General features: G+C 41.7%; 70 protein-coding genes and 1 tRNA gene (2 of these 71 only partly in view). 46 read left to right on the top strand and 25 right to left on the bottom strand.

The features are described 5' to 3' along the window. Both der and nadD read left to right on the top strand, forming a co-directional pair. Positions 1-283, top strand: partial view of a ribosome biogenesis GTPase Der gene (gene der, locus K217_RS0100705; protein WP_029551221.1) — the 3' end only. The gene continues 1,016 nt to the left of window position 1, outside the view; the window shows 283 of its 1,299 coding nt (coding positions 1,017-1,299); its start codon lies off the left edge, out of view; it ends in the stop codon at positions 281-283. Then, positions 280-873 (top strand): nicotinate (nicotinamide) nucleotide adenylyltransferase, encoded by a 594-nt coding sequence (gene nadD, locus K217_RS0100700; protein WP_029551220.1) that lies wholly within the window; start codon positions 280-282, stop codon positions 871-873. The genes der and nadD overlap by 4 nt, the downstream gene beginning before the upstream one ends. A gap of 5 nt (positions 874-878) precedes the next feature. Here nadD and K217_RS0100695 read toward each other — a convergent pair whose 3' ends face one another. Next, positions 879-2,666, bottom strand: a complete 1,788-nt coding sequence (locus K217_RS0100695) for a SulP family inorganic anion transporter (protein ID WP_038028053.1) — start codon at positions 2,664-2,666, stop codon at positions 879-881. 20 nt (positions 2,667-2,686) lie between these two features. Between K217_RS0100695 and hisH the strand changes: the two genes are divergently transcribed. The 28 genes from hisH (at position 2,687) to K217_RS0100555 (ending at position 19,412) form a co-directional block, all read left to right on the top strand. Further along, on the top strand, positions 2,687-3,298 hold the full coding sequence (gene hisH / locus K217_RS0100690) for an imidazole glycerol phosphate synthase subunit HisH (protein WP_029551218.1): 612 nt from the start codon (positions 2,687-2,689) through the stop codon (positions 3,296-3,298). A 70-nt stretch (positions 3,299-3,368) separates the two neighbouring features. Continuing rightward, positions 3,369-5,237, top strand: a complete 1,869-nt coding sequence (dnaK, locus tag K217_RS0100685; protein ID WP_029551217.1) for a molecular chaperone DnaK — start codon at positions 3,369-3,371, stop codon at positions 5,235-5,237. A 14-nt stretch (positions 5,238-5,251) separates the two neighbouring features. Beyond that, on the top strand, positions 5,252-6,121 hold the full coding sequence (locus K217_RS0100680; protein ID WP_029551216.1) for an Hsp33 family molecular chaperone HslO: 870 nt from the start codon (positions 5,252-5,254) through the stop codon (positions 6,119-6,121). Positions 6,122-6,174: 53 nt separating this feature from the next. After that, positions 6,175-6,540 (top strand): 50S ribosomal protein L14, encoded by a 366-nt coding sequence (gene rplN, locus K217_RS0100675; protein ID WP_029551215.1) that lies wholly within the window; start codon positions 6,175-6,177, stop codon positions 6,538-6,540. Beyond that, positions 6,540-6,899: a 50S ribosomal protein L24 gene (rplX, locus tag K217_RS0100670; RefSeq protein ID WP_029551214.1), complete on the top strand. Its 360-nt coding sequence runs from the start codon at positions 6,540-6,542 to the stop codon at positions 6,897-6,899. Before rplN ends, rplX begins: the two co-directional genes overlap by 1 nt. A gap of 3 nt (positions 6,900-6,902) precedes the next feature. After that, the gene (gene rplE, locus K217_RS0100665) at positions 6,903-7,466 is read left to right on the top strand and encodes a 50S ribosomal protein L5 (RefSeq protein WP_029551213.1); all 564 of its coding nucleotides are present in this window, start codon (positions 6,903-6,905) and stop codon (positions 7,464-7,466) included. A 9-nt stretch (positions 7,467-7,475) separates the two neighbouring features. Next, complete coding sequence (locus K217_RS0100660) at positions 7,476-7,664, top strand: type Z 30S ribosomal protein S14 (protein ID WP_029551212.1); 189 nt, start codon at positions 7,476-7,478, stop codon at positions 7,662-7,664. Positions 7,665-7,676: 12 nt separating this feature from the next. Next, the gene (gene rpsH, locus K217_RS0100655) at positions 7,677-8,087 is read left to right on the top strand and encodes a 30S ribosomal protein S8 (RefSeq protein ID WP_029551211.1); all 411 of its coding nucleotides are present in this window, start codon (positions 7,677-7,679) and stop codon (positions 8,085-8,087) included. 9 nt (positions 8,088-8,096) lie between these two features. Continuing rightward, entirely contained in the window at positions 8,097-8,651 is a 555-nt protein-coding gene (gene rplF / locus K217_RS0100650) for a 50S ribosomal protein L6 (protein ID WP_029551210.1), read from the top strand. An 18-nt stretch (positions 8,652-8,669) separates the two neighbouring features. Continuing rightward, positions 8,670-9,041 carry a 50S ribosomal protein L18 gene (gene rplR, locus K217_RS0100645; RefSeq protein WP_029551209.1) on the top strand — a complete coding sequence of 124 codons (372 nt, stop codon included), beginning with the start codon at positions 8,670-8,672 and terminating at the stop codon, positions 9,039-9,041. Positions 9,042-9,056: 15 nt separating this feature from the next. Then, the gene (rpsE, locus tag K217_RS0100640) at positions 9,057-9,632 is read left to right on the top strand and encodes a 30S ribosomal protein S5 (protein ID WP_029551208.1); all 576 of its coding nucleotides are present in this window, start codon (positions 9,057-9,059) and stop codon (positions 9,630-9,632) included. Positions 9,633-9,634: 2 nt separating this feature from the next. Continuing rightward, complete coding sequence (gene rpmD, locus K217_RS0100635) at positions 9,635-9,820, top strand: 50S ribosomal protein L30 (RefSeq protein ID WP_038028052.1); 186 nt, start codon at positions 9,635-9,637, stop codon at positions 9,818-9,820. After that, entirely contained in the window at positions 9,817-10,263 is a 447-nt protein-coding gene (gene rplO, locus K217_RS0100630) for a 50S ribosomal protein L15 (RefSeq protein ID WP_029551206.1), read from the top strand. The genes rpmD and rplO overlap by 4 nt, the downstream gene beginning before the upstream one ends. Then, a complete protein-coding gene (secY, locus tag K217_RS0100625; protein WP_029551205.1) occupies positions 10,260-11,555 on the top strand; it encodes a preprotein translocase subunit SecY in 1,296 nt (431 codons plus the stop codon). Before rplO ends, secY begins: the two co-directional genes overlap by 4 nt. Further along, a complete protein-coding gene (locus tag K217_RS0100620; protein ID WP_029551204.1) occupies positions 11,552-12,193 on the top strand; it encodes an adenylate kinase in 642 nt (213 codons plus the stop codon). Before secY ends, K217_RS0100620 begins: the two co-directional genes overlap by 4 nt. Then, positions 12,183-12,995 carry a type I methionyl aminopeptidase gene (gene map, locus K217_RS0100615; protein ID WP_029551203.1) on the top strand — a complete coding sequence of 271 codons (813 nt, stop codon included), beginning with the start codon at positions 12,183-12,185 and terminating at the stop codon, positions 12,993-12,995. Before K217_RS0100620 ends, map begins: the two co-directional genes overlap by 11 nt. Then, positions 12,988-13,227: a translation initiation factor IF-1 gene (gene infA / locus K217_RS0100610; RefSeq protein WP_029551202.1), complete on the top strand. Its 240-nt coding sequence runs from the start codon at positions 12,988-12,990 to the stop codon at positions 13,225-13,227. The genes map and infA overlap by 8 nt, the downstream gene beginning before the upstream one ends. A 34-nt stretch (positions 13,228-13,261) precedes the next feature. After that, on the top strand, positions 13,262-13,378 hold the full coding sequence (gene rpmJ, locus K217_RS0100605; protein WP_029551201.1) for a 50S ribosomal protein L36: 117 nt from the start codon (positions 13,262-13,264) through the stop codon (positions 13,376-13,378). A gap of 12 nt (positions 13,379-13,390) precedes the next feature. Then, entirely contained in the window at positions 13,391-13,771 is a 381-nt protein-coding gene (rpsM, locus tag K217_RS0100600) for a 30S ribosomal protein S13 (protein WP_029551200.1), read from the top strand. Positions 13,772-13,782: 11 nt separating this feature from the next. Continuing rightward, on the top strand, positions 13,783-14,172 hold the full coding sequence (gene rpsK, locus K217_RS0100595) for a 30S ribosomal protein S11 (RefSeq protein WP_029551199.1): 390 nt from the start codon (positions 13,783-13,785) through the stop codon (positions 14,170-14,172). A gap of 3 nt (positions 14,173-14,175) precedes the next feature. After that, positions 14,176-14,805 carry a 30S ribosomal protein S4 gene (gene rpsD, locus K217_RS0100590; protein WP_029551198.1) on the top strand — a complete coding sequence of 210 codons (630 nt, stop codon included), beginning with the start codon at positions 14,176-14,178 and terminating at the stop codon, positions 14,803-14,805. Between the two features lie 11 nt (positions 14,806-14,816). Continuing rightward, positions 14,817-15,770 carry a DNA-directed RNA polymerase subunit alpha gene (locus tag K217_RS0100585; protein ID WP_029551197.1) on the top strand — a complete coding sequence of 318 codons (954 nt, stop codon included), beginning with the start codon at positions 14,817-14,819 and terminating at the stop codon, positions 15,768-15,770. Between the two features lie 3 nt (positions 15,771-15,773). Further along, a complete protein-coding gene (rplQ, locus tag K217_RS0100580) occupies positions 15,774-16,130 on the top strand; it encodes a 50S ribosomal protein L17 (RefSeq protein ID WP_029551196.1) in 357 nt (118 codons plus the stop codon). Continuing rightward, on the top strand, positions 16,127-16,366 hold the full coding sequence (locus K217_RS0100575; protein ID WP_029551195.1) for a YggT family protein: 240 nt from the start codon (positions 16,127-16,129) through the stop codon (positions 16,364-16,366). The genes rplQ and K217_RS0100575 overlap by 4 nt, the downstream gene beginning before the upstream one ends. Continuing rightward, positions 16,363-17,139, top strand: coding sequence for a TlyA family RNA methyltransferase (locus K217_RS0100570; RefSeq protein ID WP_029551194.1), 777 nt, complete (start codon positions 16,363-16,365; stop codon positions 17,137-17,139). Before K217_RS0100575 ends, K217_RS0100570 begins: the two co-directional genes overlap by 4 nt. Then, a complete protein-coding gene (locus K217_RS0100565; RefSeq protein WP_029551193.1) occupies positions 17,117-17,515 on the top strand; it encodes a hypothetical protein in 399 nt (132 codons plus the stop codon). The genes K217_RS0100570 and K217_RS0100565 overlap by 23 nt, the downstream gene beginning before the upstream one ends. Beyond that, positions 17,491-17,739, top strand: a complete 249-nt coding sequence (locus tag K217_RS0100560) for a hypothetical protein (protein ID WP_029551192.1) — start codon at positions 17,491-17,493, stop codon at positions 17,737-17,739. The genes K217_RS0100565 and K217_RS0100560 overlap by 25 nt, the downstream gene beginning before the upstream one ends. Beyond that, positions 17,739-19,412, top strand: a complete 1,674-nt coding sequence (locus K217_RS0100555) for an MBL fold metallo-hydrolase (RefSeq protein ID WP_029551191.1) — start codon at positions 17,739-17,741, stop codon at positions 19,410-19,412. The genes K217_RS0100560 and K217_RS0100555 overlap by 1 nt, the downstream gene beginning before the upstream one ends. Here the strand turns inward: K217_RS0100555 and lepB are convergent. Then, positions 19,402-20,085: a signal peptidase I gene (gene lepB / locus K217_RS0100550; protein ID WP_029551190.1), complete on the bottom strand. Its 684-nt coding sequence runs from the start codon at positions 20,083-20,085 to the stop codon at positions 19,402-19,404. The two genes, K217_RS0100555 and lepB, sit on opposite strands and share 11 nt — an antisense overlap. 7 nt (positions 20,086-20,092) lie before the next feature. Further along, positions 20,093-21,127: a dual-specificity RNA methyltransferase RlmN gene (gene rlmN, locus K217_RS0100545; RefSeq protein WP_029551189.1), complete on the bottom strand. Its 1,035-nt coding sequence runs from the start codon at positions 21,125-21,127 to the stop codon at positions 20,093-20,095. An 82-nt stretch (positions 21,128-21,209) separates the two neighbouring features. Here rlmN and K217_RS0100540 point away from each other — a divergent pair, with 82 nt between their 5' ends. Then, positions 21,210-21,632 (top strand): hypothetical protein, encoded by a 423-nt coding sequence (locus K217_RS0100540; protein WP_231476962.1) that lies wholly within the window; start codon positions 21,210-21,212, stop codon positions 21,630-21,632. Further along, positions 21,622-22,134: a translation initiation factor IF-3 gene (gene infC, locus K217_RS0100535; RefSeq protein WP_029551187.1), complete on the top strand. Its 513-nt coding sequence runs from the start codon at positions 21,622-21,624 to the stop codon at positions 22,132-22,134. Before K217_RS0100540 ends, infC begins: the two co-directional genes overlap by 11 nt. Before the next feature lie 8 nt (positions 22,135-22,142). Here infC and K217_RS0100530 read toward each other — a convergent pair. From K217_RS0100530 to K217_RS0100505, 6 genes are all read right to left on the bottom strand, one after another. Next, positions 22,143-22,214, bottom strand: a tRNA-Ala gene (locus K217_RS0100530). Between the two features lie 14 nt (positions 22,215-22,228). Continuing rightward, positions 22,229-22,966 (bottom strand): MlaE family lipid ABC transporter permease subunit, encoded by a 738-nt coding sequence (locus K217_RS0100525; RefSeq protein WP_029551186.1) that lies wholly within the window; start codon positions 22,964-22,966, stop codon positions 22,229-22,231. Then, positions 22,950-24,113, bottom strand: a complete 1,164-nt coding sequence (aroC, locus tag K217_RS0100520) for a chorismate synthase (RefSeq protein WP_029551185.1) — start codon at positions 24,111-24,113, stop codon at positions 22,950-22,952. Before aroC ends, K217_RS0100525 begins: the two co-directional genes overlap by 17 nt. Positions 24,114-24,118: 5 nt before the next feature. Next, positions 24,119-24,319, bottom strand: a complete 201-nt coding sequence (rpmB, locus tag K217_RS0100515; RefSeq protein WP_029551184.1) for a 50S ribosomal protein L28 — start codon at positions 24,317-24,319, stop codon at positions 24,119-24,121. An 11-nt stretch (positions 24,320-24,330) separates the two neighbouring features. After that, a complete protein-coding gene (locus K217_RS0100510) occupies positions 24,331-24,567 on the bottom strand; it encodes a tetratricopeptide repeat protein (protein WP_029551183.1) in 237 nt (78 codons plus the stop codon). Continuing rightward, entirely contained in the window at positions 24,564-25,076 is a 513-nt protein-coding gene (locus K217_RS0100505) for a hypothetical protein (protein WP_029551182.1), read from the bottom strand. The genes K217_RS0100510 and K217_RS0100505 overlap by 4 nt, the downstream gene beginning before the upstream one ends. Before the next feature lie 20 nt (positions 25,077-25,096). Here K217_RS0100505 and K217_RS0100500 point away from each other — a divergent pair, with 20 nt between their 5' ends. After that, entirely contained in the window at positions 25,097-26,491 is a 1,395-nt protein-coding gene (locus K217_RS0100500; RefSeq protein WP_029551181.1) for an FAD-binding oxidoreductase, read from the top strand. Here the strand turns inward: K217_RS0100500 and nth are convergent. The 7 genes from nth to exbB all read right to left on the bottom strand — a co-directional run bounded on the left by nth (position 26,478) and on the right by exbB (position 33,268). Further along, positions 26,478-27,092, bottom strand: a complete 615-nt coding sequence (nth, locus tag K217_RS0100495) for an endonuclease III (RefSeq protein WP_029551180.1) — start codon at positions 27,090-27,092, stop codon at positions 26,478-26,480. The two genes, K217_RS0100500 and nth, sit on opposite strands and share 14 nt — an antisense overlap. Next, on the bottom strand, positions 27,085-29,463 hold the full coding sequence (lon, locus tag K217_RS0100490) for an endopeptidase La (RefSeq protein WP_029551179.1): 2,379 nt from the start codon (positions 29,461-29,463) through the stop codon (positions 27,085-27,087). Before lon ends, nth begins: the two co-directional genes overlap by 8 nt. A gap of 2 nt (positions 29,464-29,465) precedes the next feature. Beyond that, positions 29,466-30,827, bottom strand: a complete 1,362-nt coding sequence (gene ftsY, locus K217_RS0100485; protein WP_029551178.1) for a signal recognition particle-docking protein FtsY — start codon at positions 30,825-30,827, stop codon at positions 29,466-29,468. A 1-nt stretch (position 30,828) separates the two neighbouring features. After that, a complete protein-coding gene (locus K217_RS0100480) occupies positions 30,829-31,698 on the bottom strand; it encodes a F0F1 ATP synthase subunit gamma (RefSeq protein WP_029551177.1) in 870 nt (289 codons plus the stop codon). Positions 31,699-31,722: 24 nt separating this feature from the next. Then, positions 31,723-32,382, bottom strand: coding sequence for an energy transducer TonB (locus K217_RS0100475; protein ID WP_155991088.1), 660 nt, complete (start codon positions 32,380-32,382; stop codon positions 31,723-31,725). Positions 32,383-32,472: 90 nt separating this feature from the next. Next, positions 32,473-32,853, bottom strand: a complete 381-nt coding sequence (locus tag K217_RS0100470; RefSeq protein WP_029551175.1) for an ExbD/TolR family protein — start codon at positions 32,851-32,853, stop codon at positions 32,473-32,475. Beyond that, positions 32,834-33,268: a TonB-system energizer ExbB gene (gene exbB, locus K217_RS0100465; RefSeq protein ID WP_029551174.1), complete on the bottom strand. Its 435-nt coding sequence runs from the start codon at positions 33,266-33,268 to the stop codon at positions 32,834-32,836. Before exbB ends, K217_RS0100470 begins: the two co-directional genes overlap by 20 nt. A gap of 72 nt (positions 33,269-33,340) precedes the next feature. Between exbB and K217_RS0100460 the strand changes: the two genes are divergently transcribed. From K217_RS0100460 to cfiA, 6 genes are all read left to right on the top strand, one after another. Further along, a complete protein-coding gene (locus K217_RS0100460) occupies positions 33,341-35,434 on the top strand; it encodes a TonB-dependent receptor (protein WP_029551173.1) in 2,094 nt (697 codons plus the stop codon). A 12-nt stretch (positions 35,435-35,446) separates the two neighbouring features. After that, a complete protein-coding gene (locus tag K217_RS07420; RefSeq protein WP_231476961.1) occupies positions 35,447-36,436 on the top strand; it encodes a 4Fe-4S binding protein in 990 nt (329 codons plus the stop codon). A 15-nt stretch (positions 36,437-36,451) separates the two neighbouring features. Continuing rightward, the gene (locus tag K217_RS07815; protein WP_231476960.1) at positions 36,452-36,856 is read left to right on the top strand and encodes a hypothetical protein; all 405 of its coding nucleotides are present in this window, start codon (positions 36,452-36,454) and stop codon (positions 36,854-36,856) included. Positions 36,857-36,968: 112 nt separating this feature from the next. Continuing rightward, entirely contained in the window at positions 36,969-37,388 is a 420-nt protein-coding gene (locus K217_RS0100450) for an OsmC family protein (protein WP_029551172.1), read from the top strand. Between the two features lie 9 nt (positions 37,389-37,397). Then, positions 37,398-38,816 carry an acetyl-CoA carboxylase biotin carboxylase subunit gene (gene accC / locus K217_RS0100445; RefSeq protein WP_029551171.1) on the top strand — a complete coding sequence of 473 codons (1,419 nt, stop codon included), beginning with the start codon at positions 37,398-37,400 and terminating at the stop codon, positions 38,814-38,816. A gap of 10 nt (positions 38,817-38,826) precedes the next feature. Beyond that, positions 38,827-40,788 (top strand): 2-oxoglutarate carboxylase large subunit, encoded by a 1,962-nt coding sequence (cfiA, locus tag K217_RS0100440; protein ID WP_029551170.1) that lies wholly within the window; start codon positions 38,827-38,829, stop codon positions 40,786-40,788. Between the two features lie 73 nt (positions 40,789-40,861). Here the strand turns inward: cfiA and K217_RS0100435 are convergent, their stop codons facing one another. After that, positions 40,862-41,398 carry a nucleotide exchange factor GrpE gene (locus K217_RS0100435; RefSeq protein WP_029551169.1) on the bottom strand — a complete coding sequence of 179 codons (537 nt, stop codon included), beginning with the start codon at positions 41,396-41,398 and terminating at the stop codon, positions 40,862-40,864. A gap of 53 nt (positions 41,399-41,451) precedes the next feature. On the opposite strand from K217_RS0100435, the gene K217_RS0100430 reads away from it, so the two are divergent. The 5 genes from K217_RS0100430 to ccsA all read left to right on the top strand — a co-directional run bounded on the left by K217_RS0100430 (position 41,452) and on the right by ccsA (position 47,313). After that, positions 41,452-43,710 carry an endonuclease MutS2 gene (locus tag K217_RS0100430; protein WP_029551168.1) on the top strand — a complete coding sequence of 753 codons (2,259 nt, stop codon included), beginning with the start codon at positions 41,452-41,454 and terminating at the stop codon, positions 43,708-43,710. Positions 43,711-43,753: 43 nt separating this feature from the next. After that, complete coding sequence (locus K217_RS0100425) at positions 43,754-44,209, top strand: hypothetical protein (RefSeq protein ID WP_029551167.1); 456 nt, start codon at positions 43,754-43,756, stop codon at positions 44,207-44,209. A 2-nt stretch (positions 44,210-44,211) separates the two neighbouring features. Beyond that, positions 44,212-44,517, top strand: coding sequence for a cupin domain-containing protein (locus tag K217_RS0100420; protein ID WP_052177999.1), 306 nt, complete (start codon positions 44,212-44,214; stop codon positions 44,515-44,517). A 167-nt stretch (positions 44,518-44,684) separates the two neighbouring features. Beyond that, positions 44,685-46,547, top strand: coding sequence for a 1-deoxy-D-xylulose-5-phosphate synthase (dxs, locus tag K217_RS0100415; RefSeq protein WP_029551165.1), 1,863 nt, complete (start codon positions 44,685-44,687; stop codon positions 46,545-46,547). 10 nt (positions 46,548-46,557) lie between these two features. Further along, on the top strand, positions 46,558-47,313 hold the full coding sequence (gene ccsA, locus K217_RS0100410) for a cytochrome c biogenesis protein CcsA (protein ID WP_029551164.1): 756 nt from the start codon (positions 46,558-46,560) through the stop codon (positions 47,311-47,313). Positions 47,314-47,351: 38 nt separating this feature from the next. On the opposite strand, the gene K217_RS0100405 is transcribed toward ccsA, so the two are convergent. From K217_RS0100405 to K217_RS0100375, 7 genes are read right to left on the bottom strand one after another with little or no spacing between them, the layout of a single operon-like run. Further along, positions 47,352-47,861 (bottom strand): lytic transglycosylase domain-containing protein, encoded by a 510-nt coding sequence (locus K217_RS0100405; protein ID WP_029551163.1) that lies wholly within the window; start codon positions 47,859-47,861, stop codon positions 47,352-47,354. Then, positions 47,842-48,309: a Fur family transcriptional regulator gene (locus K217_RS0100400; protein ID WP_029551162.1), complete on the bottom strand. Its 468-nt coding sequence runs from the start codon at positions 48,307-48,309 to the stop codon at positions 47,842-47,844. The genes K217_RS0100405 and K217_RS0100400 overlap by 20 nt, the downstream gene beginning before the upstream one ends. Positions 48,310-48,349: 40 nt before the next feature. Beyond that, positions 48,350-49,393, bottom strand: a complete 1,044-nt coding sequence (locus K217_RS0100395) for a geranylgeranyl reductase family protein (RefSeq protein ID WP_029551161.1) — start codon at positions 49,391-49,393, stop codon at positions 48,350-48,352. Continuing rightward, entirely contained in the window at positions 49,374-49,661 is a 288-nt protein-coding gene (locus tag K217_RS0100390) for an HU family DNA-binding protein (protein WP_029551160.1), read from the bottom strand. Before K217_RS0100390 ends, K217_RS0100395 begins: the two co-directional genes overlap by 20 nt. After that, entirely contained in the window at positions 49,658-50,086 is a 429-nt protein-coding gene (gene lptA, locus K217_RS0100385; RefSeq protein ID WP_029551159.1) for a lipopolysaccharide transport periplasmic protein LptA, read from the bottom strand. Before lptA ends, K217_RS0100390 begins: the two co-directional genes overlap by 4 nt. Then, positions 50,083-50,574, bottom strand: a complete 492-nt coding sequence (locus K217_RS0100380) for a hypothetical protein (protein WP_029551158.1) — start codon at positions 50,572-50,574, stop codon at positions 50,083-50,085. The genes lptA and K217_RS0100380 overlap by 4 nt, the downstream gene beginning before the upstream one ends. After that, positions 50,571-51,098 (bottom strand): KdsC family phosphatase, encoded by a 528-nt coding sequence (locus K217_RS0100375; RefSeq protein ID WP_029551157.1) that lies wholly within the window; start codon positions 51,096-51,098, stop codon positions 50,571-50,573. Before K217_RS0100375 ends, K217_RS0100380 begins: the two co-directional genes overlap by 4 nt. A 385-nt stretch (positions 51,099-51,483) precedes the next feature. On the opposite strand from K217_RS0100375, the gene K217_RS0100365 reads away from it, so the two are divergent. After that, positions 51,484-52,773, top strand: coding sequence for a succinate--CoA ligase subunit beta (locus K217_RS0100365; protein ID WP_029551155.1), 1,290 nt, complete (start codon positions 51,484-51,486; stop codon positions 52,771-52,773). A 12-nt stretch (positions 52,774-52,785) separates the two neighbouring features. Continuing rightward, positions 52,786-53,814 carry a succinate--CoA ligase subunit alpha gene (locus tag K217_RS0100360; protein WP_029551154.1) on the top strand — a complete coding sequence of 343 codons (1,029 nt, stop codon included), beginning with the start codon at positions 52,786-52,788 and terminating at the stop codon, positions 53,812-53,814. 24 nt (positions 53,815-53,838) lie between these two features. Here K217_RS0100360 and sreC read toward each other — a convergent pair whose 3' ends face one another. Beyond that, positions 53,839-54,474, bottom strand: the 3' portion of a protein-coding gene (gene sreC, locus K217_RS0100355) for a DmsC/YnfH family molybdoenzyme membrane anchor subunit (RefSeq protein WP_029551153.1). Its footprint extends 378 nt past the window's final position; only the last 636 of its 1,014 coding nucleotides appear in the window; the start codon falls outside the window, past its right edge — the gene reads right to left on this strand; it ends in the stop codon at positions 53,839-53,841.

The following is a 54,474-nucleotide window of genomic DNA, read 5'->3' as shown; positions in this document are numbered from 1 at the left end:
TTATAGGGACTATTGCAAACAGCACAAAACATCGTTCATAAACAGGGCAGTTGAAAAGATCATCTCTGAGAAGGCTCCTCCAAGCTACCGAGGGAAAGAGGTAAAGGTTTACTTTGCTTATCAAGAAACCACAAAACCTCCTACCGTAGTCTTATACACAAACTATCCAGAAGGTTGGAAGAGCAATTACAGAAAGTTTTTTGAAAGAAAACTTAGGGAATACCTCAATGTAAAACATTCTCCAATAAAGCTTGTGCTTAAGTCTAAGGAAGAGGGAAAATGAAGATTTTTTTTGGTGGAAGTTTTGACCCCGTTCATCTTGGACATCTTTTGGTAGCAAGGGATGTTCTGGAAGAGTTAAAAGTTGAAGAGGTTGTCTTTGTTCCTGCCTACCAAGCACCGCTTAAAGAAAACCATAAAGCAAGCCCAATGGACAGACTTTACATGCTAAAGCTTGCCATAGAAGGAGTTGAAGGGTTTTCTGTAAGTTTGATGGAAATAGAAAGGAAGGGAATCTCTTACACAGTGGATACAGCCCAACAACTTTTCCAAGAGATCAAGAAAAAGCCCACCTTTTTAATAGGCGCAGACAGTGCCCTTAACTTGCATCTTTGGAAAGATCCATTAAGACTTGTAAAGTTGGCAAGGTTTGTAATCATAGACAGAAGCTCTAAGGGAAAGGAGGTAAAAGCCTACCTAAGGGAAAGATTTCCAGAACTAAAAGAGGATGAAGACTATATAATCCTAAGCGTAAGAAGGGTTGATATTTCTTCCACAGAAATAAGGCGTAGGGTAAAAGAGGGTAAAAGTATAAGGTGGCTTGTGCCTCCAAGTGTGGAGGAATACATCATCAGCAAGAACCTTTACCGATAGAAAGGCTAATCTTCTTGGGGGGATACGACCTTTTCTCCACTCTTGAATTCCAAACATTCTCTGAATACCACATGGGGACATTTTTTTGCACAGAATAGGTGATCTATTTTTTCAAGCAATACGCTCAAAGACTGCCCCTTTGAACCAAATATCATGCCCTCTGGAACAACCTCTTTTAAACCTGCCCTTTCTAAAACTGGCATAACCACCCGGTTTACATTTCCAATAGCAGTAGATAAACCCATAGCCTGAAGTCTTTTTAGCATTCTTATAAAATTTTCCGCACCTACCGCATCCATATAATTGGAAGCCTCCAAGTCTATGAAAACAAATTTTAGCCCCTTGTCCTTTCTTTCTTGGGCTTTTTCCACTATATAGTTAGAAACATACTCTGCATTCCCAAAATATATAGGCATTTGGGGTCTTATGTATAGGATCTGAGGGCACTCCGCAAGACCTTCCGCCTCTGCATTTTCAAAGGTTTGTGTTTTGGGATTTCTTGTAATTACCACTATACGAGGATACATAGTTTTATAGACAAAAGATCCAAAAGCTAAGATGGCACCCATAAGTATTGCTTGCCAGAGATCCATAATAAAGACGCTTAGGAAGGTAAGCCCTGCCACCACACCGTCTATGGGATTTATTCTGTATAGGCGCCATATCTCTTGAGGTTTAACAAGTGGAACAACTGCGGTTAGTATTATCACCGAAAGGGTAGCCTTCGGCAGGTAATAAAACAGGGGTGCAAAGATAAGAAGAGTTTTAAGTATGACCAAGCTTACCACAGCATGGGCTATGGGAGAGGCAGTTTCAAGCCTATAGTATAGAGCTGAACGTGAAAAAGAACCGCTTATCGGAAATCCCTGCATAAGACCTGCTGTCAAGTTTGCAAGCCCTTGACCAATTAATTCCTTGTTTGGATCCCATCTGTCCCCTTTTTCTACCGAAAACTTTTTGGCTATAGCCAAAGCCTCCAAAAGGCCTATGGCAGACACCACTATTGCACCGCCCCACAAGGCAGATAGAACTTGCAGGTCTATGGGAGGTAAGCCTATAGGCGGAAGGCCAGCTGGCACATCTCCTACAATAGGAACGCCATACTTTCTATTTAGGTCCAAAAGGTAGGAAATCAGCGTGGTTATTACGACCGCAATCAGGGCACCGGGGGCAAGAGGATGTATTTTACTTGACACGTATATGATTACAAACGCCAAAATGCTTACCATTACTGTGTATGGATTTGTTAGATAGAGCTTTTGGGCTATGTCAGCTAATAAAGAGAATATCTGAGTGCTCTTTGTGGTGCTAAAACCAAGAACACCACCCAACTGATTGGCTGAAATCACGAGCGCACCGGCGGAGATAAAACCAACTATCACGCTGTGGGATATAAGATCAAGGATGAATGCAAACCTAAAAATTCCCATCAAAAGAATAGTTATGCCAACCATAAGGGCTAAGAGACTAGCCAGCCCTATCCATTCGGGTGTCCTTGGCTTGGCAAAAGGCAAAAGGGTGGATGTGACCAATATTGATACCATAGCCACTGGGCCCGTCCCCAAAAACTTTGAGCTTCCAAAGAGAACCGCAACTAAGGGAGCAAGCAGTGATGCATACAGACCATTTATGGGTGGCATTCCGGCTAAAAGAGCATAAGCCTTTGCCTGAGGAATCAAAACCGCTGCAACCGTAAGACCAGCTATTAGGTCTTTTGTGAACTTTTCTCTGTTGTATCCTTTAAGATAGCCTAAGTTTAAACTAAAAGATTGGACTATACTTTTGGGGGTCATACGATTTAGTATTTTATTTTATGATTGCACTCGTAGATTACGGAATGGGAAATTTAAGAAGCGTAGAGAAGGCTTTGGAGTATGTAGGTCTTAAAGTTTTGAGAACGAGCGATCCGGAGGTTGTAAAAAAATCAAGGGCAGTGGTTCTGCCTGGAGTGGGGGCTTTCAAAGACGCAGTATACAACTTGAAAAGATTAGGGCTTTACGACGCAATCCTTTTGCACATAGAAAGTGGAAAACCCTTCTTAGGCATATGCCTAGGACTTCAGCTCTTGTTTGAGAGAAGTTACGAGTTTGGCGAAGAAAAAGGTTTTGGTGTTTTAGAAGGGGAGGTTGTCCTTCTTCCACCTACCGTAAAAATACCCCACATAGGCTGGAATCAACTTTGGAAAAGGAGGGAATCAAAAGTCTTGGAAGGAATAGAGGATGGCGAATTTGTCTATTTTGTCCATTCTTACAGGGTGATCCCAAAGAAGGATGATGTGGTCCTTACCCTAACAGATTACGGGGAATACTTTGTATCCTCCGTAGAGTATGAAAACATCTTTGCGGTTCAGTTTCACCCAGAAAAAAGCCAGAAGGTAGGATTAAAGCTGTTAAAAAACTGGGCTATATATAACCTGTCTTTATAAAAAACTTGACAAAAACACACTAAATTTTTAAATTAAATACTACCAATTAAGCAATTAAGGAGGTGTGAATATGGCAGAGAAGGTAATAGGAATTGATTTAGGAACTACAAACTCGGTAGTTGCAGTTATGATAGGTGATGAGCCGGTGGTAATACAAAATCAAGAGGGTTCTAGGCTGACACCCTCTGTGGTATCTTGGACAAAGGAAAAGGAAATTTTGGTAGGTGAGCCTGCCAAAAGGCGTGCCATACTGGACCCAGAGAATACAATTTACGAGTCTAAAAGGTTCATAGGTAGAAAGTTCGAAGAGGTAAAGGATGAAGCTAAAAGGGTGTCTTACAAAGTAGTACCCGATGAAAAAGGGGACGCAAGTTTTGAAATCCCCAACTTAGGAAGAACGGTAAGGCCAGAAGAAGTAGGAGCCCAAATTCTAAAAAAGCTAAAAGAAGCAGCCGAAGCCTACTTGGGAGAAAAGATAACAAAGGCAGTAATAACTGTGCCGGCGTATTTTAACGAAAGACAAAGGCAAGCAACGAAGGATGCGGGAAAGATAGCGGGGCTTGAAGTTTTAAGGATCTTAAACGAACCTACAGCAGCAGCCTTAGCCTATGGACTAGACAAAAAAAGCGATGTGAGGATCCTCGTCTATGACTTTGGAGGTGGAACCTTTGACGTGTCCATCTTAGAAGGTGGAGAAGGGGTGATAGAGGTAAAGGCTACTGCAGGAGACACCCACCTTGGAGGTGCCAACATAGACGAGAGGATAATGGACTGGCTCATAGAGGAGTTCAAAAAAGAAACAGGTATAGACCTGAGGAAGGATAAGACAGCCCTGCAGAGGCTAAAGGACGCTTCCGAGCAAGCCAAAAAGGAACTATCCTTCAAGCTTGAAACAGAAATAAACCTACCCTTTATAACCATAGACCCATCCACCAATCAACCACTGCACCTACAGAAAAAGCTTACCAGGGCAAGGCTGGAAGAGATGATAAAAGACTTAGTAGATAGAACTATAGAGATCGTCAAAAAGGCTTTGGAAGATGCCAAGCTCAGACCTCAAGATATAGATGACGTAGTCTTGGTAGGTGGTTCTACCAGAATTCCTTTAGTTCAGCAGAGAATAAGGGAATTCTTTGGTAAGGAACCCCACAAAGGAGTCCATCCGGACGAGGTAGTCGCAGTAGGTGCGGCTATACAAGCAGGTATCCTCTCTGGACAGGTAAAAGAAATCCTTCTGGTGGATGTCACTCCTCTTTCCTTAGGTGTGGAAACCTACGGTGGTGTTATGACTGTTCTAATCCCCCGCAACACTCCAATACCTTACAGAAAGTGCGAGATCTTTACCACCGCCAGCGACTATCAAACGGAGGTAGAGATTCACGTTCTACAGGGAGAAAGACCCCTTGCCAAAGACAACAAATCCTTAGGTAAATTTTATCTTACGGGCATACCGCCTGCACCCAGAGGAGTGCCAAAGATAGAGGTTTGCTTTGACATAGACGTGGATGGCATACTGCACGTAACCGCCAAAGACTTAGGAACCGGTAAGGAACAGTCCATAAGGATTCAACCCTCTTCTGGACTCACCCAGGAGGACATAGAGAGGATAATAAAAGAAGCTCAAATGCACGAAGAAGAAGACAGAAAGAAAAAGGAGCTTATAGATGCCAAAAATCAGTTAGACATGTACATATACAACTTGGAGAAAGTGCTCAAAGAAAATAGAGACAAAATACCTGCTGATTTAGTTTCAGAAGTTGAACGTGCTATCCAAGAAGGTAAGAATGTCTTTGCTTCTTCTCAGGACATTCAGGAGGTACGTAGGACAACAGAGAAGATCTTGGAGGTTTCTGGAAAGCTCGGAAGCTATATTTATCAATCTGCTGAAAAGAAAAGTGGTGGAGAAGGTGGAGATGTAATAGAGGGCAAGACGCTGTAAAATGATTATCTACTATGTTCTTTAAAGAGCTTAACTCAGAAACGAAGGACGATCTGAAGAATTACTTTGAAGATAGAGATTATGCAATTATTGCAGTGCCTAAAGAAGACCCGGTAAGGGTTTATGTAATAAAGGCAGACAGGACCGTAGAAACTGCCAGAAGAATACACAGACTTGATCCTTATTCTACTGTCCGTTTGGGAGAATGGCTCCTGTCTGCCCTAATACTTACTTCTTTGCTAAAGCACGCCAGTCCTCAGAAGGTTCTTCTGAAGTTTGTTGACAAAGAAGAAAGCATTGTCGCTGAAGCTGATGGAAAAGGAAGGGTTAGAGGTTTTATAAGTTTTGTTCCCCAAAAGGTGGAGCAGGCGGTTATTACAGTTGTAAAAGAGCTAAGAATGGGCACGCCTTACACTAGTATAGTTCCCGCTGTTGGCAAGGACATTAAGGAAAACTTGCTTTATTATTTTCAGCAGTCTGAGCAGATCAGGACCGCTGTGGATATGGCGGTGTTGTTAAACGAAGATGGTTCTGTAAAGCATGCGGGAGCTTACATGGTTCAGACCATGGGCGGTACATCTCCAAAAGTAGAAAAACTTCTCCAAGAGAGAATAAAGAGTCTCCCTCCGCATTCTCACATTCTCTCCTTGGAAAAAAGACCAGAAGACGTGGTGGAAGACATTCTTTTTGACATGGAGCCTAGGATAGTGGGCTTAAAGGAGGTTGAATACTACTGCCCTTGCAATGAAGAGATAGCGAAGACTGCTTTGCACCTTTTGAGTAAGGAAGAGGTGGAGGAAATTCTGTCGGAAGGTCCTGCGGAAGTGGTTTGTAACTTTTGCGGAAGAGTTTATAGATTCGATAAAAACTCAATCTTTTCATAAAAAAAGCCCTTTTGTGGTATAATTTATAGTCTGACTTACCAAGGAGAGGTGCCATGATACAGAGGCAAACTTATTGCAATGTAGCTGATAACTCGGGAGCAAAAAAAGTTCAGGTTATAGGTATACCCTATGCTCCGAGGAAGTATGCAACCCTTGGGGATGTGGTTACCGTTACGGTAAAGGACGCCGCACCAAACAGCCCTGCCAAAAAGGGGAACATATACAGGGCGGTGGTGGTTAGGACCAAGAAAGAGGTAAGAAGACCGGATGGCAGTTATATCAAGTTTGACGACAACGCGGTGGTTCTTCTCAATCAATATGGAGAACCTTTGGGCACAAGAATCCTTGGTCCCATTGCCCGTGAGGTAAGAAATCGCGGATTTACTAAGCTCGCATCCCTCGCACCGGAGGTAGTCTGATGGCGTCTAAGATAAAGAAAGGTGATACAGTGGTAGTGTTAAGAGGTAAAGAAAAGGGTAAAACTGGAGAAGTTATAAAAGTTTTGAGGGAAAAAAATAGGGTGGTTGTGAAAGGTGTAAATTTTGTTAAGAAGCACGTAAAGGAAATACCAAATGTTAGAAAGGGTGGAATATACGAGGTTGAAGCGCCTATACACATAAGCAACGTCATGCTTGTGTGTCCAAAGTGTGGAAAACCAACAAGAGTAGGTTTTAGGATCGTACAAGAAGGTGATGTCTTTAGAAAATACAGGTACTGCAAAAAATGTAACGAAAATATAGATTTGGTTACAGAGAAAGTTAAAAAAAGAGAGGGTTAAGAGATGAGCGTAGAAACTAAGTATGTCCCAAGATTGTACGAAAAGTATAAAAACGAGGTTGTTCCTAAGCTTATTGCTAAGTTTGGCTACAAAAATCCCATGGAAGTGCCAAGATTGGTAAAGATCGTGGTTAACATGGGTGTGGGTGAGGCGGTTAAAGACATAAAATTTTTGGAAAGAGCTATGGAAGACCTGAGGGCTATCACAGGGCAACAGCCTGCAATCAGAAGGGCTAAAAAATCCGAGGCTGGTTTTAAACTTAGGAAGGGAATGCCAATTGGTCTAAAGGTTACCCTCAGAAAGGAGAGGATGTGGGACTTTTTGGACAAACTCATCTCTGTTGCTTTACCGCGAGTTAAGGACTTTAAGGGTTTGAATCCAAGGTCCTTTGATGGCAGAGGAAACTACGCCTTTGGTATAGCAGAGCAGATAGTCTTTCCGGAAATAGACTACGAAAAAGTGGATGCCATAAGGGGTATGGATGTGATAATTCATACCACTGCAGAGACAGATGAGGAAGCCCTATGGCTTTTAGCTTTGCTTGGGTTACCAATAAGAAGCTTTTAGGAGGACAACATGGCAAGAAAGGCTAAGATAGCAAAGGATATTAAGCACTTTCCTAAGTACGAAGTTAGGAAGAAAAACAGATGCCCACTGTGTGGAAGACCAAGAGGTTTTATAAGATACTTTGGTATGTGTAGGTTATGCTTTAGGGAACTTGCCCTTAAGGGTGAATTGCCCGGCGTTCGTAAAGCAAGCTGGTAAGGAGGTTAGAGCATGGACCCAATAGCAGACATGTTTTCAGCCATTAAGAATGCCATAATGAGAAAGAAAGATTATGTAGATGTTCCTTCTTCTAAGTTAAAGGAAGCTATTCTTGAAGTGCTGAAAAGGGAAGGATATATTCTTGGATGGGAAAGGTTAGACTCAGAAGAGCACAGGAAAGGAACCCAGTATAAGCTGAGAATACATCTAAAGTATGCGGATCCTAAGAAAAACAAAAGCGTTATACGTGGATTGGTAAAGGTGTCCAAACCGGGTAGGCGCATATATGTTCCAAAACATCTGGTTCCTCACGTTAGGAAGGGCTTGGGTATAGCTATTCTTTCTACAGACGCAGGCGTGGTTACGGACCACGAAGCACGAAAGCTTGGTAAAGGCGGAGAAGTTATAGCATACGTATGGTGAGGTGCAAGCATGTCAAGGGTAGGTAAAAAGCCTATACAAATACCCAGCAACGTAAAGGTAGCTTTTAAGGATGGCGTGCTGTCGGTAGAAGGACCAAAGGGCAAACTTTCTATGAAAATCCACCCGGACATAAAGCTAACCTTGGAGGACAGCACTATAAAGTTGGAAAGGCCTTCGGATGCACCCTTTCACAAAGCCATACATGGGACGATGGGAGCATTGATCAGAAACATGATAAAGGGCGTAACGGAAGGATATACAACCGTGTTGGAGGTGGTTGGTTTGGGATACAGAGCAGCTGTCAAAGGTGGAAACTTGGAGCTAAATCTTGGCTATTCCCATCCTGTGATTTATCCTATACCTCCTGACGTAAAGATAGAAGTTAAAGAAAACAAAATATACATAAGTGGTATAGACAAGCAAAGGGTTGGTCAAGTTGCAGCTGAGATCAGGGCATTCAAAAAGCCGGATCCATACAAAGGTAAGGGTATAAGGTATGAGGGAGAGCAGCTAAGGCTGAAGGCAGGAAAGACTGCAGGAAAGGGTAAGGGTGGAAAAAGGTAAAAAGTAAGGAGGTTAGCTATGGCTAAGCTTAGCAGGCATGAAAGGAGAGAAAGAAGACACAAAAGGATAAGAAAGAAGATCTTTGGCACTCCGGAAAGACCTAGGTTGTGTGTCTATAAGAGCCTGAACGCATTTTATGCACAGATTATAGACGACACTGTGGGGAGAACTTTGGTGTCAGCTTCTTCCATAGACAGGGACTTTGTCCAATTGACAGGCAAAAGGGGCGGAAAATCCATACAGGACGTTCAAAAGGTTGCTGAGCTTTTGGTCAAAAAGGCTTTAGAAAAGGGTATAAAGAAGGTGGTTTTTGACAGAGGAGGTTTTCTCTATCATGGCAAAATTAAAGCCTTTGCAGATAAATGCAGAGAGCTTGGTTTAGAGTTTTAAAAAAAGGAGGCTAAGATGGGTGGCGTATCAATTGAGGCATTGATTGATCAAAGAAGGAAAGAACAGAACATATTGGAAATTCAAGATCAATTACAGCTGGAGGAACGCCTCATATACGCAAAAAGAACCACGAGAGTCACGAAAGGTGGAAAGAGGTTTTCCTTTAGTGCATTGGTGATTGTGGGAGACAAAAGAGGCTTTGTGGGCTTTGGTCTTGGAAAGGCAAAGGAAGTGCCCATAGCCATAGCAAAAGCTATAGAGGACGGCAAAAAACACATCATAAAAGTTCCCATAGTGGAGGGAACTGTGCCCCACGATGTGGTAGGTCACTATGGACCAACTATGGTGAAGGTCATTCCTGCCAGAAGGGGGACAGGTATAGTTGCAGGTGGTGCTGCAAAACCAATTTTTGAACTGGCAGGTTATACAGATGTTCTTACCAAAATAATAGGAAGCACGAACCCTAACAATGTAGTAAGAGCAGTTTTTGATGCGCTTTTACAGCTTACTACCCTCGAAGAGGAAGCAAGACTTAGGGGTATTAGCGAAGAAGAGCTAAGGAAAAGGTATAAACTTTATGCGAGGGTATGAAGATGAAAAAGATAAAGGTGCGCCTAATTAGAGGTTTGGCTGGAAAGCCTGAAAAACACATAAAGGCTGTAAAAAGCTTAGGTTTAAGAAAAGTAGGAGATGTTAGAATATTGCCGGACAATCCAATGGTTAGAGGAAACATAAAAATTGCCCATTATCTTTTGCAAGTTCAGGAGGTGGAAGAATGAAGCTCCACGAATTGGCACCCAACCCAGGAGCGACCAAAAAGAGAAAGAGGGTTGGTAGGGGTATAGGTTCTGGGCACGGCAAAACTTGTGGAAGGGGACACAAGGGCCAAAAGTCAAGGTCTGGAGACAGAAAACTTCCCTCTTGGTTTGAGGGTGGTCAAACGCCTCTGCACAAGAGAATTCCCAAAAGAGGCTTTAGAAGTCCCAACAGGATTGAGTATTCGGTGGTTAATGTAAAGGTGCTGGATAAGTTATTTTCCGAAGGGGAAGAAGTAGATCCACAAAAGCTTTTGGAAAAGGGGCTCGTAAAACCTCGCATGCCAGTAAAAATACTCGGAGATGGGGAGCTTTCAAAAAGACTAATCGTTAAAGCTCATGCCTTTTCTAAATCTGCAAAGGAGAAAATTGAAAAAGCTGGTGGTGTTTGCGAGGTCATAAGGTGATAGATTACCTAAAGCAGGTTTTTTCCTTAGAGGACCTGCGCAAAAGGTTTATATACACCCTCTTGATGTTTGCCATATACAGGTTGGGTAGCCACATACCTTTGCCCGGTGTGGATACTACCGCCTTGCAGGATTTTTTCAAAAGCTTTGAAGGAACGCTGTTTTATCTGTATGACATATTCTCCGGTGGAAACCTCTCCCGTATGACTCTCTTTGCCCTTGGCATTATGCCCTACATATCAGCATCCATCATGATGCAATTGCTTACAGTAGCTGTTCCGGAGCTTCAGAGGTTGGCAAAGGAAGAGGGAGATTACGGAAGGTATAAAATAAACCAATACACTAGATATTTAACAATTTTAGTTGCCTTTGTGCAGTCTCTTGGTATAGCATTTTGGTTAAGAAGTCAGGTGTCACCTAAGGGTTATCCTTTGGTTTTGGAAGGAGGTGTCTTTTTCATCCTAACTACCGTGATAGCTTTGGTATCTTCTACCATGTTTTTGATGTGGGTAGGAGACAGAATAACAGAAAAAGGTATAGGAAATGGTATGTCCCTGCTTATCTTTGCGGGTATAGTAGCAGGTTTTCCCAACGCAATCGTAAGAATTTATGATATGCTCAAAAACGGAGATATAACACCCTTTGCGGTGGCTGGAGCTGTTATCTTTGTCGTAGTTGTAACCTTTGGCATAGTTTTCATTCAGGAAGCAGAAAGGAGAATACCGGTCCAACATCCCAGACGCCAAATAGGTAAGCAAGAAATAATAGGCGGTTCTACCTATCTTCCCATAAAGATAAACCCTGCAGGAGTAATACCTATCATATTTGCCCAATCTTTGCTCATAATACCCTCAACCGTGCTTGGATTTATCCAACATCCAATAGGAAAGGCACTGCACGACGCTTTTAATCCTACAACCTTCCTTTACAACTTCCTATACGTGCTTTTCATAATATTTTTTACATACTTCTATACTGCGGTGCTCATAAATCCGGCTGATGTAGCTGAGAACCTAAGAAAGGCAGGAGCTTTTATACCTGGGGTTAGACCCGGGCAAGACACCCAAAGACTCTTAGAAGGCATAATAAACAGGTTGGCCTTTGTAGGTGCCATCTTTTTAAGCGTGGTAGCTGTAATTCCTGTATTCGTAAGCATTTGGCTTAAGGTCCCCTTTTATTACGGTGGAACCACTGCTCTCATAGTGGTGGGTGTAGCCCTTGATACGCTTAACAAAATAGAGGCAAGCCTTTTGCAAAGAAAATACACTCAGTATAGGAGGAAGGTAAGGTGATAGTGGTATTTCTTGGGCCACCGGGAGCAGGAAAAGGCACACAAGCCAAGCTTCTCTCCCAAAGACTTGGATTTTTACACCTATCTACAGGGGATATATTAAGAGAGGCGGTAAAGAAGCAAACACCCTTAGGAATAAAGGCTAAGGAATACATGGACAGAGGAGAACTCGTACCGGACAATCTGATAATAGCTCTCATAGAGGAGTATCTTCCTAAGGAAGGAGGAGTTATTTTAGACGGTTTTCCTCGAACCATAGCCCAAGCTGAAGCCTTGGAGAACATGCTAAGCGCTAAGAGTAAAAAGGTGTCAAAGGTTCTTCTGTTTGACTCTCCAGACGAAGTAATCATAGACAGGCTTTCTGGAAGGAGGGTATGTTCAAACTGCGGTGCGGTTTATCACATAAAATACAATCCTCCAAAAAAGGAAGGAGTGTGTGACCTATGTGGTGGAAGCTTAGTGCAGAGAGAGGACGATAAGGAGGAGGTAATCAAAAACAGACTTGAGGTCTATAAAAGGCAAACGCAACCTCTGATTGATTTTTACAAGAAAAAGGGTATAATATATAGATTGGATGCGACAAAGAGTGTGGAAGAGCTATTTGCTGAGGTTGAAGGCATTATAAAAGATGGCGGATAAAAGGCAGATAGAACTATACTCTTTGAAGGAAGTGGAAAAGATAAAGAGGGCTTGCGATGTGGTGGTGGAGGTTCTGGAAGAGGTATCAAGGCATGTCAAACCAGGCATTTCCACTTACGAGCTTGACCTGATCGCAAGGGATGTGGTAAAAAGTAAAGGGGCAAAGGCTGCTTTCCTTAACTACAAACCATCCTTTAGTAAAACACCCTATCCTGCCGCTTTGTGTGTGTCTGTGAATGCGGCGGTAGTTCATGGTCTACCAAAAAGGGAAGTTATACTTCAGGAGGGAGATTTGGTAAGCTTAGATTTTGGAGCCATACTTGATGGATACGCTGGCGATTCAGCCATTACCGTGCCCGTGGGGAACATATCCGACGACAAAAAAAGGCTTTTAAAAGCGACAAAGGAAGCTCTAAAGGAAGCGGTAAAAGCATGTGTTCCTGGTAATTGGCTCTCTGACATAACCAAGGCAATAAAGAAGGTTGCGGACAAATACGGAGTGTATCCCGTAAAGAACTTGGGTGGTCACGGCATAGGCAGAAGGGTGCATGAACCACCCTTTGTTCCAAATCACTTAGAGGACTTTAAATACGAAAAGGACATAAAGCTAAGGGCAGGTATGGTTTTAGCCATAGAGCCCATGCTTTCTCTTGGTACCAGTGATATCACACACGATGGAGATCAATGGACTGTTCTTACCGCAGATGGAAGCCCTTCAGCCCATTACGAATATGTGGTCGCGATCACAAAAGATGGACCTATGGTACTAACACAATTCAGAGAGGTTTTCTTTGATGCCTAAGAAAAAAGATCAGGAAAAACAAAAAGAAAAAGGAATTGTGCTTGAAGGCACTGTAGAAGAAGCTTTACCCAACGCTATGTTTAGGGTAAGGTTGGACACAGGACATCAGGTATTAGCCCATGTTTCTGGAAAAATGCGCGTGCACTTTATTAGGATACTACCAGGAGATAGGGTGAAGGTGGAGCTATCTCCTTATGACCTTACCCGTGGAAGGATAATATACAGAGAATAATGTGGTATAATATTCCATTTCCAGGAGGTTTGAGATGAAAGTAAGACCCTCTGTTAAGCCCATATGTGCCAAGTGTAAGATAATAAGGAGAAAGGGTAGAGTTATGGTAATATGCGAAAATCCTAAGCACAAGCAAAGGCAAGGATCCTAAGGAGGAAAGGCAATGGCAAGAATAGCGGGAGTAGATCTGCCAGACCACAAAAAATTGGAGGTAGCCCTAACTTACTTGTATGGTATAGGATGGAAAAGGGCTAAGGAAATATGCGAAAAGACTGGCATACCGTGCACAAAGCGCTTAGGTGAATTGAGTCCAGAAGAGCTAAATACCATAAGAAAGTTTATTGAACAAAACTATAAAGTAGAAGGAGACCTAAGGAGGGAAGTCCAGCTGAACATAAAGAAGCTAATTGATATAGGATGCTATAGAGGAATAAGACACGCAAAAGGATTACCTGTAAGAGGACAGCAGACGAGAACTAACGCAAGAACGAGAAAAGGAAAAAGAAAAACGGTAGCCGGAACTAGAAAGAGAATAGCTAAGTAAGGAGGAAGGTGATGGCAAAGAGAAGACAAACCACAAAAAAACAAAAGAGAGTTGTAACCCAAGGCATAGTTCATATTCTTAGCACGTTTAACAATACCATAGTTAATGTAACTGATATGCAGGGTAATACCCTTGTTTGGGAAAGCGGTGGAACTGTTGGTTTTAAAGGTACAAGAAAGAGCACACCTTATGCTGCTCAACTTGCAGCCCAAAGGGCAGTAAAAAGGGCAATGCAGGAGTATGGACTTCAAGAAGTTGAAGTGGTGATCAAGGGTGCGGGTGCAGGTAGAGAGTCTGCACTAAAGGCAGTGCATGCTACTGGAATAAAAATAACAAAGATCAGGGATGCTACTCCTATACCCCATAACGGCTGTAGACCACCTGCAAAAAGGAGGGTGTAAAGAATGGGTAGGTATTTAGGACCCTGGGTAAAAATAGATAGAAGATTTGGTGTGGTTGTATCTGGTAAAAAGAGCGCTCCCAAAATTCTTGCCAAAAGAAATTATCCACCAGGACAACACGGAAGACTAAAAGGTAGAAAAAGAAAGCTAACTGAATACGGTTTGCGACTTATGGAAAAACAAAAATTGAAGTTTTTATACGGTGGAATAAGGGAAAAGCAATTCAAAAAATACTTTGATATGGCTTCAAAAGCCAAAGGAAATACAGGGCAAGTTTTACTCCAGCTGTTGGAAAGACGGTTGGATAACGTAGTTTATAGATTAGGGATCGCCTGCACCAGAAGACAGGCAAGACAGTTTGTTGCTCACGGACACATACTGGTAAATGGTAAAGTGGTTGACATTCCGTCCTATCAAGTTTCCCCAGGAGACATCATAGAGGTAAAACCAAGCTCAAGGGATATCCCCCAAATCATTCAAAACTTAGAAAACATAGATCCAAGGAGTGTGCCAGTATGGTTAGAGCTTGACAAAGAAAACTTCAGGGGTAAAGTTCTTGATTTACCCAAAGACATACAGTTAGAAATACCGATAAACCTGCAGTATGTTATAGAGTTTTACTCAAGAGTATAAGGAGGAACAGAATGATAAGGCAGTTTGTTTATCCAACGAAGATCTTTTGGGAAGAAGTAAATAAAACGTATGGTCGTTTTGTAGTAGAGCCCTTAGAAAGGGGTTTTGGCATAACCATAGGAAACTCCCTGCGTAGGGTTCTTCTTTCATCCATAGAAGGCTGTGCCATAACTGGTGTAAAAATATACGGTGTTTATCATGAGTTCTCTGCTTTAGAAGGTGTGCAGGAAGACGTTTTGGAGATCATAGCAAACTTGAAGAAGTTGAAATTTAGGATGAAGGATTCGGATGTGGAAATTCTCTATCTTAAGAAGAAAGGAGAAGGTACAGTTTATGCAAAGGATTTTTCTTTGCCTCCCAATGTAGAACTGATAAATCCAGATGCAAAGGTGCTTACTATTACAAGCCCGGATGTGGAAGTTAACATGGAGGTAAGAGTAGAAAGAGGAATAGGATATGTGCCTACGGAGGAAATGGAGGCTTTTGGAGAAATTGGATGGATTATGGTAGATGGAGATTTTAACCCAGTTAAACACGTAGCCTACAGAGTAGAAAAGACAAGGGTTGAGAAAAAAAGCGATTACGACAGATTGATAATGGAAGTCTATACAGATGGTACAAAAACTCCAGAGGAAGTTGTAAAGGAAGCGGTTGGTATAATAATCAGGAACTTCTCCACATTGGAGTATATATCCCACGAAATACCAAGGGTAATAGAAGAACCCATTCCACCTGATGAGTTTATAGAAAAGTTGTCCCTTCCTGTGGAAGAGCTGGATGTGTCCCAAAGGGCACTTAATTCAATAAAGAGAATGGGCATAAACACCATAGGAGATTTAGTTAAGCTTACGGAGGAAGAGCTAAAGAGCACTAAAAACATAGGAAGGAAAGCTATAAACGAGCTAAAGGAAGCCCTCAAACAGTTGGGTTTGCACTTTGGAATGGATCTCACAGGCAGGAGGTAAGCCATGAGGCACAGAGTTAAGAAAAAACACTTTGACAGGACAAAAGAACAGAGATTGGCTCTTTACCGCTCTCTTGCCAGAGCGTTAATTTTGGAGGAAAGAATAGAAACATCTTTGCAAAAGGCAAAGGCAGTGCGCCCCTTTGTGGAAAAACTGATCACCTTAGGAAAAAAAGGAGACCTTTCTGCAAGAAGAAGGGCCCTTGAGCTTTTGCCAGACAAAAAGGCGATAAAAAAACTTTTTGAAAACATTGCTCCACGCTTTGAAGGCAGGAACGGCGGTTACACCAGGATAATCAAACTGCCACTCAGGAGAGTGGGTGATTCCTGCGAACTTGCCATACTTGAGTTTGTTGAATGATAAAAGCCATACTGTCTTTAATAATAAATATACTTATTGTGCTTGTTCTGGTTCATGCCATAGGTTCTTGGATCCCTCAAATAAGGAAGAGTGGATTTTACAAAAGATTGGACAATATCGTTGAACCAATCCTTCGTCCAATAAGAAGGATCCTCCCTACTTATGCCAATGTGGATTTTTCTCCCCTTGTGCTCTTGCTAATCTTATATTTGATAAAGTCCCTTCTTAAACTTTGAGGTTAGACCAGTATTTGGTTGAGAAGGGTTTAGCTCCCACCAGAGAAAAAGCTCAAGCTCTCATATTGGCAGGTATGGTGCTCGTGGATGGCAAATTGGTAGATAAGCCGGGTAGTAAGGTAAAGGAAGGTTCTAAGGTTGAGATAAAAGAACCTTTTAAGTATGTCTCAAGGGGAGGATATAAGTTAGAGAATGCCCTTGATAGACTTGGTTTGTCCGTGGAAGGTTTTGTTGCTCTTGATGTGGGCTCATCTACTGGTGGTTTTACGGATTGCTTGCTACAGAAGGGAGCAAAAAGGGTTTATGCGGTGGATGTGGGTAAGGCTCAGATGGACCAAAAGCTAAGAAAAGACAGCAGAGTAGTTCTTTACGAAGAAACGGACGCCAGAGAGCTAACGGAAAAGCACGTGCCAGAAAAGGTAGATATAATAACCATGGATGTATCCTTCATATCTTCCACAGCCCTTTTGCCCAATGTAGTTAGATTCTTAAAAGAAGACGGATTGCTTTTGGTTCTTGTAAAACCTCAGTTTGAACTGCCAGCAAAATACGTTAAAAAGGGGGTGGTAAGAGACGATGCCAAAAAAGTGGAAGCCATTTTAAAAGTGGCGGAGTTCATCAAAGGTCTTGGCTATTCTATAAAAAGAATAATTAAAGCTAAGCCAAAGGGTAGTAAGGGAAACGAAGAGTTTTTCATCCTGGCTAAAAGGGGAGACTTAGGTTTGGAAGACCTAAAATTGGAGGCTTGGAATGCTGTTAAGGAGCATGTTTGATGGAAATGAACTTTCTGGAAACTTAGGCGAGTATCCTCTAACTGCAGAAAACCTCTTCAGAGTGGGGCTTGCCCTTTGTGTTTATCTTGTGATAGAAAAAGGGGAAGGAAAACCTACCTTAGGATTGGACACACTTAACTTTGCTACCGCATCCTTGGCGGTAGGCTTTATGGCAGGTGGTGGGGATGTTTTTATCGGTGAAGGTGACCTAAAAGTTTCTTACAAGTTTAAAGAAGAAAAACATACCTTGGTTTTTGAAGGTTTAACAGACATTGAATTAAAGAAAGTAGAATCTATACTTTTTAGCAGGTATAATATCCCAAGGAAGAAAGGTGAAGAGGTAGGTAAAATATGGATAGAAGGGAGGAAGCATTAAAACTGAGCAAAGAGATTATAAAGAAGCTTTTGGAATGTGGCACAGAGTTGGATGAATACTACAGAAAGATCAGAGAAATTAGGGTTATGGAAGATTCCCTTTCTTTTCAATCCGCACTTATAAATGTGGAACATGCCTTCTTCATGGTAGTTCAGTCTTTCAATATCCTTAAAGAGCAGTTAAGTCTTTTGGAAGTAGCCGCTAAGAAAGGGGAGGTGTTTTGATGGCTATAAAGTTTCTTTTGCTTGATAAAGATAAAAAACTTTTTCCCGTTTTTGGAGATATTTTGGATATAACCGGTCACAAACTTATGGTTGCGCTTGATGAAACCAAGGCTGTTGATTTATTAAATACGGTAAAACCAGATTTGCTAATTCTAAGCTATAAAGACATTAACTTCTTTTGGGATATCCTTCAAAAGGACATATTTTGTTTGCCTTTGTTCTTGGTTGAAAACTACGAAGATGCGGACAAGATAAGAGAAATGGGGTTTAGCGATCTTAACATAATTACCATTCCTTTCAACCCGTTGGAATTTTTGAATAAATCTGCAAAGCTCTACAATATGCACAAAGATATTGAGCACAAAATTTCCGGTAGCTTTGGATTAATGAACGTATTGATATCCCTTCTATCAAAAGGAGTGTCTGCAGGTATTTTATTTGTTTCTGAGGATAAAGCGTGTGAAATTTATATAAAAAGTCACTCTGTAAAAGGGCTTTCCTGCAGTTTAGAAGAGTTTTTTGAAATACTCAAAACAGAGGACCTTAACCTATCTTTAATTCCCTATGAGGCAGACGTAAAGCTAAACACATACTTTAAAAGCAACCGGGAATTCTTCTCTATTTTTGCTCCTACCACACCAATTCAAGAGGTTGTTCAGAAGGAAGCCATTCCAAGTATAGAGAAGCCTTCTCTATATCCCATTGAGGATGATTTCTTTTTGATAGCTTTAGTAGACAAAGACGGCCTACTTCAGAGAAACGTATATCTCCGAATATACAGAAAAAAAGACGGGGGCATACCCATACTTTTTAACCTTGCACCTAATCAAAATTTTCCAACACTGAAGGAACTTTTAGAAAAGACTTTAGGTGGTTTGGAACAAATAAAAGCTTTGGTATTGATGGACCTACTTGCGGAGGATGTTCAAAGCATTTTCAATTTGCTTAGCTTATCTTCCAGGCTCTACGTTATCACGAGTTTCCCCATAGCGCTTAGTTTGATTTCCTTGGGAGTTCCAGAAAGGCGGATAAAGCTTATAGAAAGCTTGCCTGAAGGACTACTTAACTTAGGAATTAAATTTATAAAAGCGCCATTTTTGCCAGATAAGGGTAGCTTTGTTGTAACAGAAGAAGAAAAGAAAATTTTGTTTTCCTGCAAGCTCTTTAGCTCTTTTTGCCTTCCAGAAGAATACTCTCCTACCAAAAATGCAAACCCAAATGCGATCATGCTTTACCACAGTGTTAATTTCTTAGGTTATGAAAATCCTGTTGCGTTAAGCCTTATAAGGCTTTTTAACCCCACCGCTATATACCCTGCCTTTGGAAATCCGATTTTGGAAAACGTGGGCGAGATAATAGACAGTATCCTAAAGTATAGGACAACTTTCAATCAGGCCAATTTGGAAGATGAAACATTAGTTTTAGGTTTGGTTAGCAGTATTCTGTTTGAAGTTAGGAAGGAGGTATCTAAGGAAAAGTACGAGAGTTTATTGGATAATCTTAGTGAGTTTGCGGATGTTAAAGAAGGGGTGATTTCTAAAGTATTTGTTGATATAAAGCGCTTTCCAGAGCTTTTCCTCTATGCCCTTTACTCCATAAAGCCGCCACCGAAGGTTTTGCTGTCTGCCCTCTATAAATTCGTAAAGGCAGAAATTCCCGTATTTACCATATAAGAGGTTTTCCTATCCTTTCAAACCTTGGGTTTATCAATGCTATAAGAAGCTGTTTTATTCCCGTTATAAAGCTAACTTCGGTGCTCTGAAGGGGAGGCACATCTCCCGAGAAGTATATAACAAAAGCTTTTCCCACTATGTTTTCCCTTGGTAAAAAGCCCCAATACCTACTGTCTTCGCTATTGTCTCTGTTATCACCCATAACAAAGTAATGTCCTGGTGGCACCTTTATGGGTCCAAAGTCCCTCTTTGAAAAAACCGCTTCCTCATAAAACTGAACTCTGTATCTAACTCCACCAGGTAGCGTTTCTTCGCTAATAATCTTCGTAAAGTGGTCTTCCTTGGATTTTTCTATTTTAACCAACTTTGCCGGCTCCCCGTTTATGAAAACTTGGTTATCTCTAATTTCAATAACATCTCCTGGTATCCCAATGATCCTTTTTATAAAGTCTATCCTTGGATCTATGGGATACTTGAACACAACTATGTCTCCCCTCTGAGGCTCGGAAAACCTATAAACCAGTTTATTTACCAGTATGAAGTCGCCAACAAGCAGGGTAGGTTTCATAGAGCCTGAGGGAATGTTGTAAGCTTGAGCTACAAAGGTCCTTATCAAAAGCACCACCATGACCACTACGATCAACTCCGTAACCCATTTTCCTCTTTTGCTCATAGTTTAATTACCTCAAAGCAAATCTTTTGCTTCTTAGCTGACCGCATGCACCAAAGACTTTTATTCCTTTACTTATCCTGATAAAGGTAGATATACCCTCTTCCCAAAGGACTTTCTGAAAGGCATATACGCTTTCCATAGAGGGTCTTTTGTATGGCAATTCAGGATCTGGATTAAAAGGAATAAGATTTACTTTGAATTTTTTTCTGTTTTTCCTTAGGAGTTTTGCAAGCTCTCTTGCGTGTTCCACACTGTCGTTTATGCCCCTTATTAATACGTACTCTATCATTATTCTTCTGTCAGGGGGGTAAGGAAAGTCATGCAATACTTCCATAAGCTCTTCCAGAGTGTTGGTCTTTGAGATCGGCATCAGGCTTTCCCTCAGGTTTTGAGATGGTGCATTTATGGAAACTGCTAAATTTAACTCTCTCATAAGAGGATCTTCTGCCATAGCTTTCAATTGGTTTATAAGCCCGCTTGTAGAAATGCTTATTCTTCTTTTTGAAAGGTCAAGCCCCCAAGGACTTACCATAATCTCTACCGCTTTCCTTACGTTTTGGTAGTTTGCCAAAGGCTCTCCCATGCCCATAAAAACCACATTTCTTATTTTTTCTTTTGTCATTTTTTGGACCTGCAAGAATTGGTCTATAATTTCCTCCACCTTTAGGTTTCTTATAAGCCCATCCCTTGCAGTAGCACAAAAGCTACAACCTATTGCACAACCTATCTGGGACGAGACGCACAGCGTTAGATGATCTCTCTCGTATATTAGCACAGTTTCAATAATATGGGCGTCCTTAGTTTTGAAAAGAAATTTTTTTGAATCACCTCCTTCTAATACATCCAAAAGTTCCAAGCTATGAATTAGGTAATTATCTTTCAAAAAAGCTCTTTGCTCTTTAGAAAGGTTGGTCATTTGCTGAAAGTCAAAAACAAACCTTTTGTATATCCAGTTTAATATCTGGTCTGCCCTGTAAGGCTCCCAACCTATTTTCTTAACCTCTTCTCTCAGTTCTTTTAAAGTTAAAGATGTTACATACATTCCATGCGATCTTGTGTTAAATTATAACATAAGCATATGCGGAAAAAAGGTAGTTGGAAAAAGGTTAGACCAGTGGTATTGTATGCTGGATAAATTAATCCTTTCTATATACTTAGGCACACTTTTTTGTATAGTCTTTATAGTTGCTCCCATCTTACTACGGACCGATGAGAACAAAAACATAGCAGGGCGCTTTTATGGAAGGATCCTTTGGCGCTTTTACAAGCTTGCATTTTTAATGCTTTTGTTTTATCTTTTATTATCCGATGATAATAAGATTTATTCTATCTCACTTATGGTTGGTTTGGCGCTGAACACTGCACTGTCTTTGTATCTTAAAAAATTAAAAAGATCTTTGGGTGATATAGATAAAGTTCCCTATTATGATGAAAAAAGAACAAAGTTTAGGAGACTTTCTATGCTTTCTACTTTAATACTGTTTCTAAATCTTATTGCATCAATTTTTATTTACATAAAAGTCAGTGGAGGTGGCGATGGAATATAGGGTAAACAGACAAATTAAGGCAAAAGAAGTCAGGTTAGTTGATCAGGAAGGTAAGCAGATAGGGATTGTGCCCATCCAAGAAGCGTTGAGGATAGCAGAAGAAATGGGATTAGATCTGGTAGAAGTAGCACCTAATGCTAATCCACCTGTTTGTAAGCTTTTAGATTACGGAAAATTTCTTTACGAGATGAAGAAAAAAGAAAAGGAAGCAAAGAAAAAGCAAAGAGAACATTCTATGGATGTCAAAGATATCAACCTTTCTTTAAGGATAGACGAACACGACCTAAAGGTAAAGCTTAAACAGATGAGGGAATTTTTGGAGGATGGGGATAAGGTTAGGGTAAGGATAAGATTTAGAGGTAGGGAAAACGTTCATCCCGAACTTGGTGATAGGTTGGTTAATAGGATTGTGGAGAGCTTGTCAGACTGTGGGCAGTTGGAAGGAGAACCAAAGAAAGAGGGAAACTTCTTGATCTTTTCCCTTCTGCCAAAGAGAAAGTAAGGTTTAAGTGGAGCGGAGGGGATTTGAACCCCCGACCTCCTACACGCCAAGTAGGCGCTCTCCCACTGAGCTACCGCCCCTTTTGACATTTATTTTAATATATAACCGCTGTCAAGAAGTAGTCAGAAATGAGCACTAACATAGAGGATGTTACCACGCTGTTTGTAGTAGCTCTGCCCACACCCTCTGTTCCACCCTTTGTGTAAAATCCAAAATAACAGCTAACGGAGGATATAATAAATCCAAAAAAGATCGCCTTGTATAGCCCTCCCAAAAAATCGTAAAGCTCGGTCAGATCCTTCATCTTTTCCCAAAAGAGATACTCATTTACACCAAAGAGCTTTACCGCAACAAACCATCCACCTATTATGCCCGCTATGTTGGATAAAACCGTGAGCATAGGAACGCCAAGTGTGCCAGCTATTATGCGGGGCGTGATTAAATAACTCCGAGCATCTATACCCATAACCTCTAAGGCATCTATTTGCTCCGTAATGCGCATAGTTCCTATCTGTGCGGTCATTGCAGAACCTACCCTTGCAGTTACCATAAGGGCAGTGAGCACTGGTGCCAATTCCCTACCCATAGAAAGGGCTACCACCGCTCCTATTAAAAACTCTGCGTTAAACCTGCTAAAGGTGCCGTAAGTCTGAAGGGCTATAACTCCACCAGTAAATAGAGAAGTGATAAACACCACCGGTGTAGTTTCCGCTCCAAGATAAGTAATTTGCTTTATGAAGTGCCTTATTCTTGGTGGAGACTTAAAGAGCAAATATACAGACCACAGAGTAAGTAAAGTTGCCCTACCTACCTCTTCAAAAACTTTTAACATGTTCCAAGTAGATCCTGTATCTTTCTTTTATCTCTTCCATAAAGTCTCCACCCAGTTTCTCCAAGAATGCCTTTGCAAGAACATAAGCGAGAGCAGATTCTCCAACAACAGAGGCAGCAGGCACTGCTACCACGTCTGTCCTCTCTTTACCAGCCCTAACTTCCTCCTTAGTCTCCACATCTACGCTCCTGAGCGGTTTGGTTAAAGTTGGTATAGGCTTCATGGCACACCTAACCACTATAGGCATGCCGTTGGTAATTCCACCTTCCAAACCGCCCAAGTTATTGGAATACCTAAAATAACCATATCCCTCTTTATAGCCTATCTCATCGTGCACCTCAGAACCAAACTTCTTTGACGCCATAAATCCCAAACCTATCTCCACCCCCTTTATAGCTTGAATGCTCATCATAGCCTGTGCAATAATACCATCCAACTTTCTGTCCCAATGCACATGGCTTCCAAGCCCAGGAGGAACGCCCACCGCAAAAACTTCAAAAATTCCACCTAAGCTCTCACCCATTTCCTTAGCTTTATCTATAAGCTCCTTAAAGAGCTCGTCTTTTGTGGGATCCGGAAATCTGACCTCCGACTGCTCCGCAAGATAGTGCCTTTTAATTAAATCCTGCTCTTCTATGGGAGGCTCAAGGGAACCTATGCTAACCACATAGCTTCCTATAAAAACTCCCAGCTCCTCCAAAAACCTCTTACAAATAGCACCAACTGCCACCCTACACACAGTTTCCCTTGCGGAAGCCCTCTCAAGGATGTTTCTTAGGTCCCTTTGATTGTACTTTATGCCTCCTGCTAAGTCCGCATGTCCCGGTCTTGGTCTTGTAAAAGGCACTGCAAAATCGGGCCTTTCACCCTCCACCGCCATTTTCTCCTTCCAATTTTCCCAATCCTTATTTTCAATCAAAAGGGCTATAGGACTTCCCAAGGTTTTTCCAAACCTAACCCCAGAGATTATCTGAACAGTATCCTTTTCTATCTTCATCCTCCCACCTCTGCCGTATCCCCTTTGTCTTCTTTCCAACTCCCTGTTTATGTATTCTGCGGATATTTCAAGGTTTGCAGGTATGCCTTCAACTATGCAAACTAAACCCTTTCCGTGAGATTCACCGGCGGTTAAAAATCTAATAGGCATTTAGATCAGGAAACCTTTACCGCTTTAGTTACCTTCCCAGCCTTCAAACACTTAGTGCAAACATAAACCCTTTTGATCGTCCCATCGCTTAAAACCACCTTAACCTTTTGTAAGTTTGCCTTAAACCGCCTCGGATTTCTCTCTCCAGAAAAGGTCACGCTCCTTCCTATCTTTGTAGTTTTTCCACAAACATAACACTTCGCCATAGTGTAAAATATTATACCTCATAGATCATGTCCAAGAGTTCTTTTGCTTTCTGAGCATCAATTTCCTTGAGTTTGTTGTAAATCTCTCTTGCCCGAGATGTTTTTTTAAGCCTGACATAACCAACACCGAGTTTGAAAAGAAGATCGGGATCGTCGGGTTTGTTTTCCAACTCCCTCTTTAGGTCTTCTATGTATTTTTCCAACAGCTGTTCTCCCATTTTGCTGAAAATTCCCCTGTAATCTTTCATCTTAGTTCTCCACCGTAGAACCTGTAGTTTAGCCCCTTAATTCTTTCTAAGTTAGAGAGCACTATGTCCTCTATGTAGGGATTATAAGATATTACGATCACATCGTAGGCAAAGCCTCCATCTTCTAAAATATTTCTTGCGGAATTGAGAAATTCTCTGAGCACCTCGTCCTGCTCCAACTCAAAGGGTGCCCCAAGAAAGTGATGGCTTATGCCAAGATAGCTCCCTGGATTAACCCTAACGCTTAGCCTTATAGGATTTAAAGCTTCTACTAGCTTACTCTTTAAGTTGGCGTAATTTAGTCCGAACATGAGCATGGCGTCGGTTATAACATACCTTGAGCTTAGAGAGATGAATTGTCTAAAACCTGTTTCCTTAAAGTCCAGCTTTAGATTGTCCTTTTGAGTTTCTACCCAATGGGGATGGGGGCTATCCACAAGCCATAGGATCTTTTCTGGATAGAAACCCTCCGGTTCTTGCCTGCCCCACATCATACACAAAAGGATCATTAGAAAGTAAAATTTAACTCATGTTTGGTCTGTTGAGAAAAAAACCGGTTGATAAACTTGTGGAGGTTCTTGGAAGGGAAAAAGTTTCTTTATCTTTGGTAGAGAGAAAACTTTACTCTTACGATGCTACTCCAATTCCGGTGGAGAGAGCTTTGCCTTCCGCTGTAGTTTTCCCTACGTGCCAAGAGGATGTGCAAAAACTCGTAAAGGTTTGTTATGAAGAGGAGATTCCTATCTTTCCAAGGGGGGCAGGGTCAGGTTTAACTGGCGGTGCGGTGCCTACGTTGGAAAAGGGTGTTGTTGTCTCCTTTGAAAGGATGAATCGCTTTTACATAGATGTGGATAATGCTACTGCAGTGGTTGAACCGGGCGTTATAACTTACAATTTTCAACAAGAAGTAGAAAAACTTGGACTCTTTTATCCACCAGACCCTTCCTCCTTTAAATACTCCACCATAGGCGGAAACATTGCGGAAAATGCGGGTGGTCCAAGGTGTTTGAAGTATGGAGTTACAAGGGAATACGTTTTGGGTCTTACCGCAGTTATAAAGGAGGGGCATGTTCTAAAAACAGGAAATCCTGTTATAAAGGATGTGGCGGGATACGATCTAACCAAACTTTTGGTTGGTTCGGAAGGCACCTTAGGGCTCATAACCTCTGCAGTTCTTAAACTTATACCAAAGCCAAAGGCAAGGGCAACCGCCTTGATAATCTTCAGAGAGCTTGAAAGTGTGGGCAAGGTGGTAACAAGGATCATGACTTCCGGTATATTTCCGTCCGCTTTGGAGTTTATGGATAGCTATGCTATAAAGGCTGTGGAGGAATTCAAACCGGTTGGTCTTCCGAAGGATGCACAGGCACTGCTGTTGATAGAAGTGGATGGCTCGCCCCAGAGTGTGAAGGAGGACATAAACCAAGTGAAAGAACTTGCCAAATCCATGGGGTTGGAGGTTCAAATAGCAGAAGATGAAGAAAAGGCTGAAAAGCTCTGGACCGCAAGAAAAAGCTTAGGACCCGCCCTGGGAAATCTAAAAACCGGAAAGATAAACGAGGATGTGGTAGTTCCCAGAATATATTTATCGGAAGCAATAAAAGACTACCGAAAGGTTGCAGAAAAGTATGGGCTTTTGATGGTCATTTTTGGACATATAGGGGATGGGAATTTACACGTGAATCTACTATACGATAAGAAAAACAGGGAAGAAGAAGAGAGGGCAGAGAGGGCTGTGGATGAGGTGTTTGAAATAACACTCAGGTATAACGGCTCAATTACGGGAGAGCACGGAGTAGGATTAACAAAGCGCAAGTTCCTTGAACTTCAGTTCGGACCCGTGGGAATGGAAATACTCAGGGAAATTAAAAGGACTTTTGATCCTAAGAATCTTTTTAATCCAGGAAAGGTTATAGCTCTTTAGATGGACAGAGGTCGTAAAGTGGGCACTGATGATGCTTTGGTTTTTGGGCTGTGCAGATGTATCTTCCCAAAAGTATTAAAAGGTTTGAAAATTTTCCCCAGTCTTCCTTTGGGACAACCTTCATAAGATCTTGTTCTGCCTTTTCGGGCTTTTGTTGTTTTGTTAGCCCCAACCTTTGACTTACCCTCAGAACGTGCCTATCAACCGCTATACCTTCGTTTATGCCAAAGGCGTTATACAAAATCATGTTGGCAGACTTTCTTCCTATACCCGGCAGTTCGGAAAGCTCCTTTAAACTTTTTGGAACTTCTCCCTTATACTTCTCAACCAGGATCGTGCTTATTTTCTTTATATACTCTGCTTTTTTGCCGTAAAAGGAAACTTTATTGATGTACTTTTCTATCTCTTCTAAGTCCGCCTGCGCAAAGTCCTCTGGAGTTTTAAACCTTTTAAAAAGTTCTTGTGTTACCTCATTTACCTTTGCGTCCCTTTCTTGGGCAGACAGAACTACCGCAACCACCAGCTCAAAGGGTGTGCTAAAATTTAGCTCCAGTTTATTTGGAAAGACTTTTTCAAGCCTCTCAACGATCTGTTTAACCATCGCTTTCCACCTTCCGCTTTAGCATGGCTAACTCAAACACCTGGTCCAAGTCCCTTACAAAGTGAAAGGTCATTTTATCCCTTACGTAGGCAGGTAGGTCTTCAAGGACTTCTTCTTTGTTTTTCTCAGGTAGGATTACCTCATATATGCCTACCCTTTTGGCGGCAAGTATTTTTTCTTTTAATCCTCCAACAGGTAACACCCTTCCTCTGAGAGTAACCTCTCCCGTCATGGCTATATCGGACCTTACCGGCGTGTTTGTCAGAAGGGAAAGAATGGCGGTAGCTATGGTTATGCCGGCGGAAGGACCGTCCTTTGGAACTGCTCCTTCTGGCACGTGTATGTGTATGTCCCAGTTTGAAAAGTCCTCTGGATTTATGCCGTAATCTTCTGCCTTTGACTTTATGTAAGACAGGGCAGCCTGTGCGGACTCTTTCATAACCTCTCCTAAAGAGCCAGTGAGTATTAGGTTGCCTTTTCCTCTAAACTTGGTAGCTTCTATGAGCATGATCTCTCCACCTACCTCCGTCCAAGCCAAGCCCACCGCCAATCCAACCATAGGTGTGTCTTCCCTATCGGTAAATCTTTTGGCTACTCCAAGAAAAGCCTTCACATCTTGCGGTTTTATTTCAAAGGGTGGATTTTCTCCCCTCAACTTTTTTAGTGCGAGCTTTCTTAGAATTGCCCCGATTTGTCTTTGTAAATTTCTAACACCAGACTCCCGTGTGTAGCCCCTTATAATCTCAAGTATAGATTCGTCGCTGAAAATAACTTCGTCTTTTTTAAATCCATGCATAGGAAGAAGCTTGGGAATTAGGTGGTTTTTGGCAATAAAGACTTTTTCCTCCTCCGAGTATCCAGAAAGCTGGATAACCTCCATCCTGTCCAGCAGTGGTCTTGGGATCGTATCTATCCTGTTGGCAGTGCAAATAAAGAAAACCTCCGATAGGTCAAAGGGAAGGCTTATGTAAAGATCCACAAAGTTTTTGTTTTGTTCTGGATCCAAAACTTCCAAAAGGGCTGCTGCGGGGTCTCCTTGGAAGGAGATGGATATTTTATCCACCTCATCCAATATGATCAGAGGGTTCTTTGTTCCAGCCTGCTTTATAGCCTGTATGATCCTTCCGGGCATAGCACCAACGTATGTCCTTCTGTGCCCTCTTATTTCCGCTTCATCCCTTATACCGCCTAAGGATATTCTTACAAATTTTTTGCCTAAGGCCTCCGCTATGGACTTTCCAAGGGAGGTTTTCCCTACCCCTGGAGGTCCAACAAAGCACAGGATCTGCACCGCAGAGCTTTTACCTTTTGTAAGTTTTTTAACCGCTAAGTATTCTAAAATTCTTTCTTTTACCTTTTCTAAGTTGTAGTGATCCCTGTCTAAGATAGTCTTGACTCGCTCCAAGTCATACCTGTCTCTGGTTTTCTTGTTCCAAGGCAGTTCTAAAACCCAGTCAAGCCAAGTTCTTATGACGCCGGCTTCTGCAGATTCAGAATGGAGCTTTTCCAATCTGTTTATCTGTTTTAGTATTTCCTCATGGGCTTCCTTAGAAAGCTTGAGGCTTGCAAGCTTTTTTCTGTAATTTTCTATTTCCTCCTTCTTCTCGTCCAATTCGCCCAACTCTTCCTGTATGGCTTTTAGCTGTTGTCTTAGGAAGTATTCCCTCTGCTCCTTTTCTATTCTTTCTCGGGCTACGTTTCTTATCTTAGTCTGAACCTCCAGAAGGCCCACCTCATTGGAAAGGTGCAGATGAACCAGCTTTAGTCTCTCTATGGGGTCTAAGGTTTCTAAAATCTTTTGAGCATCCTGGGATTTGATGTCCGATATGGATGCGACCAAGTCTGCCAACTTACCCGGATCCTCAAACTCTCTAACAACATAAAGCAAGTCCGGAATGATCTGCTTTCCTAAGGATACCGCCTTTTCCAAAAGCTCCTTCACAGAAGATACGTAAGCCCTATCCTCTTTACTCAGCTCAGACAGGTTTATCTCCTTTTCCTCTATGGGTTCCACCAACGCCCAATAATGGTCCTCTTTTTTGTAGTAGTCTTTAAGTCTTGCCCTCTTTATACCTTGAACTAAGATCTTTAACTTTCCTTCCTCCAAAGGTGTTGCTCTTATTATGTGTGCTACTACCCCAATCCCATAGACACCATCCCTATCTGGCTCTTCAATGTTTTTATCCTTCTGTAAAACCAAAAATATTAGCCTGTCCCTCTTCAGTGCGCTTTCCACAGACTTTATGGAGAAATCTCTACCCACAAAAAGAGGAACAACCATTGCGGGAAATATTACCAAGTCCCTTAGGGGCATAGCAGGGACCTCAAACTCCGCAGAGGGAACTTCCGGCACCTTGAAAAGCTCTTCCATCATCAAGAGATTAGCTCCTCCACAAAGGTTTTTGGATCAAAGTCTTGCAAGTCCTCCAAACCTTCTCCCACCCCCAAGAGTTTGACCGGTATCCTTAGCTCTGTGCATATAGGCACTATGGCTCCACCCTTAGAAGAGCCGTCCAGCTTTGTCAAAATTATACCGCTTACCTCTAAGGCTTCCCTAAAAACCTTGGCTTGAGATATGGAGTTTTGTCCTATGGTTGCGTCCAAAACCAAAAGAGTTTCTGTAGGTTCTTCAGGATAGAACTTTTGAATTACCTGCTTTATCTTTCTTAGCTCCCTTATAAGCGGTTCCTTTGTATGAAGTCTTCCTGCGGTATCTATCAGAACCACATCGTATGCGTCCGCCTTTTCCAAAGCTTGATACACTACCGATGCAGGGTCAGATCCTTCTTCCTTAAAAACTATGTCTGCCCCGCTTCTTTGAGCCCAAACCTGCAACTGCTCTATGGCAGCGGACCTAAAGGTATCTCCAGCACAGAGTAAAACCTTCTTACCCTGTTTTTTGAACCTATAGGCCAACTTACCTATGGTTGTAGTCTTTCCAGAACCATTTACACCTAAGAAAAGATAGACTTTACCTTCCCTTAGCTCTCCTTTACAGTTTCCTAAGTATGCCAAAAGCCTTTCTTTCAGAACAGGAAGAAGCTCTTCCCACGTTTTTATGTTTCTTCTGATGGACTCCTTTCTCAGCTCTTCCACCAACTCAGTTGCCTTTTTGACTCCTAAGTCAGCCCTTATGAGCCTTTCTTCCAACTCCTCCAAAAGATCTTCATCAACTTTTCTGCCTGCAAAAAGGACCCCAAACTCAAGAACTTCCTTTGTTCTCCTTAGGCTATTTTTTAGCTTTTCAAGAAAACTTTCCTTTTTTACCTCCACCAACCCAAGTTTTTCTTTTAGTTCCCTTATGTGTTCTTCTAACTGTTTTCTCTCTATGGGGTTGGCTAGTGCCAAAGCTCTTTCCAAGATCTGAAGGCTCTTTTTTGGCTCGTCTTCCTTTATTAAAATCCCCGCCCTATAGAGACTTTCAAAATCTCCGATCCTTAGATATTCCTCAACAGCTTTTTGTTTTTCCCCAACCTTTTCATAAAGAAGCGCCCTTTCTTTGGCGGTTGCCAAGTTTTTATCGTAATACTCCACCAATTGGTAGGCGTAATAATACTTACCCTCTTCCATATAAAGCTTAAAAAGTATGGGTCTTAGCTCTGGATTTTCTTTAAAGTTTTCAAGTATGGCTATAGCTTTGTTCTTTTTCCCTTTTTCTATTAACCTTAGTATGGCAGACTTGTCTCCCTTTTCCGCTAACTTTTCTTCTTCTGACTTTTTGAAAAAGCCAAACATTTTACTTCATAGCTTCCACTGCATTAACTATATCTACAAGCTCGTAGGTGATGGACTCTTGCCTTGCTTTGTTGAATATAAGCGTCCAAGTTCTTATCAAGTCGTCTGCATTGCGTGTAGCGTTGTCCATGGCAACCATCCTGGCAAAGTGCTCTGCGGCGTTTGATTCAAGCATTGCCCTATAGAGTTGGTAATTCAGATAAAGGTCTATCAGTTTGTTTATGAAGGTTTCAGCATCAACTTCAAACTCATAAGTGCTGTAATCTTGATCTTTTTGCTCAATCCTTTCAAAGGGCAAAAACTGTCTAACAATTGGCTTGTAATTTACCCTTGTAACCATCTCGTTGTTTATTAAATAGACTCTGTCCGTCTCTTTGTTTTGGTATCTGTCCCTTAAGAGTTGTCCTACCTCTTTTACCACCTCAAAGTTTATTTCCTTTCTGAATACCTCCTCATAAGCCCTTAGCAGTCTGTAGTTTCTTTTTGAAAAATACTGAACACCTTTGCGACCTATAAGTACTAAGCTAACTTCTATGTTTTTGCTGGCTTTCTCTTGAATTAGTTCTTCTGCCTTTTTTATAACGGTGGAATTAAAGGCACCTGCCAATCCTCTGTCTGCAGTTATCAGTATTATATCTACCCTTTTCTCTTCTCTAACTTCCAAAAGAGGATGAACGCTTGTATCTACGTGGGATGCAAGGTGAGAAAGCACATCATACAACCTTTCCGAGTATGGTCTTGAGGCGTAGATGGCTTCTTGAGCCTTTCTGAGCTTAGCGGCAGAAACAACCTTCATAGCGTTGGTGATTCTCCTAGTGTTTTTAATTCCTTGAATTTTTCTCCTTATATCCCTTGGAGACAGTTTTGGCATAGCAATTAAATTATAACATAAGCCTTATTCAAGCCTAAAGGCTATTGGTAGTTTTATCAACACACTTATAGGGGGTTTTGGAAACTCTCTATAGCTTCTCTTTATAGTATCAACCGCTTCTCTGTCTAATATATCGTAACCACTGCTTTTTAGAACTCTTAGCTCTTTTATTTCTCCACTTGGTTCCAACACAAAGCTAATCAAAACTCTTCCTTCCCACCCCATCCTTTTGGCTATAGTTGGATAGTTTATTCTTTTTTGGACTATGTTTGATATTACAGAGAGTTTTTCCCTAAGGAAGCTTTCCTCTAAGGATGTGTTTTTTTCTTCGTTCGTGTTCTGCTGTGGAGATAAAAGCCCTGATGGGTTTTTTGTATCCTTCATGGCTTGAGCTGGAGAGCTTTCCTCTTCCCTTTCCTGCCTTTCGCTTACTGGAAATGAAAAAGATGAGTCCGAAAGCTCTTCCCTTTGAATGGACCGTTCCACTGCTGGTTCTTTTGGTTCATCCTTTACAGGCGGAGGGGGTGGTTGGATTTCCTCTGTAGGTTTTTGTAGAGTTTGCTCTTTGTTTGTTGAAGGTAGGTTTGTAAGTGTCCTTTCCTTTTGCTTTGATGCTTTAACATCAGACACTTCATTTCTTAAATTTTCAACGGAAAAGTCTATTTCAATTATCTTTTTCTCCACGGGTGATAGCCTTTGAGTTAAGAAAAACAAGCCTAAAAGTAAAAGTGAATGGATCAAAAAGGACAAACTGTAAGCCTTAAAAAAATACCTTCATTTACTAACCTCCGTCTTTATGGATACCTTTTTAAAGCCAAGCCTTTTCAAAATATCCAAAACATTCACCAAGCTTTGAACAATTGTTCTCCTGTCGCTTAGTATTTGCACCTGATGGTCTTTTTTATACTTTTCAAGTTCTTTTTCAAGCTCCAACAAAGAGACCGCTCTACCTTCAAAGAAGACCAAGCCTTCCTTGGTTATGGTTATGGACAGCCCTTTTAAGTTTTCCTGAGAGCTTGTTTTTGCTTGGGGTAGCTGGACGGGTATGCTTCCTTGCACCACAAAGGTAGCAGTAATTAAAACTATGGTTAAAAGCACCAGCATTATATCCACCAAGGGGATCACGTTTATGGAGCTAAACTCTTTGTCCTCCATTCTTTGCTTCCCACAAAAGAAGAAGATTCTTTACTTTTTTGAGAAGTATGTTGTAAAGCACCGATGATGGAATAGCAACCAAAAGTCCTACAGCGGTAGCCTTCAAAGCCAAAGCCAAACCAACCATCACCTTTTTTGTATCCACAAAGCCCTCTTCTCCTATGGTGTAAAAGGTTAGCATAATGCCAAGCACAGTGCCCAAAAGTCCAATGTATGGAGCGTTGGACGCAGTAGAAGCTATAAAGGTAAGACCTTTGCTGAGTTCTACTTCTAACTCCTGCTTAGTTTTGTATTCTTCAAGCCTGACCTTTCTGTAAAAACTCCACCTTTCTATGGCAATGGCTAATGCAAAAAAGCTAAGAACAAGCAAAAGACCTATAACTCCGTAATCTACAAGTTCTCTAATGAAAACCATAATGTAATTTTAACACAGTTTTAAAGTTAAAATTATGATAAAATTGAGTTAAATTTAACTGGAGGTAGCAGGATGGGTAAAAAGGGCAGTGTTTTAGCCCTTTTGGCGCTATGCGGAGTAGCCCTTTCAAAGGAGTTGGAGCTTGAACAAATAAGCGTAACCGCCACGAGGACGGAGAGAAAATTGCAAGATACACCAGCAAGTGTAACCGTCATAGGCAAAGAGAAAATTGAACAAAGACCTATGCTGAACCTTTTCGATGCACTGCAAGGAACGGCTGGCGTGAATGTGGGTTCAAGAAATCAGGGTTACGACGTCAGACTCATCATAAGGGGCGGTGGCCTAAAGGCACCTTACGGAGTAAGGGAAATAATGGTGCTTTTAAACGGTGTGCCTATAACGGACCCGGATAGCCTAACAAGGCTTGATTTTGTGGATACTTCCCTCATAGAAAGGGTGGAGGTAGTTAAAGGTCCAAACTCTACTCTGTGGGGAGTAAATGCTTCTGGTGGAGTTATAAATGTGATCACAAAAAGTCCCTTTGAGAGGAAGGGAGGGCTTATAAAGCTTGGTTTTGGGGATTACGAGACCCAAAACCACCATTTTTACTACTCTACGCCCCTTGGAAAGAACTTTTACATAGGTTTTAGTGCAAGCAGAAGGCAGACGGATAACTCCTGGAGGGAGTGGAATACTTTTCAAACCAATCAGATAGTCTTACAACCCTCCTACATGTTTGAAAACGGAGACACCTGGGAAAACTACCTAAGCTACACAAAGGCGGACTTAAAACTTCCTGGTTCTTTGGTAGTTAGGCCTTTCCCTCCCTTGGACCAATGGTCAGAGTTTCTAAGAACGGGTAAAGTGCCCCGCACGGGTGACCCATGGAAGCACATGGGTAGGTATTCGGAGATATTCTTCTTTAGCTCCAAGCTAACAAAAAGCTTTGGGAATTTAGAACTCATACCTCTTTTTTACACCAACCACTGGCAACATTACCACCCAGTAACGGGCCGTATAAACGATGCGGATACATGGATCTTTGGAACGGACGTGCAGGCAAACTACAAGCACAGCTTGGGCGTGCTGACAGCTGGTTTTACGGTAAGATACGACCAGCAAAGGACCAAATACTATAAGTATAGAGATGTGCAGATAGCTGGATCTCGCATAGTTTCCACACTTTCAGACAGGGCTGGAGACTTACTTGAAAGACAAACCCAAAAAACTCTGCTGGCTGGAGTTTTCGTTCAACAATCTTTTCAAAGGAACAAATGGATAATAGACCTTGGAGTAAGAGTTGACCAAGTGAAGTTTGACATAAGCGGTTACAAGTGGGGAGACTATGACTTTAGCACTGGAAATTACAGGAGCTGTCCCAATCCAGCTATTGAAAACTGTTTTAATTACTCAAAAGAAAGGACTTATAACATAGTAAGCCCAAGGGTAGGGGTATCCTACAGGCTACTTCCAGAGGTTAGCCTTTACGGAACGGTGGGAACGGGTGCTAACACGCCCACTTCCGGAGAGCTTGCCTCCAACCCAAACCTAAAATTGACCAAGGTAATAAACTACGAGACTGGAATAAAGGCAAATTACAGAAGGTTTAGCTTGGAAACCGCCGTTTATAAGATGGACGTAAAGGACGAAGTGGTACGTGTGATCGAAACCGGTCAAACCCGTTTTATAAACGCAGGAAAGACGGAAAAGAAAGGCTTTGAACTGACCACCTCCTATCAAATTTTAGAAGGTTTGACCTTTGGTGGCTCTTACACCTACAGCGACTATAAGTTTAAGAAGTTTTTCGAGCGCGTGGGTACAACGAACGTAGCAAGGGATGGCAACAGACTTCCTTACATTCCCATACATCAATACTCTTTGTTTTTGAGCTATTCCCATCCTTCCGGTTTTAGGGTAAGGGTCCAAACAGACAGCTGGGGAGAGTATTACATGGATAACGCCAACAGCGAGAAGTATGAAGGCTACGAGTTTATAACCAGCGTTACCCTTGGCTATCAGAGAAAAAACTTTGATGTTTCTTTGATGGTGGATAACCTTTTTAACAAAAAGTATGCAGTAGAAGTAACAAAAGACACGCAGGGAGTGAAAAGATACACTCCCGCTCCACCCAGAAATTTCTTAGTAAGGCTTACGTACAACTTTTAAAGGGGGTCTGCCATGGACGTAAAAAGAGTGCATTTTATACCTAAAAGAGATAAGACTGACATTTTTGGCATACCCGTGCTTGGCTTTCTTTTCAAAAATAAGCATATGCTTTTGTTCTACAGACTCTTTACCACATTCTTGCTCTTCTACGCCATAGCTTACGGCATAATGAACCCTACAAAGGAAAACATATTCACCACTGCGGTTTTTTGGTCTATCTTTTGGCCTTTCTTTATGGTGGTTTCTCTACCTACTTTGGGAAATGTTTTTTGTATGGTATGCCCCCATGGTTTCTTGGGAAAGCACATAACTAAACTTGGGCTGAAACTTAGACCTCCCAGGTGGCTTGCAAACCCTTACATAGGACTTATAGGCTTTAACATTTTAGCTTACTGGTTTGTCCTCTATACATTCCCCGGATTTCTTAGACAGCCTTTAAACACAGCATTGTTCTTTCTTTTCTTTACCGTGCTTTCCTTTGTCTTTTTCTTTTTGTTTAGGGACATGTCTTACTGCAAATACATATGTCCCATAGGTTCCGTTAATACAGCATTTTCAAGGACATCTCCAGTTTGGTTATCCACCTACCAAGAGGAATGCAAAACCTGTAAAAGACCAGACTGTGCTTTGGCGTGTCCTTACAAACTAAACCCTTCAAAGTTTGAAGAGAGAAAGTCCATGTTTCACTGCACTATGTGTATGGAATGTGCCCACGCTTGCGATGCGGTAAAGCTTGAGTTCAAAAAGTGGGGATATTCCCTTTACGAGAAAATAAAACAACCAAAGATGATAGAAGTTATGGTCTATTTGCTTTTGGTGGCGGTAATAACCTTTACAATGCGGTTTCATCATGGGCTTTCAAGAAGTGGCTTAAGCGAGTATATGCCTTGGGTGATAGTTGGAAAAAGCATTCAGGAATCTTTAGGACTCCCTAAATGGGTGGATATGACGGGGCTTACCGCCATGCTTATGGCTCTTGTGCTGGTTGGTTTTATCGTTTAGGTCAGCTTTAGCCTTGTGTCAAAGATAACGGGAAGAACATTTAAGGAGATCCTCCTAACCCTTGGATACGCCTTTGCACCCTTGATGATAGTAGGGGGGCTGTCTCACGTGCTTGAATTTTTCTTTATTGAGTATTACCACAACATAGTTAATGGCTTTTCTCAAGCCTTTCGTTTGGGGGTTTCCGTTGAACCACTGGCTAAGAGGGGTGAGCAATGGCTCTTGATCTTTAGAGTTTTTCCTTTCATAGCCGGCTTTTGGAGCCTGCACATACTTTGGAAGAGGGTAAGCATTCTTAATACACCAAAAAGAGGATATGTTTTTGCTTTAGTATCTATGCTTCCGATTATATATTTAGCTCTATCTCTCTTTACTTTGCTTGCTATGATCCTTTTCCCACCTTCCCATCATCATCATTGATGCCAAAGAAGGGGGCGTGTGCTCCCTTTCCCCTTTTTTTCTAAAACTATATGATATTAAACATCAATTTTTGGATTATAATATAACTCCCAAAACGATTTAGGAGGTTTTTATGAAGGTAAAGGTTGTTCAAAAGGAAGATTTTCACTTTTTGGGCGTAGGAGAGTCCAACAGGGAAGTGCCTATAGATGCGGCGGGTTATGTAGGCGGAAAGGGCAGAGGCATAAGACCTCCTGAGCTTTTGTTTCATTCTATAGCAGGATGTGTGGGAATCCACCTGTATGAAGCCTTGCACAAAGAGGGCAAACATACAGAGCACATAGAAATAGAAACGGATGCGGAAAGGATTACGGAAGGCTATCCAAAGGTATTTACCAAGATCTACCTTTTTGTTAAAGTAAAGGGAGACGTCTCTGAGGAAGATGTAAAAAAAGCTTTGGACAAAACCATATACGATCCCGGCACTTGCTCTATAGCATACATGATAAACAAAGTCGCACCCATAGAGTATAAAGTGGAGCTAATAAGGTAGGAGGCAGGCATGTTCAAAAAAGTGCTGATAGCAAACAGGGGAGAAATAGCCTGTAGGATCATAAGGGCTTGCAAAGAGCTTGGTATTCAAACAGTTGCCATATACAACGAGATAGAATCTACTGCAAGGCACGTGAAAATGGCAGACGAAGCATACATGATAGGGGTCAATCCACTGGATACTTATCTGAACGCAGAGAGGATCGTGGATTTGGCTTTAGAGGTAGGGGCAGAAGCTATCCATCCGGGCTATGGCTTTTTGGCAGAAAACGAGCACTTTGCAAAGCTTTGTGAAGAGAAAGGAATAACCTTCATAGGTCCCCACTGGAAGGTTATAGAGCTTATGGGAGACAAGGCAAGGTCCAAGGAAATCGCCAAGAAGGTTGGACTTCCTACGGTTCCCGGAAGCGAAGGCATACTCAAAGATGAGCAAGAGGCAAAGCAGATAGCAAAGGAAATAGGCTATCCCGTTCTTCTAAAGGCTTCTGCAGGAGGTGGAGGAAGGGGTATAAGGATATGTAGGAATGAAGAAGAACTTTTGAAAAACTACGAGCTTGCTTACAACGAAGCCCAAAAAGCCTTTGGAAGAGGAGATTTACTTCTTGAAAAGTACATAGAAAACCCAAAGCACATAGAGTTTCAAGTTTTGGGAGACAAATACGGAAACGTCATACACCTCGGAGAAAGGGACTGCTCCATTCAAAGGAGAAATCAAAAGCTCGTGGAGATTGCTCCATCTTTGTTACTTACCCCAGAACAAAGAGAGTATTATGGCAGTTTGGTGGTAAAGGCTGCAAAGGAGATCGGATATTACAGCGCAGGCACAATGGAGTTTGTGGGAGACGAAAAGGGCAATCTATACTTCATTGAGATGAACACACGGATCCAGGTGGAGCATCCTGTGACGGAGATGATAACGGGTGTGGATATAGTCAAATGGCAGATCCGTATTGCCGCAGGAGAACCACTAAGATACAAGCAGGAAGACATAAAGTTCAACGGTTATTCCATAGAGTGCAGGATAAACGCAGAGGATCCCAAAAAAGGCTTTGCTCCGAGCATTGGAGTTATAGAAAGATACTACGTACCTGGAGGCTTTGGTATAAGGGTAGAGCATGCAGCATCCAGAGGTTTTGAGGTAACTCCATACTACGATTCACTGATTGCCAAACTGATCGTATGGGCACCTCAATGGGAGGTTGCGGTGGACAGAATGAGGGCAGCGCTTGAAACCTACGAAATCACCGGCGTAAAAACAACCATCCCACTTTTGATAAACATCATGAAAGACCCAGACTTTAGAGCTGGCAAATTTACCACAAAGTATTTAGAGGAGCATCCACACCTCTTTGAATACCCTGAACACAGGGACAAAGAGGATTTTGTCGCTATAATAGCTTCTGCCATAGCAAACTATCACGGATTATAGGAGGTTTAGCATGCATGCAGTGGAAATTTTAGAACAAATACAGGAAGACCTCAAAAAGCTTGAAAAGGGAGGCTTTAGGAAAAAAATCCTCATCACGGACCTAACTCCAAGGGATGGTCAGCAGTGCAAGCTTGCTACAAGGGTTAGGACAGATGACCTTTTGCCCCTGTGCGAAAAAATGGACAAGGTAGGCTTTTATGCGGTGGAAGTATGGGGCGGTGCTACCTACGACGTGTGTTTGAGGTATTTAAAGGAAGATCCATGGGAGAGGTTAAGAAGAATAAAGGAGGTTATGCCAAATACAAAACTTCAGATGCTCTTTAGAGGGCAAAACATAGTAGGATACAGACCAAAGTCTGATAAGCTTGTTTATAAATTCGTGGAGAGGGCTATAGCCAATGGTATAACCGTGTTTAGGGTCTTTGACGCTTTGAATGACAACAGAAACATCGCTACCGCAGTGAAGGCTATAAAGGAACTTGGTGGTGAAGTGCATGCTGAAATTTCTTACACCAGAAGCCCCATTCACACTTACCAAAAGTGGATAGAGTACGCCCTTGAAATAGCAGAAATGGGGGCAGACTGGCTTTCCTTCAAAGACGCCACTGGCATCATCATGCCCTTAGAAACCTACGCCATCATAAAAGGCATAAAGGAAGCTACGCAAGGGAAATTGCCAGTGCTCCTTCACAATCACGATATGAGTGGAACCGCAATAGTGAATCACATGATGGCAATACTTGCGGGTGTGGATATGGTAGATACTGTCCTATCTCCCTTAGCATTTGGCTCCTCCCATCCAGCTACAGAGTCTGTGGTTGCCATGTTAGAAGGCACACCCTTTGACACGGGCTTGGACCTAAAGCTCATAGACGAATGTGCGGAAATAGCAAGGCAAATAAAAAGGAAGTATAAGAAATACGAAACTGAGTATGCGGGAGTAAATGCCAAAGTGCTCATTCACAAAATCCCTGGTGGTATGATTTCTAATATGGTAGCTCAACTTATAGAAGCCAATGCTTTAGATAAGATAGAAGAAGCCTTAAAGGAGGTGCCAAACGTAGAAAGGGACTTAGGTTACCCACCCTTGCTTACTCCATCCTCTCAGATCGTGGGTGTGCAGGCGGTCTTAAACGTAATAAGCGGAGAGAGATACAAAGTGATCACCAAAGAGGTTAGAGATTACGTAGAGGGCAAATACGGAAGACCACCTGGACCTATTTCCAAAGAATTGGTGGAAAAGATCCTTGGTCCAGGCAAAGAGCCAGACTTTTCTATAAGGGCTGCAGACCTTGCAGATCCAGAGGACTGGGACAAGGCCTACGAAGAAACAAAAGCCTTGCTTGGAAGAGAGCCAACCGATGAAGAGGTACTTCTTTATGCCCTCTTCCCTATGCAAGCAAAAGACTTCTTCATAGCAAGGGAAAAAGGAGAGCTTCAACCCGAACCAATAGAAGAGTTACCAGAAACTGCAGAGGTAAAGCCTGGCACTGTGCCCGGAGCAGCACCTATAGAGTTTGACATAGTCTACCATGGTGAAAAGTTCAAAGTAAAGATAGAGGGAGTAAGTGCTCATCAGGAACCCGGAAAGCCAAGGAAGTATTACATAAGGGTGGACGGAAGGTTAGAAGAAGTTCAACTCACTCCACTGGTAGAAGCCATTCCAGCAGGGGGGATCTCTCAAGCGGTAGTCCAAGCAAAGGAAAAGGGTATTCCCAAAGCAACCCAACCTGGGGACGCAACCGCACCTATGCCCGGAAGGGTGGTTAGAATCTTAGTAGAAGAAGGTCAACCCGTCCAGGAAGGGCAAACGGTAGCTATCGTGGAAGCTATGAAGATGGAAAACGAAATCCACGCTCCAATAACGGGAGTGGTGAAAAAGATCTTTGCAAAACCCGGAGACAACGTTACTCCAGAGGATGCGATCCTAAGAATAGAGGCAGTTAAGGGCGACTCTGACATCTACGGTTGAAAACTGGCGGGCGCAAGCCCGCTTTTTATTTATAGTTTGACCGTTGATCGGTGAAGGTGGGGGAAAGTTTCAATTACGTTACTTCTTCCTCCGTGTAAGATACAACCACTCTACCCGGCCTTAGGACCCTGTCGTGCAAGTAATATCCCTTTCTTATAGTCCTGATAACGGTATTTGGTGGATGGTCTAAAGACAGCTCTTTCTCCACCGCTTCTGCCAGCATAGGATCAAACTCTTTGTTGTCCAGATCCATCGCCCTTATTCCGTATTTTTCCAAGATGGCTAAAATTTGCCTGTAGATCATTTCCACCCCTGCCCTAAGGGCGTTTATATCCTCAGTTTTTGTTTCCAAAGCCCTTTCAAAGTTGTCCAAAACTTCCAAAATGTCCAAAGCCAAGCTTTCGTAACCATACTTTCTGAATTCTTCTAAGTCCCTTCTATACCTTTCTTTCAAAAGCTCGTAGTCCCTTTGTAGCTCAACCAATCTTTGGTTGGAAAGCCTCGCAATCTGCTCAAGCTTGGCAACTCTTTCTTCCAGCTCCTTTATTCTTTTTTCTTCTTCTCTAAGCTCTTCTATGATCTGCTCTTGAGTGCTTTTTTCCTCTTCCATGTATGCACCTCCTTAAGAATTATAATTTAAGCAAAGCTTTTAAAATTTTCTTTGTGAGGGAAAAAGATTTTGCTCACTTAGAGTTAGCAAAAATTTTGGGGAGAATAAAAACCTACTTTAATTCAAAGGCTACAGAAAGACTTTTAGAAAATCTAAAGCCTATTACTGATCCATCTGTCTTAAGGCAAGAAATACAGTTAGTTGAAGATTTTTTTGCCGTAGAAGAAAACCTCACTATCTACCCCTTTGAGGATGTGGAGGTTCAGATAAAAAAGGCCACTTTGCAAGATGCGGTGCTGAGTTTGGAAGAGATCTTAAGCATATACAGGGTAATAAAGCTAATAAGGGAAGTAAGAAGGAACTTAGGTTCCCATGTGCCTGTGCGCAAAAGTCTCAGCAGCATACTAAGAACTTTACATCAATTTCCGCAGATAGAAAGCCTAATAGAAAGTTCTATAGACCAAAGAGGCTTTGTCAAAGACAGTGCCAGCGAGGAGCTTTCAAATATAAGGTCCAAAATTAGGAAAGTGGAAAGAGAGATTACCAAACGCCTGGAAAACATCCTAAACCGTCCGGATGCAGAAAGACTATTTTCAGACAGAATAATAACCATAAGGAACAACCGATATGTCCTGCCAGTAAAGACGACGGAGATAAACAAAATAGTGGGTATAGTGCATGGCACCTCTTCTTCTGGATACACAACATACTTAGAACCTCACAGTGTAATAGAGCTTAACAACAAGCTGGTAGTCCTAAAAGAAGAAGAAGAGGAGGAGATAAAAAGGATATTAAGAAGGATAACCTCATACATAGGTGAGTTTGGTTCCAAACTTCTGGAAGCCTTTAACACTTTGCTTAAGATTGACTATCTAAAAGCCCTTGCAAGCTTCAACAGAGAAATAAAGGGCAAATTTCCAAGAATTTCTGAAGAAAGAATAATTCTAAAAAATGTAAAGCATCCTATCTTAGCTCTCACAAAAGAAGAGGTGGTTCCCATAAACATAAGGATAGAGGGTAAAAAGGGGCTAATACTAACTGGTCCCAATACGGGTGGTAAAACGGTAGCCTTAAAGACCCTTGGACTGTGTTGCATTCTGTTTCAGCTTGCCATACCTATTCCCATAGAGGATGGAGAATTACCTGTCTTTGAAGGCATATTCACAGACATAGGGGATGAGCAGAGCATAGAACAAAACCTTTCTACCTTTTCTGCTCACATTTCTAACTTAGTGGAGTTTTTACCTTTTGTCAATCAAAAAACGCTTGTGCTTTTGGATGAGCTTGGCGCAGGAACTGACCCTATTGAAGGTTCCGCTCTTAGCATAGGTGTGCTTGAATATCTCAAAAGAAAGTCAGCCTTTGTCTTTGCTACCACACACCACACTCCTGTCAAGCTCTACGCCATTGGGTCAGATTATTACACTCCTGCCAGTGTATCCTTTGACAGAGAAACTCTTAAACCTACCTATACCATACTCTACGATTCCGTAGGAAGCAGTATGGCTTTTGAAATTGCCAGAAGGTTGGGCATGCCAGAGGAGATTTTGGAGTATGCAAGCCAAAAAATACCTGCAGAGTTTGAAAGGTTTTCCAAAGCCAAAGAGAGCTTAGAAGAGTTAATAAGAGAATATCAGGAAAAACTCAAAGAGCTTGAGCATTCACGCATGGAGCTGGAAAAGATAAAGGCTGAGTATATGGCAGTCCTGTCGGAAGCAAGCAGGATAAAAGAAGAAGCATACAAGGAAGGCATGTCTCAGGCACTGGAATATCTTAAGCAAATAGAAAGGGAAGCGCAGGAAATACTAAAAACTGCAAGAGACAGACAAAGGATAAGACAATTCCTCAGAGAGAAAAAACAGGATATAACCAAAAAGACAGATAGTGAGAGGATAAAGGTGGGCGACTGGATTGAATTTATGGGTTCAAGGGGAAGGGTGTTAGAAGTAAAGGATGATAAACTGCATGTATCCTTTGGCGGTGTAAAAGCTTGGGTGGATGTGCAGAAGGTAAAGAAAACTCACGCTCCCCCAGAAGAAAGCAAAGAATACAAATTAGAGTTGAAAAAGGCTTTACCTACGGAAGTAAATTTGACGGGTTTAACCACAGAAGAGGCTCTATACAGGCTGGAGATCTTTTTAAAAGAAGCAAAGGCTATTGGAGTTAAAAGTGTAAAGGTGGTTCATGGAACCGGCACATTAAAAAGGGTTGTGCAAGAATTCTTAGAGAATTCTGAAGATGTGATTTTTTACAGAGAAGGATACCCAAGGGAAGGCGGATCGGGAGTTTCTATAGTGTTTCTTGAGAAATAAACGCGGTTGCTTTTATAATAAAGTAGGCTTATAATGTATGTAAATGATTACTTTAAAAGAGCTTGCCCTTTTTTTGCATGTGCTCTTTGCCTGCGTCTGGGTAGGTGGGATGTTGGCCCTTGTTCTTGTAGTAGCTCCAACTCTGAGAAGTTCAAAAGACAGAGAAAAGCTATTCTTGAACTTAGGGAAGAGGCTTAGTTTTTATGGCACATTCCTATCCTTGACAGGTCTCTTCATAACAGGCTTGATAAATATACACTACACAATAGGTTTCTCACAACTCATTGACTTTTCAAATCCTTACGTTAGTACACTTCTGCACAAACTACTTGCCTTTGGTGGAGTAGTCATCTTATCCTTAAGCCACGACCTTTATTTTGGCAAAAGGGCATACGAAAAAAAGTTAAACCTCTATATCGCAAGGTTGTTAGGATTTTTAAACCTTATTTTGTCTCTGTTGATAGTATTCTTTGCAATAAAACTTAGGTTTGGAGGTTAGCCATGGCAAAGGTTATTTCTACTTCTGAAAGGGAGTTTTCCCAGCTTATGCCCACGAAGAAGATGCTTCTAAATGAAGACGGTTTGCGCTCCATACTGTTTTGCCTAAGGGAAGGACAGAAGGTTCCTCTGCACACATCTCCTCACAGAGTTATAACCTTAGTCCTTTCTGGAAAGGGTATTTTTTTCTTAGGTTCGGAAAGGAACGCAGTAGAGCTAAAAGAAGGGGATTATGTTCTTTACGAAAGAGAAGAGCCTCACGGGTTTTATGCCTTAGGGGATATGACAGTTTTAGCTTTTGTGTTTTAGGTTCTTCCTAAGCTTTTCAAGTTGTATCCATCGCTGTCCTTGTATATAATCGCTGGACTGCTCCTTCCTATACCATCTAAGTTTAGACAATAGCGGTTTCAGAAAAAGCTATGTGTTTGGTTAATGAGTCATTATAAAGAAGTACGTTAGGAATATATTTAAATTTTATGCTTTTAGAAAACTACAAAGGACCAATAGACCTCAAGTATATGACGTATGAGGAATTGGAAAAACTCGCAGAAGAAGTCAGAGACTACATAATAGAGGTAACTGCTAAAAACGGTGGGCACGTAGCCCCAGGGCTTGGAGTAGTGGAGCTAACCATAGCCTTACTTAGGGTTTTTGACCCTCCAAAGGATGTTATAGTTTGGGATATCGGGCATCAGGCCTATCCCTGGAAGATCCTCACAGACAGAAAGGACCAATTTCCCACTTTAAGACAATATGGTGGAATCTCCGGCTTTCTAAGAAGGGAGGAAAGCCCATACGATGCCTTTGGTGCAGGTCATAGCTCTACATCCATATCTGCAGGTTTGGGCTTTAGGGTAGGTAAGGATCTGCTCAAAAGGGATGGGTATGTGGTGGTAGTTATAGGTGACGGCGCTATGACCGCCGGTATGGCTTTTGAGGCTCTAAACAACGCAGGACACATAAGACCAAACAAGTTTATAGTTATACTCAACGATAACGAAATGTCCATTTCTCCCAATGTGGGAGCTATATCAACCTATCTTAGCAAGATCATAAGTGGACACTTTGTGCAAGAAACCCGTCAGAAAGTGAAAAAAATAGCCGAGCATCTTGGCAGTCCCGCAAAAAGATTGGTAAAGCTCACAGAAGAGTTCTTAAAGGGTATAATCTCCCCTGGGATAATATTTGAAGAACTAGGCTTTAACTACATAGGTCCTGTAAACGGACACGACCTGCCAGCATTGGAAACAACCCTGAAGAACGTAAAAGATATAGAGGGTCCAGTTCTTCTTCATGTATACACAAAGAAGGGTAAAGGGTATAAACCAGCGGAAAACGACCCAGTTACTTGGCACGGTGTAGCACCTTACAAAAGAGAATCTGGAGAGTTTATAAAAAAGCCTTCTCCTCCCACTTGGACTTCGGTTTTTGGTAAAGCTATAGTAGAACTTGCAGAAAGGGATGAGAAGATAGTGGTAATAACGCCTGCCATGAAGGAAGGCTCAGGCCTTGTGGAGTTTGCCAAGAGGTTTCCAGAAAGGTTCTTTGACGTGGGCATTGCAGAACAGCATGCATGCACCTTTGCAGGTGGTTTGGCAGCAGAGGGACTAAAACCCGTAGCTTGCTACTACTCTACCTTTTTGCAGAGAGCATACGACCAAGTCATACATGATATAGCCCTTCAAAAGCTTCATGTGGTTTTTGCCATAGATAGAGGAGGACTTGTGGGAGAGGATGGGCCAACCCATCACGGAGTTTTTGACCTCTCTTACTTGAGAATTGTGCCAAACATGATAGTCTGCGCACCAAAGGATGAGCAAGAGCTGGTTGATTTGCTATACACTGGACTAAACCAAACCCTTCCCTTTGCCCTTAGATATCCGAGAGGTCCAGCTTACGGCGTGCAGGTGGAAGAACCGAAAAACATACCCATAGGCTCTTGGGAGGAGCTCTTAGACGGAGAAGATGGTGTTATCCTTGCGGTGGGCTATCCAGTGTATCAGGCACTAAGAGCGGCAGAAGAACTCAGAAAGGAAGGCATAAAAATGGGAGTGGTGAATGCAAGGTTTGTAAAGCCCATGGATGAGTCTATGCTTTTGGACCTTTGCTTAAGGTATGATTTGTTTATAACCGTAGAGGACAACACCATAGTCGGGGGGTTTGGTTCTGGCGTTCTGGAATTTCTTTCACAAAAGAGAATACTTAAAAGGGTAATCATGCTCGGAGTTCCAGATAGGTTTGTAGAGCACGGAAATCAGAATCTTCTGCGGAATTTAGTAGGAATAGATGCGGAAGGTATAGCAAGAAGTATAAGGCAAGCTTTGAAGAAGGTGTCTTAAACTTTTAATTATGCTCTTTTTAGCTTTATTCCTTTACCTTGTTTCCTCTTTTTTTGGTATTTACAATCTTATAACCTCAAAGTTTCATAGATTTTTAGCCAATGGCTTTATGGGCTTAGCCCTAATTTGTTATTTCATATACTTTGCCCTTAGATACTTAGATCAAAATACCTTTCCCTTTGGTGATATCTATGGCTTTTTTTCCCTGCTTGGCAACCTTTTAGTCTTAGCCTTTATTCTCCTATCATACAAATACAGCAAGCTACTTTACTTTAGCTATATGGTAGCTTTTATAGGGTTTCTTTCCACACTCTTTGCTTTGCCCTCTTCTCCTTCTCCATACAAAAGCACTCTTTATGGTTTACACCTTTTATCCGCATCTTTGAGTTATCTCTTTGCTTTTCTGGGTGGTATGTCCTCTTCTCTTAAGCTGCTAATAGAAAGAAGATTAAAGACCCATACCCTTTTTCAAGCTTATGTTCCTTTAAACAGCTTGATAACAGCAGAGAGATTATTTACAAATTTAACCTTTTTAGGTTTTACTATAACCTTAGTATTTGGCAGTTTTTGGACACGCTCCCAATTTGGAAAGCATTGGATAGATGACCCAAAACTTTTGATAACCCTTCTTCTTTGGATTTACTATGCTATACTTTCTCACTTGAACTTACTCAAAAAGCTCAAGCCCAAAAGGTTTTCAGAGGGGGTTATGATAGGAACTCTTTTATCTATTATTAATCTCCTCTTTGTTAGGCATAGCATATAAATGCAGTTTTTTAACAATCTTTATTATAAGTTATCTTTCTAAAACCTACTGGTTTGTTTTACATTCATCAAAACACGTTTTACGTAATCCCAATTGTCTGCGTTCAAACCGTTGTATGCCTTTATAGCCATAACCCAATTACCAAACCTTTTGTAATTCTCATACAGAATTCTCGTCCCGATTTCTATATTTATGGCCGGATCATACAGTTGGTCTGGATCTGTAATACCGTATTCTTTCATTAAAGCTAAGTTGTGTTGATAATTTACCTGCATAAGTCCCCGATCTTCTGTCCCGTCTTTGTTTTTGTTGTATGCCCTTGGGTTAAAACCGCTCTCTGCTTGGATGATCGCTCTTATAATTTCCTTTGGTACGCCATACCTCAAGGAAGCCCTTTCTATTAAAGCGTCTATGTCCGTGGTGCTGTTTTTCTTATTAAGGAAATTGTTTAGGATTACCTCGAAGCTGTGATTTTCTGTGTTGTTTTCTCTTTGGATGTGCTCAGGTCTTGTGGTTTTTAGCCAAAGGCTATCCCACTCTATTTTCACGGGAATTACCTCTGCACTCGTTACATATACCAAATATCTCAAGCCTATGGTTTATGGGAGTAAAATCATATTCCTTACAAACCTCATCCTGCAGAACTTCAATATCCTCTTTGTAAAATTCTATAATCTTTCCACAGTTTATGCATATTAAGTGCTCGTGATGCTGTTTTCCTACAACAAACTCATAAATCGTTCTGTTGTTCAGTTTGATGACTTCCCTTATGGCACCAAATTCTTGTAAAAGCTTTACCGTTCTGTATATAGTGGATCGAGAAGCTATATTTTTATTTTGGGAAGAAATCCACTTAACCAAATCCTCTATCTCAAAATGTGCCCCATAGCTTGCTATCATATCAATTATGTCAAACCTTGGTTTCGTTATCTTATTCCCCTTGCTCTTTAAAAACCTCTCAAAATTCTTCTTAAGTTCGTCTAAGCTTACCTCCATTCCCTAAAATATATATCAAATGAATCTCATTTTCAATAAATTAGTCTTCCCAGTATTCTTTGAAAGCTATCCATGTTTTTCGGATCCTCTCTTCCAAATTGTTCCACTCTTTCATATACTTTTTTCTTTTTAAACTTGCCCTTCTTAAAGTTTCTCCGAATATGTCCTCTGCATACTCTGCAAAATCTTCCAATCTATTGCCCAAAATAGCTTCTGCACACATATTTCCAGACAGAACCGCATTAGCTATGCCTCCACCTGTTATAGGATGACAAAAACCTCCCGCATCACCAACCAGCATGACCCTCCCTCTAACCACGTCCAAAAGACCCTCTGCAGGTATCCATCCCCCAGTCCTTCTTAAAACCCTATTTTCAATAAAACCGCTCTGAACAAGCTCATCGACGAACACCTTTAGAACCTCCATAACATTAACACCAAAGGAAGGATCTATGCCTACTCCTACATTTGCAAGTGCGCCCTTTGGAAAGATCCAACCATAGCCAGCGGGTATATAATCCCTAAAAAAGATAAGCAGGTCCTCGGTAGGATGTTTCAGCGGTGCAGTTATTTGTGCTGTGGTTAAAAAGTGTTTGGTGTGGTTTCCCGAAAGCTTTGCAGTCTTTGAACGAGGCCCGTCCGCTCCAACCAAAAGGTCAAACTCAACCAAAATCTTTTCTCTACTGTCTATATTTTCTAAAACCGCCACCCTGCCTTCAAAATCAACCAACTTAGTCCTTAGCATATAATTAGCACCACTTTCTAAAGCCAGCAGGTGTATTTTGTAGTCAAAGTTTTCCCTGTTTAGAACAAAGCCCGGAGAGTCCATAGATATAACTTCTCCCCAAGGCGTGAAGTGAATCATTTTATTAACCTTTTGAGCTATAACCATTTCATCAAAGAACTCACCAAATCTGTGATAAAGCTGTATGGGAACAAACTCTGCACACTGCACGGGAGAGCCTATAACCCTTTTGAAATCCACCACCAGGACCTTTGCACCACTTCTTGCCAGTCTGTATGCGGTAGTGGAACCAGCAGGGCCACCCCCTACTATAAGCACCTCACACTTGATCCTTTTCATTGATCATCTCTATCAACTTTTTAGAAGGTTTAAATCTAACCGTATATCTTTCACCAACAAACATCTCAACACCGTTCTTAGGATTTTTAACAAAAGTTCCTTTTAGTTTTTTTAGCTTTAGAACACCAAAATTCCTCAGCTCTATCCTCTTTTCTTCTATAAGCACTTCTATAATACTATCAAGAATACATTCCAATAGTTCTTTTACTTTGGTTGTATCCAAGTTTAGCTCCTTGGAAATCTTTTTGATCAATTGACTTTTATTCATTTCTTTTCCTCTACGTAGAATGTTCTTACTTTTTTGCCTTTACCTATAGCTACTGCTCTGTCCTCCGCTCTGTAGTAGATGATCTCATCAGCTTCTACAAAATTAGGTCCCTCCTCAACCTTTGCATTTCCTACCAACCTAATTATTTCCTTTTTAAAGTCGTAATAAGCTCTATCAGCCCTTGCAGTTCTTTTTCCATCTTGATAAAAGACCTTACCTTCAGCTTCTGCAAAATGGGCTTTTTTGTTTTCGTCCAGGTGTATTATTACTTTGTCTGCGGTAAGCGTTTCTTTAGCCTTCGTTATCCTGACATTACCAGTGTATATTATCACGTTTTTTTCGTAGGTTATGGTGTCTGCCTCGCCAAGGATGGGTTGAGAATAAGCCAAAATAAACGTTAGTAATAAGACAATAGGAGCTTTCATTGCGCTGTCACTTTAGCATTCTTAATTATAACCCTTAAAGGTTTAACTTGAATGTGCCATCCATTACCTTCTATCGTATAAGCTCTATCCTTCAAAACAATCTCCCCGTCTCCGTATGCTATTCCTTCCCTTAGCTTTACCTCTGCCCTTTGGGTGCTCATTGTTCCTTCTTTTGTATGTAGTAATACATTCCCTTCAACAAATCCTTCACCTGAGATCCTGTCTATTACAGCCTTTTCCGCAGTTAATGTAGCGTCATCGGACTGGAACTTAACTTGCTCTATGGATAGCAAGGTGTTCTCAATCTTTGCCCTGCGACCTTCCACATACCACTCTACCCCATTTTTACCAAAGACCTTAACGCTTATTCCTTCCAAAATACCTATTTCTCCACTTTTGGAAGGTATGTGCTGATAGTCTTTTATCCAAAGATTTGCCAGATAGGACAAAAAAATTAAAGTAAGGGAGAGCAAAACAATTTTTATCAAGCGAAATCCTCCAGTAGTTTTTTAAGCTCTCCTCTCACACTTAATATTAACTCTGCTATTTCTCTAACTGCCCCCTCTCCACCTTTCTTTTTTGATACGTAAAGCGCATACCTTTTTACCAACTCTGGCGCATCCTTTACAGTAGCTGGAAAACCAACTGCTTTTAAAACGGGAATATCCAAATAATCGTCGCCTACAAACCCTACCTCTTTTGGCTTTAAGCCCTTTCTTTGCAACACTTCTTCCAACACCTTAAGCTTATCGTTTCTTCCCACATGCACCTCGCTTATACCCAATTCTTCCAACCTTCTTACAAGAGCTTTGGATGACCTTCCGGATATAACTCCAACTTCAATACCTGCCTTCTGAAGCAGTTTTATCCCAACCCCATCTCTCACATCAAACACTTTGATCTCTTCCCCATTTTCTGTATAGTAAAGCTTTCCATCCGTTAGCACTCCATCCACGTCAAGAAACAGCAGTTTTAAGTCTTTCAAAATACCTGAAAGTTTTTTAATTTTCATCTGAGGTATATTTTAAATTCATATGGAAGTGAAGCTATAAAGTTACTCCTGTTATTATTTTTTTATACGTTTGGTAAGAAATTAGTAAAGCGTTAAGTTGCCTTATTAGAAATCTTTTTAATTATCCATCCCTTAAGCAAGAAAAGATTTTTTCTTGGAGGGCAGACGTGTAAGGCTGAGGCTGTTCGAAAAATGCCACTTTAGGAAAGTTATGGTATAAAAAATCCTTATGAGAAGAAGCAAGTTACCTTTACCAAACACAAATAAGAACTGTTCAAGCTCACGTAAGGTATTCGGTGGATTTTTCGAACAGCCTCGGCTAACATAGACAGAGCGGGCAAATAATTGTATAATTTTTATCATACCTTTTTCTCGGAGGTAAGGCATGAACCTTTACGAATACGAAGCCTACGAAAAGATATTTAAAAAGTATGGAATTCCCACCCCACGCTACGTATTCACAGACCACATAAACGACCAAGTGGTAGAGTTTATAAACCAATTGGGGGAATGTGTGGTAAAGTCCCAAGTTCTGGTGGGTAAAAGGGGAAAAGCTGGTGCGGTAAAGCTCTGCAAAACACCGCAGGATGGAATAGAGACAGTGGAAGCCCTTTTGAAGTATCCAGTCTACGGGGAAATGCCCGTGGGGGTAATAGTTGCAGAAAAGGCAAACATACTAAAAGAGCTGTATGCATCAATAACCTACTCTACCGAAGTTAGAGCGCCAGTCTTAACTTTGAGCTTGGAAGGGGGAATGGACATAGAAGAAGTTCCGCAGGAAAAGGTTAAAAGCTGGGTCATAGACCCAATAAAGGGCCTATATCCACACATGGTAAGGAACTATCTTTTAGAGCTTGGTTTTCCACAAGAGTTTATGGGTGTTTTAAGAGAGCTTTCTGAGGTAATAACAAATATGTGGAGAGCTTTTTGGGAAGTAGAAGCAAGGCTGTTGGAAATAAATCCATTGGCTATATGTGATGTGGGAGGAAAGCAAAAAGTCTTGGCTTTGGATGCAGTGGTTATAATAGATGACGATGCGTCTGTGCCACCTGCAAAAATATACGGCTTAAGAACCGCACTAAAAAGACCTCCAACCGAAAGGGAAATAGAGGCGTCTCTCATAGACAGAGATGACCACAGAGGAAAGGCGGGCTCTTATGTAGAAATGGATGGAGACATTGCTATGATGACCTTTGGGGGTGGAGGCTCTACTGTTACCATAGAAACAACCTATGCGGTAGGTCTAAGACCCGCTAACTTTACAGACATTGGAGGGAATCCTCCCGCAGAAAAAATGTATAAAATCACCAGGATAATCCTCTCTAAACCCGGCATTAGGGGAGTATTGGTTTGCGGTGGAACTGCAAATAACACGAGGATAGACGTTACTTTGGGTGAAGGTGTAGCAAATGCTATAAGGGACCTTTACAAAGAAGGAAAGCTCAATCCAGATTGGATCTGGGTTGTTAGAAGGAACGGTCCGGAGGCGGAGAAAGGACTGAGAATGTTATACGAAGCTTTTAAAGAATGCGGTGTAAAGGGAGAGATCTACGATTCTACCTTGCCCTTGACAGAAGCACCCATAAGACTAAAGGAGCTTTTGGAAAAGTGCCAAGCTTCCTCTAAGGAAGAGAGGGCTTTAACCGAAGAGCAAGCAAGCGATTTAGGTATTTAAGGAGGTAATAGTATGAGTTGGACCAAAGGAACAGTTTATCTGAACGACAAAAGCAGAATACTGGTGATGGGTATAACCGGTAGGGAAGCTTCGCAGGTAGTTACCGAATCGGAAGCTCTTTATCCCGGCTTTGTTGTTGCAGGTGTAACTCCCGGAAAGGGAGGTTCTCAGGTAGCAGGCAAGCCAGTTTATAACACGGTGAAGGAAGCTTTGGAAAACCATCCGGAGATAAACACAGGCCTTGTTTATGTCCCTCCAACTTCCGTCAAAGATGCGGTAATAGAATTGGTAGATGCTGGAATAAAGCTTATATACATAGTCACAGAGCACGTGCCCATAAGGGATACGGTTTATTTTTATCATTATGCCAAAGAAAGAGGTGTGATCATAGTTGGTCCCACATCCTTGGGTTGCATTGTTCCAAGCATTCCCGCAAGAATAGGTGCCATAGGTGGAAAGAACCCATCCATAGCTTACGCACCCGGTGGATTGGTAATACTGTCAAAGTCTGGTGGGCTTACCACCACAACCGCAGAGATGTTTAAGAGGAGAGGCTGGGGTGTTTATATGGCTTTGGCTCTTGGTGGAGATGTTATCTCCTGCACTACCTTTGCAGATGTTTTGGAAAGGATAGCGGACGACCAAAACGTAAAGGGAGTAATCATCCAAGGAGAGGTAGGAGGCTCTTACGAAGAAAAGGCTGCAGAAACTATACTGAGGTTATACAAGGAAGGAAGATGGAATAAGCCTGTCGCTGCTTTTGTCGCAGGTAGATTTCAAGAAAACTTGGAAGGTGTGTCTTTTGGACATGCGGGTGCCATAGTAGAAAGAGGGAAGGGTAAGGCTACGGACAAGATAAGAATGTTTAACGAGGTTGGAAAGGAAACGGGATTAGTAAAAGTTGCGGAATTTTACCACGATTTGGTCCATTGTATAGAAGAGCTTGGTGTTCCAAGGGACTTTGAAGATACCACTCCCGGCGGTAAAGTAAAACCACTCTATACCACCATAGACGAAGAGACTTGTAAGTTTATAGGTTAAGAGGGGGCCAACGGCCCCCAATTTTTATCTGTAAGAGATCTTTGTTCTTTTTCTTTCCATAAAGCCTTTTCTGAGGGTATAGCCTTCCTTAGGATAAAGACCGTAGAAAAGGTTTTGCACATGATTTCCTTCCACAAAAAAGGACCACCTTTCTAGAAAACTTCCCACTACCAAAGACAGGAAGGCAAACTTTACAAAGTTGTAGTTTATATTCCCAGATATCCACGCATAGAGTAAAAGGAAAAGGGGCACCACAAAGGTGAGGATGTAAGCTATGGGTAAGACGCTGGGGAGAAGCTCCTTTCCTTTTTTGTAGTAAAATTCCTTTGTGCAGTAGTTTTCGGTGGTGGTGCCTGTATCCAAAACTCTTATTGGTCTGTTGTGGGGAAGGTTCAGTGCTTCGTTTATGGTTGGTCTGTCTAAGTAAAATTGTCTGATGTTGAACGCAAGCCTAAATGCAAGTCCCAAAGAAAGAAACAGCACCGCAAGGAACAAAAAGGTGCCCACAAATTCTTTTCTGTAAAAATAGGTCAAGGACAGGAAGGCAGAAGAACCAAGCATTAAATACATGTTCAGATAGTAAAGCACTGTTAAAGAGGTATTCCACTCTGGAACAAACCTGTTGGATGCGTATATCATTGCGGTGGAATAAGCACTTAA

Source organism: Thermocrinis jamiesonii (genome assembly GCF_000702425.1).
Lineage (GTDB): Bacteria > Aquificota > Aquificia > Aquificales > Aquificaceae > Thermocrinis > Thermocrinis jamiesonii.
The sequence above is the reverse complement of the archived record's forward strand: the minus strand, read 5'-3'. Positions and strand labels throughout refer to the sequence as shown.

Coding starts and splice junctions, on each gene's coding strand:
- K217_RS0100375 (WP_029551157.1), bottom strand. CDS start 51,098: ATGAAAATTAAAAAACTTTCAGGTATTTTGAAAGACTTAAAACTGCTG.
- cfiA (WP_029551170.1), top strand. CDS start 38,827: ATGCATGCAGTGGAAATTTTAGAACAAATACAGGAAGACCTCAAAAAG.
- nadD (WP_029551220.1), top strand. CDS start 280: ATGAAGATTTTTTTTGGTGGAAGTTTTGACCCCGTTCATCTTGGACAT.
- rpsM (WP_029551200.1), top strand. CDS start 13,391: ATGGCAAGAATAGCGGGAGTAGATCTGCCAGACCACAAAAAATTGGAG.
- dnaK (WP_029551217.1), top strand. CDS start 3,369: ATGGCAGAGAAGGTAATAGGAATTGATTTAGGAACTACAAACTCGGTA.
- K217_RS07420 (WP_231476961.1), top strand. CDS start 35,447: ATGGACGTAAAAAGAGTGCATTTTATACCTAAAAGAGATAAGACTGAC.
- rplX (WP_029551214.1), top strand. CDS start 6,540: ATGGCGTCTAAGATAAAGAAAGGTGATACAGTGGTAGTGTTAAGAGGT.
- rpsD (WP_029551198.1), top strand. CDS start 14,176: ATGGGTAGGTATTTAGGACCCTGGGTAAAAATAGATAGAAGATTTGGT.
- K217_RS0100565 (WP_029551193.1), top strand. CDS start 17,117: ATGCTGTTAAGGAGCATGTTTGATGGAAATGAACTTTCTGGAAACTTA.
- K217_RS0100505 (WP_029551182.1), bottom strand. CDS start 25,076: ATGATCCTTTTGTGTATGATGTGGGGCAGGCAAGAACCGGAGGGTTTC.
- map (WP_029551203.1), top strand. CDS start 12,183: ATGGCGGATAAAAGGCAGATAGAACTATACTCTTTGAAGGAAGTGGAA.
- rpmB (WP_029551184.1), bottom strand. CDS start 24,319: ATGGCGAAGTGTTATGTTTGTGGAAAAACTACAAAGATAGGAAGGAGC.
- rpsE (WP_029551208.1), top strand. CDS start 9,057: ATGGGTGGCGTATCAATTGAGGCATTGATTGATCAAAGAAGGAAAGAA.
- rlmN (WP_029551189.1), bottom strand. CDS start 21,127: ATGTATGTAACATCTTTAACTTTAAAAGAACTGAGAGAAGAGGTTAAG.
- K217_RS0100400 (WP_029551162.1), bottom strand. CDS start 48,309: ATGGAGGTAAGCTTAGACGAACTTAAGAAGAATTTTGAGAGGTTTTTA.
- accC (WP_029551171.1), top strand. CDS start 37,398: ATGTTCAAAAAAGTGCTGATAGCAAACAGGGGAGAAATAGCCTGTAGG.
- rplR (WP_029551209.1), top strand. CDS start 8,670: ATGGCTAAGCTTAGCAGGCATGAAAGGAGAGAAAGAAGACACAAAAGG.
- K217_RS0100365 (WP_029551155.1), top strand. CDS start 51,484: ATGAACCTTTACGAATACGAAGCCTACGAAAAGATATTTAAAAAGTAT.
- rplN (WP_029551215.1), top strand. CDS start 6,175: ATGATACAGAGGCAAACTTATTGCAATGTAGCTGATAACTCGGGAGCA.
- rplQ (WP_029551196.1), top strand. CDS start 15,774: ATGAGGCACAGAGTTAAGAAAAAACACTTTGACAGGACAAAAGAACAG.
- K217_RS0100450 (WP_029551172.1), top strand. CDS start 36,969: ATGAAGGTAAAGGTTGTTCAAAAGGAAGATTTTCACTTTTTGGGCGTA.
- dxs (WP_029551165.1), top strand. CDS start 44,685: ATGCTTTTAGAAAACTACAAAGGACCAATAGACCTCAAGTATATGACG.
- nth (WP_029551180.1), bottom strand. CDS start 27,092: ATGGTTAAACAGATCGTTGAGAGGCTTGAAAAAGTCTTTCCAAATAAA.
- K217_RS0100660 (WP_029551212.1), top strand. CDS start 7,476: ATGGCAAGAAAGGCTAAGATAGCAAAGGATATTAAGCACTTTCCTAAG.
- lepB (WP_029551190.1), bottom strand. CDS start 20,085: ATGAGCAAAAGAGGAAAATGGGTTACGGAGTTGATCGTAGTGGTCATG.
- K217_RS0100500 (WP_029551181.1), top strand. CDS start 25,097: ATGTTTGGTCTGTTGAGAAAAAAACCGGTTGATAAACTTGTGGAGGTT.
- K217_RS0100560 (WP_029551192.1), top strand. CDS start 17,491: ATGGATAGAAGGGAGGAAGCATTAAAACTGAGCAAAGAGATTATAAAG.
- lon (WP_029551179.1), bottom strand. CDS start 29,463: ATGGAAGAGCTTTTCAAGGTGCCGGAAGTTCCCTCTGCGGAGTTTGAG.
- rpmJ (WP_029551201.1), top strand. CDS start 13,262: ATGAAAGTAAGACCCTCTGTTAAGCCCATATGTGCCAAGTGTAAGATA.
- rpmD (WP_038028052.1), top strand. CDS start 9,635: ATGAAAAAGATAAAGGTGCGCCTAATTAGAGGTTTGGCTGGAAAGCCT.
- K217_RS0100360 (WP_029551154.1), top strand. CDS start 52,786: ATGAGTTGGACCAAAGGAACAGTTTATCTGAACGACAAAAGCAGAATA.
- K217_RS0100480 (WP_029551177.1), bottom strand. CDS start 31,698: ATGCCAAAACTGTCTCCAAGGGATATAAGGAGAAAAATTCAAGGAATT.
- K217_RS0100540 (WP_231476962.1), top strand. CDS start 21,210: ATGCTGGATAAATTAATCCTTTCTATATACTTAGGCACACTTTTTTGT.
- K217_RS0100510 (WP_029551183.1), bottom strand. CDS start 24,567: ATGAAAGATTACAGGGGAATTTTCAGCAAAATGGGAGAACAGCTGTTG.
- rplF (WP_029551210.1), top strand. CDS start 8,097: ATGTCAAGGGTAGGTAAAAAGCCTATACAAATACCCAGCAACGTAAAG.
- infA (WP_029551202.1), top strand. CDS start 12,988: ATGCCTAAGAAAAAAGATCAGGAAAAACAAAAAGAAAAAGGAATTGTG.
- K217_RS0100695 (WP_038028053.1), bottom strand. CDS start 2,666: ATGACCCCCAAAAGTATAGTCCAATCTTTTAGTTTAAACTTAGGCTAT.
- K217_RS0100390 (WP_029551160.1), bottom strand. CDS start 49,661: ATGAATAAAAGTCAATTGATCAAAAAGATTTCCAAGGAGCTAAACTTG.
- K217_RS0100420 (WP_052177999.1), top strand. CDS start 44,212: ATGGCAAAGGTTATTTCTACTTCTGAAAGGGAGTTTTCCCAGCTTATG.
- rpsK (WP_029551199.1), top strand. CDS start 13,783: ATGGCAAAGAGAAGACAAACCACAAAAAAACAAAAGAGAGTTGTAACC.
- rplO (WP_029551206.1), top strand. CDS start 9,817: ATGAAGCTCCACGAATTGGCACCCAACCCAGGAGCGACCAAAAAGAGA.
- K217_RS0100585 (WP_029551197.1), top strand. CDS start 14,817: ATGATAAGGCAGTTTGTTTATCCAACGAAGATCTTTTGGGAAGAAGTA.
- hisH (WP_029551218.1), top strand. CDS start 2,687: ATGATTGCACTCGTAGATTACGGAATGGGAAATTTAAGAAGCGTAGAG.
- lptA (WP_029551159.1), bottom strand. CDS start 50,086: ATGAAAGCTCCTATTGTCTTATTACTAACGTTTATTTTGGCTTATTCT.
- K217_RS0100460 (WP_029551173.1), top strand. CDS start 33,341: ATGGGTAAAAAGGGCAGTGTTTTAGCCCTTTTGGCGCTATGCGGAGTA.
- exbB (WP_029551174.1), bottom strand. CDS start 33,268: ATGGTTTTCATTAGAGAACTTGTAGATTACGGAGTTATAGGTCTTTTG.
- ftsY (WP_029551178.1), bottom strand. CDS start 30,827: ATGTTTGGCTTTTTCAAAAAGTCAGAAGAAGAAAAGTTAGCGGAAAAG.
- K217_RS0100470 (WP_029551175.1), bottom strand. CDS start 32,853: ATGGAGGACAAAGAGTTTAGCTCCATAAACGTGATCCCCTTGGTGGAT.
- ccsA (WP_029551164.1), top strand. CDS start 46,558: ATGCTCTTTTTAGCTTTATTCCTTTACCTTGTTTCCTCTTTTTTTGGT.
- rpsH (WP_029551211.1), top strand. CDS start 7,677: ATGGACCCAATAGCAGACATGTTTTCAGCCATTAAGAATGCCATAATG.
- infC (WP_029551187.1), top strand. CDS start 21,622: ATGGAATATAGGGTAAACAGACAAATTAAGGCAAAAGAAGTCAGGTTA.
- K217_RS0100575 (WP_029551195.1), top strand. CDS start 16,127: ATGATAAAAGCCATACTGTCTTTAATAATAAATATACTTATTGTGCTT.
- K217_RS0100525 (WP_029551186.1), bottom strand. CDS start 22,966: ATGTTAAAAGTTTTTGAAGAGGTAGGTAGGGCAACTTTACTTACTCTG.
- K217_RS0100435 (WP_029551169.1), bottom strand. CDS start 41,398: ATGGAAGAGGAAAAAAGCACTCAAGAGCAGATCATAGAAGAGCTTAGA.
- aroC (WP_029551185.1), bottom strand. CDS start 24,113: ATGCCTATTAGATTTTTAACCGCCGGTGAATCTCACGGAAAGGGTTTA.
- K217_RS0100680 (WP_029551216.1), top strand. CDS start 5,252: ATGTTCTTTAAAGAGCTTAACTCAGAAACGAAGGACGATCTGAAGAAT.
- K217_RS0100395 (WP_029551161.1), bottom strand. CDS start 49,393: ATGAAAAGGATCAAGTGTGAGGTGCTTATAGTAGGGGGTGGCCCTGCT.
- K217_RS0100425 (WP_029551167.1), top strand. CDS start 43,754: ATGATTACTTTAAAAGAGCTTGCCCTTTTTTTGCATGTGCTCTTTGCC.
- rplE (WP_029551213.1), top strand. CDS start 6,903: ATGAGCGTAGAAACTAAGTATGTCCCAAGATTGTACGAAAAGTATAAA.
- K217_RS0100555 (WP_029551191.1), top strand. CDS start 17,739: ATGGCTATAAAGTTTCTTTTGCTTGATAAAGATAAAAAACTTTTTCCC.